Annotated in this window: 56 protein-coding genes and 2 pseudogenes (2 of these 58 cut by a window edge); 31 read left to right on the top strand and 27 right to left on the bottom strand. The window is 64.5% G+C overall.

Annotation, left to right across the window (positions count from 1 at the left end):
* A protein-coding gene (locus tag HAP54_RS03015) for a flavin-dependent oxidoreductase (RefSeq protein WP_166298709.1) crosses the window boundary here: on the bottom strand, positions 1-674 show its 5' portion. It extends 592 nt beyond the left edge of the window; the window shows 674 of its 1,266 coding nt (coding positions 1-674); the start codon lies at positions 672-674; its stop codon lies off the left edge, out of view.
* A gap of 167 nt (positions 675-841) precedes the next feature.
* On the opposite strand from HAP54_RS03015, the gene HAP54_RS03010 reads away from it, so the two are divergent.
* Positions 842-1,462 carry a glutathione S-transferase family protein gene (locus HAP54_RS03010; protein ID WP_166298708.1) on the top strand — a complete coding sequence of 207 codons (621 nt, stop codon included), beginning with the start codon at positions 842-844 and terminating at the stop codon, positions 1,460-1,462.
* A gap of 60 nt (positions 1,463-1,522) precedes the next feature.
* Here the strand turns inward: HAP54_RS03010 and HAP54_RS03005 are convergent, their stop codons facing one another.
* Positions 1,523-2,440, bottom strand: a complete 918-nt coding sequence (locus HAP54_RS03005; protein ID WP_166307345.1) for a LysR family transcriptional regulator — start codon at positions 2,438-2,440, stop codon at positions 1,523-1,525.
* Positions 2,441-2,624: 184 nt separating this feature from the next.
* Here HAP54_RS03005 and HAP54_RS03000 point away from each other — a divergent pair, with 184 nt between their 5' ends.
* Entirely contained in the window at positions 2,625-3,011 is a 387-nt protein-coding gene (locus tag HAP54_RS03000; RefSeq protein ID WP_166307342.1) for a nuclear transport factor 2 family protein, read from the top strand.
* A 165-nt stretch (positions 3,012-3,176) separates the two neighbouring features.
* On the opposite strand, the gene HAP54_RS02995 is transcribed toward HAP54_RS03000, so the two are convergent.
* The 3 genes from HAP54_RS02995 to HAP54_RS02985 all read right to left on the bottom strand — a co-directional run bounded on the left by HAP54_RS02995 (position 3,177) and on the right by HAP54_RS02985 (position 5,812).
* Positions 3,177-3,857: a glutathione S-transferase family protein gene (locus tag HAP54_RS02995; RefSeq protein ID WP_166298707.1), complete on the bottom strand. Its 681-nt coding sequence runs from the start codon at positions 3,855-3,857 to the stop codon at positions 3,177-3,179.
* 127 nt (positions 3,858-3,984) lie between these two features.
* Complete coding sequence (locus HAP54_RS02990; RefSeq protein WP_166298706.1) at positions 3,985-4,311, bottom strand: hypothetical protein; 327 nt, start codon at positions 4,309-4,311, stop codon at positions 3,985-3,987.
* 367 nt (positions 4,312-4,678) lie between these two features.
* Positions 4,679-5,812 carry a site-specific DNA-methyltransferase gene (locus HAP54_RS02985; protein ID WP_166298705.1) on the bottom strand — a complete coding sequence of 378 codons (1,134 nt, stop codon included), beginning with the start codon at positions 5,810-5,812 and terminating at the stop codon, positions 4,679-4,681.
* 377 nt (positions 5,813-6,189) lie between these two features.
* Here HAP54_RS02985 and ypfJ point away from each other — a divergent pair, with 377 nt between their 5' ends.
* Both ypfJ and moaB read left to right on the top strand, forming a co-directional pair.
* Positions 6,190-7,122, top strand: coding sequence for a KPN_02809 family neutral zinc metallopeptidase (ypfJ, locus tag HAP54_RS02980; RefSeq protein ID WP_166298704.1), 933 nt, complete (start codon positions 6,190-6,192; stop codon positions 7,120-7,122).
* Positions 7,123-7,266: 144 nt separating this feature from the next.
* On the top strand, positions 7,267-7,830 hold the full coding sequence (gene moaB / locus HAP54_RS02975; RefSeq protein ID WP_166298703.1) for a molybdenum cofactor biosynthesis protein B: 564 nt from the start codon (positions 7,267-7,269) through the stop codon (positions 7,828-7,830).
* Between the two features lie 106 nt (positions 7,831-7,936).
* Here the strand turns inward: moaB and HAP54_RS02970 are convergent, their stop codons facing one another.
* Together HAP54_RS02970 and HAP54_RS02965 are read right to left on the bottom strand one after the other, a co-directional pair.
* Positions 7,937-8,878, bottom strand: coding sequence for a bifunctional helix-turn-helix transcriptional regulator/GNAT family N-acetyltransferase (locus tag HAP54_RS02970; protein ID WP_166298702.1), 942 nt, complete (start codon positions 8,876-8,878; stop codon positions 7,937-7,939).
* A 93-nt stretch (positions 8,879-8,971) separates the two neighbouring features.
* Positions 8,972-9,541: a glycosyl transferase gene (locus HAP54_RS02965; protein ID WP_166298701.1), complete on the bottom strand. Its 570-nt coding sequence runs from the start codon at positions 9,539-9,541 to the stop codon at positions 8,972-8,974.
* A 163-nt stretch (positions 9,542-9,704) separates the two neighbouring features.
* Here HAP54_RS02965 and HAP54_RS02960 point away from each other — a divergent pair, with 163 nt between their 5' ends.
* The 5 genes from HAP54_RS02960 to HAP54_RS02940 all read left to right on the top strand — a co-directional run bounded on the left by HAP54_RS02960 (position 9,705) and on the right by HAP54_RS02940 (position 15,573).
* The gene (locus tag HAP54_RS02960; RefSeq protein WP_166298700.1) at positions 9,705-10,871 is read left to right on the top strand and encodes a PA0069 family radical SAM protein; all 1,167 of its coding nucleotides are present in this window, start codon (positions 9,705-9,707) and stop codon (positions 10,869-10,871) included.
* Between the two features lie 166 nt (positions 10,872-11,037).
* On the top strand, positions 11,038-12,072 hold the full coding sequence (locus tag HAP54_RS02955) for an IS110 family transposase (RefSeq protein ID WP_166294930.1): 1,035 nt from the start codon (positions 11,038-11,040) through the stop codon (positions 12,070-12,072).
* A 452-nt stretch (positions 12,073-12,524) separates the two neighbouring features.
* Positions 12,525-12,980 carry a VOC family protein gene (locus HAP54_RS02950; RefSeq protein ID WP_166298699.1) on the top strand — a complete coding sequence of 152 codons (456 nt, stop codon included), beginning with the start codon at positions 12,525-12,527 and terminating at the stop codon, positions 12,978-12,980.
* A 78-nt stretch (positions 12,981-13,058) separates the two neighbouring features.
* Complete coding sequence (locus HAP54_RS02945) at positions 13,059-13,814, top strand: ribonuclease HII (protein WP_166298698.1); 756 nt, start codon at positions 13,059-13,061, stop codon at positions 13,812-13,814.
* A 256-nt stretch (positions 13,815-14,070) separates the two neighbouring features.
* Positions 14,071-15,573, top strand: coding sequence for a glycosyltransferase family 39 protein (locus tag HAP54_RS02940; RefSeq protein ID WP_166298697.1), 1,503 nt, complete (start codon positions 14,071-14,073; stop codon positions 15,571-15,573).
* Positions 15,574-15,691: 118 nt separating this feature from the next.
* Here the strand turns inward: HAP54_RS02940 and HAP54_RS02935 are convergent, their stop codons facing one another.
* Positions 15,692-16,519 carry a uracil-DNA glycosylase gene (locus tag HAP54_RS02935; RefSeq protein ID WP_166307339.1) on the bottom strand — a complete coding sequence of 276 codons (828 nt, stop codon included), beginning with the start codon at positions 16,517-16,519 and terminating at the stop codon, positions 15,692-15,694.
* A gap of 192 nt (positions 16,520-16,711) precedes the next feature.
* Between HAP54_RS02935 and HAP54_RS02930 the strand changes: the two genes are divergently transcribed.
* The 7 genes and pseudogenes from HAP54_RS02930 to HAP54_RS02900 all read left to right on the top strand — a co-directional run bounded on the left by HAP54_RS02930 (position 16,712) and on the right by HAP54_RS02900 (position 27,207).
* Positions 16,712-18,370: an electron transfer flavoprotein-ubiquinone oxidoreductase gene (locus tag HAP54_RS02930; RefSeq protein WP_166298696.1), complete on the top strand. Its 1,659-nt coding sequence runs from the start codon at positions 16,712-16,714 to the stop codon at positions 18,368-18,370.
* A gap of 432 nt (positions 18,371-18,802) precedes the next feature.
* Entirely contained in the window at positions 18,803-20,590 is a 1,788-nt protein-coding gene (locus HAP54_RS02925) for a tetratricopeptide repeat protein (RefSeq protein ID WP_166298695.1), read from the top strand.
* A gap of 277 nt (positions 20,591-20,867) precedes the next feature.
* Positions 20,868-21,752 carry a 4-(cytidine 5'-diphospho)-2-C-methyl-D-erythritol kinase gene (locus tag HAP54_RS02920; RefSeq protein WP_166298694.1) on the top strand — a complete coding sequence of 295 codons (885 nt, stop codon included), beginning with the start codon at positions 20,868-20,870 and terminating at the stop codon, positions 21,750-21,752.
* A gap of 952 nt (positions 21,753-22,704) precedes the next feature.
* Positions 22,705-23,691, top strand: a pseudogene (locus HAP54_RS02915) (IS30 family transposase); the annotation flags it as partial.
* A gap of 188 nt (positions 23,692-23,879) precedes the next feature.
* Positions 23,880-24,803 (top strand): SMP-30/gluconolactonase/LRE family protein, encoded by a 924-nt coding sequence (locus tag HAP54_RS02910; RefSeq protein ID WP_166298693.1) that lies wholly within the window; start codon positions 23,880-23,882, stop codon positions 24,801-24,803.
* Positions 24,804-24,941: 138 nt separating this feature from the next.
* Complete coding sequence (locus HAP54_RS02905) at positions 24,942-25,535, top strand: GNAT family N-acetyltransferase (protein ID WP_166298692.1); 594 nt, start codon at positions 24,942-24,944, stop codon at positions 25,533-25,535.
* A 28-nt stretch (positions 25,536-25,563) separates the two neighbouring features.
* The gene (locus tag HAP54_RS02900) at positions 25,564-27,207 is read left to right on the top strand and encodes a GMC family oxidoreductase (RefSeq protein ID WP_166298691.1); all 1,644 of its coding nucleotides are present in this window, start codon (positions 25,564-25,566) and stop codon (positions 27,205-27,207) included.
* 170 nt (positions 27,208-27,377) lie between these two features.
* On the opposite strand, the gene HAP54_RS02895 is transcribed toward HAP54_RS02900, so the two are convergent.
* The 3 genes from HAP54_RS02895 to HAP54_RS02885 form a co-directional block, all read right to left on the bottom strand.
* Complete coding sequence (locus HAP54_RS02895; RefSeq protein WP_166298690.1) at positions 27,378-28,880, bottom strand: flavin-containing monooxygenase; 1,503 nt, start codon at positions 28,878-28,880, stop codon at positions 27,378-27,380.
* Between the two features lie 78 nt (positions 28,881-28,958).
* On the bottom strand, positions 28,959-29,801 hold the full coding sequence (locus HAP54_RS02890; protein ID WP_029084031.1) for an AAA family ATPase: 843 nt from the start codon (positions 29,799-29,801) through the stop codon (positions 28,959-28,961).
* Between the two features lie 105 nt (positions 29,802-29,906).
* On the bottom strand, positions 29,907-30,152 hold the full coding sequence (locus tag HAP54_RS02885) for a GlsB/YeaQ/YmgE family stress response membrane protein (protein ID WP_166298689.1): 246 nt from the start codon (positions 30,150-30,152) through the stop codon (positions 29,907-29,909).
* A gap of 288 nt (positions 30,153-30,440) precedes the next feature.
* On the opposite strand from HAP54_RS02885, the gene HAP54_RS02880 reads away from it, so the two are divergent.
* The 3 genes from HAP54_RS02880 to sseA all read left to right on the top strand — a co-directional run bounded on the left by HAP54_RS02880 (position 30,441) and on the right by sseA (position 33,040).
* Positions 30,441-31,616 carry a vWA domain-containing protein gene (locus HAP54_RS02880; RefSeq protein ID WP_166216842.1) on the top strand — a complete coding sequence of 392 codons (1,176 nt, stop codon included), beginning with the start codon at positions 30,441-30,443 and terminating at the stop codon, positions 31,614-31,616.
* Positions 31,617-31,670: 54 nt separating this feature from the next.
* Entirely contained in the window at positions 31,671-32,084 is a 414-nt protein-coding gene (locus HAP54_RS02875) for a rhodanese-like domain-containing protein (protein ID WP_029084034.1), read from the top strand.
* A gap of 98 nt (positions 32,085-32,182) precedes the next feature.
* A complete protein-coding gene (gene sseA, locus HAP54_RS02870) occupies positions 32,183-33,040 on the top strand; it encodes a 3-mercaptopyruvate sulfurtransferase (protein WP_166307336.1) in 858 nt (285 codons plus the stop codon).
* Positions 33,041-33,050: 10 nt separating this feature from the next.
* On the opposite strand, the gene HAP54_RS02865 is transcribed toward sseA, so the two are convergent.
* A complete protein-coding gene (locus tag HAP54_RS02865; RefSeq protein WP_166298688.1) occupies positions 33,051-33,869 on the bottom strand; it encodes a hypothetical protein in 819 nt (272 codons plus the stop codon).
* 333 nt (positions 33,870-34,202) lie between these two features.
* Here HAP54_RS02865 and HAP54_RS02860 point away from each other — a divergent pair, with 333 nt between their 5' ends.
* Positions 34,203-35,387, top strand: coding sequence for a L,D-transpeptidase (locus tag HAP54_RS02860; RefSeq protein ID WP_175619355.1), 1,185 nt, complete (start codon positions 34,203-34,205; stop codon positions 35,385-35,387).
* A gap of 72 nt (positions 35,388-35,459) precedes the next feature.
* Here the strand turns inward: HAP54_RS02860 and HAP54_RS02855 are convergent, their stop codons facing one another.
* Together HAP54_RS02855 and HAP54_RS02850 are read right to left on the bottom strand one after the other, a co-directional pair.
* Entirely contained in the window at positions 35,460-36,422 is a 963-nt protein-coding gene (locus HAP54_RS02855) for a D-2-hydroxyacid dehydrogenase family protein (RefSeq protein ID WP_166298686.1), read from the bottom strand.
* A 117-nt stretch (positions 36,423-36,539) separates the two neighbouring features.
* On the bottom strand, positions 36,540-36,791 hold the full coding sequence (locus HAP54_RS02850; RefSeq protein ID WP_166298685.1) for a hypothetical protein: 252 nt from the start codon (positions 36,789-36,791) through the stop codon (positions 36,540-36,542).
* Between the two features lie 273 nt (positions 36,792-37,064).
* Between HAP54_RS02850 and ettA the strand changes: the two genes are divergently transcribed.
* Both ettA and HAP54_RS02840 read left to right on the top strand, forming a co-directional pair.
* Positions 37,065-38,714, top strand: a complete 1,650-nt coding sequence (gene ettA / locus HAP54_RS02845) for an energy-dependent translational throttle protein EttA (protein ID WP_166298684.1) — start codon at positions 37,065-37,067, stop codon at positions 38,712-38,714.
* Positions 38,715-38,879: 165 nt separating this feature from the next.
* The gene (locus HAP54_RS02840; protein ID WP_166298683.1) at positions 38,880-39,464 is read left to right on the top strand and encodes a TIGR00645 family protein; all 585 of its coding nucleotides are present in this window, start codon (positions 38,880-38,882) and stop codon (positions 39,462-39,464) included.
* Between the two features lie 12 nt (positions 39,465-39,476).
* Here HAP54_RS02840 and HAP54_RS02835 read toward each other — a convergent pair.
* Positions 39,477-40,423, bottom strand: a protein-coding gene (locus HAP54_RS02835) for an IS630 family transposase (protein ID WP_166293531.1) whose coding sequence is annotated in 2 segments (ribosomal slippage) — positions 39,477-40,084 and positions 40,084-40,423 — 948 coding nt in all. Because the reading frame shifts where the segments join, the coding sequence is not laid out codon by codon here.
* A gap of 112 nt (positions 40,424-40,535) precedes the next feature.
* Positions 40,536-41,627 (bottom strand): toll/interleukin-1 receptor domain-containing protein, encoded by a 1,092-nt coding sequence (locus tag HAP54_RS02830; protein ID WP_166298682.1) that lies wholly within the window; start codon positions 41,625-41,627, stop codon positions 40,536-40,538.
* Between the two features lie 83 nt (positions 41,628-41,710).
* Between HAP54_RS02830 and HAP54_RS02825 the strand changes: the two genes are divergently transcribed.
* Positions 41,711-42,943, top strand: a complete 1,233-nt coding sequence (locus HAP54_RS02825; protein ID WP_175619354.1) for a lytic murein transglycosylase — start codon at positions 41,711-41,713, stop codon at positions 42,941-42,943.
* Between the two features lie 156 nt (positions 42,944-43,099).
* Here HAP54_RS02825 and HAP54_RS02820 read toward each other — a convergent pair whose 3' ends face one another.
* Positions 43,100-43,384, bottom strand: coding sequence for a hypothetical protein (locus tag HAP54_RS02820; protein WP_029084043.1), 285 nt, complete (start codon positions 43,382-43,384; stop codon positions 43,100-43,102).
* 237 nt (positions 43,385-43,621) lie between these two features.
* Complete coding sequence (locus HAP54_RS02815; RefSeq protein WP_166298681.1) at positions 43,622-43,945, bottom strand: hypothetical protein; 324 nt, start codon at positions 43,943-43,945, stop codon at positions 43,622-43,624.
* A gap of 351 nt (positions 43,946-44,296) precedes the next feature.
* On the opposite strand from HAP54_RS02815, the gene HAP54_RS02810 reads away from it, so the two are divergent.
* Positions 44,297-44,572 carry a (2Fe-2S)-binding protein gene (locus tag HAP54_RS02810; RefSeq protein ID WP_166307330.1) on the top strand — a complete coding sequence of 92 codons (276 nt, stop codon included), beginning with the start codon at positions 44,297-44,299 and terminating at the stop codon, positions 44,570-44,572.
* Between the two features lie 190 nt (positions 44,573-44,762).
* Complete coding sequence (gene bfr, locus HAP54_RS02805) at positions 44,763-45,251, top strand: bacterioferritin (protein WP_029084046.1); 489 nt, start codon at positions 44,763-44,765, stop codon at positions 45,249-45,251.
* A gap of 97 nt (positions 45,252-45,348) precedes the next feature.
* On the opposite strand, the gene HAP54_RS02800 is transcribed toward bfr, so the two are convergent.
* From HAP54_RS02800 to HAP54_RS02780, 5 genes are all read right to left on the bottom strand, one after another.
* Positions 45,349-45,774 (bottom strand): hypothetical protein, encoded by a 426-nt coding sequence (locus tag HAP54_RS02800; protein WP_224741401.1) that lies wholly within the window; start codon positions 45,772-45,774, stop codon positions 45,349-45,351.
* A 168-nt stretch (positions 45,775-45,942) separates the two neighbouring features.
* On the bottom strand, positions 45,943-46,296 hold the full coding sequence (locus HAP54_RS02795; protein WP_166298680.1) for a hypothetical protein: 354 nt from the start codon (positions 46,294-46,296) through the stop codon (positions 45,943-45,945).
* Between the two features lie 153 nt (positions 46,297-46,449).
* On the bottom strand, positions 46,450-46,797 hold the full coding sequence (locus HAP54_RS02790) for an MmcQ/YjbR family DNA-binding protein (RefSeq protein WP_166298679.1): 348 nt from the start codon (positions 46,795-46,797) through the stop codon (positions 46,450-46,452).
* Between the two features lie 16 nt (positions 46,798-46,813).
* Positions 46,814-47,875, bottom strand: a complete 1,062-nt coding sequence (locus tag HAP54_RS02785; protein WP_166298678.1) for an alpha/beta fold hydrolase — start codon at positions 47,873-47,875, stop codon at positions 46,814-46,816.
* Positions 47,876-47,988: 113 nt separating this feature from the next.
* Complete coding sequence (locus HAP54_RS02780; protein WP_175619353.1) at positions 47,989-48,390, bottom strand: nuclear transport factor 2 family protein; 402 nt, start codon at positions 48,388-48,390, stop codon at positions 47,989-47,991.
* Between the two features lie 139 nt (positions 48,391-48,529).
* Between HAP54_RS02780 and HAP54_RS02775 the strand changes: the two genes are divergently transcribed.
* Positions 48,530-49,216, top strand: a complete 687-nt coding sequence (locus HAP54_RS02775; RefSeq protein ID WP_175619352.1) for an ArsR/SmtB family transcription factor — start codon at positions 48,530-48,532, stop codon at positions 49,214-49,216.
* Between the two features lie 14 nt (positions 49,217-49,230).
* Here the strand turns inward: HAP54_RS02775 and HAP54_RS02770 are convergent, their stop codons facing one another.
* Complete coding sequence (locus HAP54_RS02770; protein WP_029084053.1) at positions 49,231-49,476, bottom strand: DUF2188 domain-containing protein; 246 nt, start codon at positions 49,474-49,476, stop codon at positions 49,231-49,233.
* Between the two features lie 120 nt (positions 49,477-49,596).
* Between HAP54_RS02770 and HAP54_RS02765 the strand changes: the two genes are divergently transcribed.
* The 3 genes from HAP54_RS02765 (at position 49,597) to HAP54_RS02755 (ending at position 50,669) form a co-directional block, all read left to right on the top strand.
* On the top strand, positions 49,597-49,863 hold the full coding sequence (locus HAP54_RS02765; protein ID WP_166298675.1) for a DUF2277 domain-containing protein: 267 nt from the start codon (positions 49,597-49,599) through the stop codon (positions 49,861-49,863).
* 88 nt (positions 49,864-49,951) lie between these two features.
* Positions 49,952-50,179: a hypothetical protein gene (locus HAP54_RS02760; RefSeq protein WP_166298674.1), complete on the top strand. Its 228-nt coding sequence runs from the start codon at positions 49,952-49,954 to the stop codon at positions 50,177-50,179.
* A 76-nt stretch (positions 50,180-50,255) separates the two neighbouring features.
* Positions 50,256-50,669 (top strand): hypothetical protein, encoded by a 414-nt coding sequence (locus HAP54_RS02755; RefSeq protein ID WP_166298673.1) that lies wholly within the window; start codon positions 50,256-50,258, stop codon positions 50,667-50,669.
* 77 nt (positions 50,670-50,746) lie between these two features.
* Here the strand turns inward: HAP54_RS02755 and HAP54_RS02750 are convergent.
* A pseudogene (locus tag HAP54_RS02750) lies at positions 50,747-51,273 on the bottom strand (collagen-like protein).
* Between the two features lie 111 nt (positions 51,274-51,384).
* Between HAP54_RS02750 and HAP54_RS02745 the strand changes: the two are divergent.
* On the top strand, positions 51,385-52,386 hold the full coding sequence (locus HAP54_RS02745) for a hypothetical protein (RefSeq protein WP_224741402.1): 1,002 nt from the start codon (positions 51,385-51,387) through the stop codon (positions 52,384-52,386).
* A 7-nt stretch (positions 52,387-52,393) separates the two neighbouring features.
* Here the strand turns inward: HAP54_RS02745 and HAP54_RS02740 are convergent, their stop codons facing one another.
* Both HAP54_RS02740 and HAP54_RS02735 read right to left on the bottom strand, forming a co-directional pair.
* Entirely contained in the window at positions 52,394-52,654 is a 261-nt protein-coding gene (locus HAP54_RS02740; protein WP_166298672.1) for a helix-turn-helix domain-containing protein, read from the bottom strand.
* Between the two features lie 169 nt (positions 52,655-52,823).
* Entirely contained in the window at positions 52,824-53,591 is a 768-nt protein-coding gene (locus HAP54_RS02735) for an SDR family NAD(P)-dependent oxidoreductase (RefSeq protein ID WP_166298671.1), read from the bottom strand.
* A 126-nt stretch (positions 53,592-53,717) separates the two neighbouring features.
* Here HAP54_RS02735 and HAP54_RS02730 point away from each other — a divergent pair, with 126 nt between their 5' ends.
* On the top strand, positions 53,718-54,056 hold the 5' portion of the coding sequence (locus HAP54_RS02730) for a hypothetical protein (protein ID WP_166298670.1). It continues 135 nt past the right edge of the window; the window shows 339 of its 474 coding nt (coding positions 1-339); its start codon is at positions 53,718-53,720; its stop codon lies beyond the right edge, outside the window.

Here is a 54,056-nt window from a genome sequence, read left to right as displayed (position 1 = left end):
CCGTCGGCGCCGGCCTGCTTCGAGATCGGGTAGCAGACGAATTTCAGGATCTCGTGGCCGGCCATGATCATGGTGCGGCCGGTCAGGAAAGCGTCGCCGCGGGTGATGCCGCGCCACAGGATGCGGCCGTTCCAGATCGGCGGTCCTTCCTGCGGATAGAGCTTTTCGCGCACCGCCGAATGGATGCCGTCGGCGGCGATCAGCACCGCGCCGTCGAAGCTGCCGGCGGGCTTGCCGGTGGCGCGGTCGATGAAATCGGCGCGCACGCCATCCGCGGTCTCGGTCCAGCCGGTGAGGTGATGGCTGGTCAGGATGTTTTCACGTCCCAGCCGTTCGGTCGCGGCGTCGAGCAGCAACTGTTGCAGCCGGCCGCGATGGATCGAGAATTGCGGCCATTTGTAGCCGGCCTCGAGCCCGCGCGGCTCGCTCCAGATCGGCTTGCCGTGCTTGGAGAAATAGGCGAGCTCGCGGGTCCGCACCGCCGATGCGTCGAGCACGTCGTGCAGGCCGAGCTCGATCAATTCGCGCACCGCATGCGGCAGCACGTTGATGCCGACGCCGAGCGGCCGCAGTTCGGGCACGCTCTCGAACACGCGACAGGGAACGCCGATCTGGTGCAGGCTGAGCGCCAAGGTCAGCCCGCCAATTCCGCCACCTGCAATGAGGACAGTCATGAAAATCCCCTCTCGATCGGCATGGTCATCGCACGGCGGCCCCGCTGCGGGCAAGCTCCGCGGTACCGCGGGGTGGACGGCAGGGGGAGGTGCCGCTAACGTCCGCCGCATCTGATAAAAAGGGCCGGGTTCAGAGCGAACCGACAAGGCCCGGAGAGGACATCGACATGCTCAAGCTCTATTTCGCGCCCGGCACCTGCGCGCTCGCCTCCCACATCGCCCTGGCCGAGGCCGGCGCGCCCTACACGACCGAGAAGCTCGACTTCAAGATCAACCAGCAGAACAGCCCGGAGTATCTCAAGATCAATCCGAAGGGCCGGGTGCCGACGCTCGTCACAGAGCGCGGCGTGTTGACCGAGACGCCGGCGATGCTCGCCTACATCGCGCAGACTTATCCGCAGGCGAAGCTCGCGCCGCTCGACGACGCCTTCGAGTTCGCGAAGCTCCAGTCCTTCAATTCCTATCTCTGCTCGACGGTGCATATCTGCCACGCCCACAAGATGCGCGGTGCGCGCTGGGCGACGCAGGAGACTTCGTTCGCCGACATGAAGGCGATGATCCCGAAGACCATGGGCGCCTGCTTCAATTTGATCGAGCGCGACATGCTGAAGGGCCCGTGGGTGATGGGCGAGAACTACAGTGTCGGCGACGCCTATCTCTACACGCTGACCCTCTGGCTCGATGGCGACGGCGTCGACATCGCGACCCTGCCCAAGGTGAAGGCGCATCGCGCCGCAATGGAGAGCCGCCCGGCGGTGCAGAAGGTGCTCGCCGAGCAGAAGGCATAGGGCCAAAAATTCGGTGTCGTCCCGGCTTCCGCCGGGACGACGCGGGGAATCAGCGGGCGCTTACCCCGCCCTCCCTTTCTCCAACTCCCGTCCCGTCTCCAGCATCAGCCTCCGCAGCCACAGCGAGCCCGGGTCCATTTGGGCCCGCGTCGGATAGAACATGTGCTGCTCGTCGATCCCGGGATCGAGCGGCGGCGTCACCGTCACCAGCGACAATTGTTTCGACAGCGCGGCGATCAGCCGGCGCGGCACGAAGGCGACGAGGTCGGTGCGCGCGGTGACGTGCAGCGCCTCGATATAGCCCGGCACCACCAGTGCGATCCGCCGCTCGATGCCCTTGGCGCGCAGCCAGGTGTCGATCAGATCCTCATTCTGGCCGCGGATGATCACGGCGACATGCCGCGCGGCGAGAAACGTCTCGCGCTTATTCAATTTGGTGCCGGCGGGATGGCCGCGCCGCACCGCGAGCGCATCGCTGTCGGTGTAGAGCCGCTGGCGGTGAAAGCCTTTGAAGGCGTCGCCGATCGAGATCACGAGATCGATGGTGCGGGCGAACTCCGGCGTGAAGATCGCAGGTCCCCGCCACGGCACCACATCGATCGTGACGTTCGGCGCCAGCCGGGTCACCTTCTCCATCAGCGGCGGCATCAAGAGCTCGACCGCGAGGTCGGGCATCATCAGGCGGAAATGCCGTTCGCTGCGCGCCGCGTCGAAATCGTCGGAGACGAACAGCGTGCGCACCTGGTCGAGCGCCTGTGCCAGCGGCGAACGCAGCGCCTGCGCCCGCGGCGTGAGCTCCATCCGCGCGCCGTTGCGCACCAGGAGCGGATCGCCGATCAGGTCGCGCAGCCGCTGCAGCGCGTGGCTGGTCGCCGGCTGCGACAAATTGAGCCGCATCGCTGCACGGCTGACATTGGCTTCGCGCAGCAGCGCGTCGAGCGCGACCAGGAGATTGAGGTCCAGCGAATTCAAATTCATCAGGTGAATATACATCATAGCAGCTATCGATTGGAAGAATGCGCGCCGGTGCCGCAGGATGGGAAGCAAGCGTTTTCGAGCGAAGTGGGTACCGGTTCGCGTGAAGAAAACGCGTCAAATCAGAGCAACCCATCGCAAGGAGACGCGCCATAGCGCAGCCGACAACAAGAAACTGGTGCAGGAGATGTTCGTGATCGCGGGCAGTCCAGATCCGGCGGTGCGCGAGAATTCGCTGTTCATGGCGACGCTCGCCGACGACGCGATCTGGACCGTGACCGGGCAATATTCCTGGTCGCGCACCTTCACCGGCAAGCCATCGATCATGAATGACCTGCACGGCCATGTCCGCTCGAAACTGGTCGAGCGCGGCCGCACCGTCGCGCATCGCATCATCGCCGACGGCGACATCGTCGTGGTCGAGGCCAAGGGCAACAACCTCACCAAGCAAGGGCAGCGCTACGACAATGACTATTGCCTGGTGTTCCGCTTCGACGACGGCCGCATCAAGGAGATCCGGGAGTATTGCGACTCGGTTCTGACCGAGAAGGCGCTCGGCGCGTTTCCGACATAGAGCGTTTTCGAGCGAAGTGGACGCCGGTTCGCGTGAAGAAAACGCGTCAAAACAAAAAGCTGGAGCTTCGGTTCTGATTCAATCAGAACCGAAGCTACAGCCGCGGGCGGCATAAACGAGAACGGCGCCCGCGAGGGCGCCGTTGATTGTCGATGGGCGGCCGGCTCACGCCACCTTGGTCGTCATGTGCTTGAACATGTTGCGGCGGGCCTCGTCGTCCATCTCGGCCTTGAAGGTGAATTTGTCCTTCAGCGCGATCGCCCGGGCGGCGGCGGGACGCGCCGAGATCTCGTCGACCAGGCGCTTCACATGCGGGTACCGCGCATAGGCGTCGTCGCCGAGCTTGAACGGCACCATCCGCGCCCAGCCCCACAGCGCCATGTCGACGATCGAGTAGCTGTCGCCGGCCATGTAGCGGCGGCCTGCGAGATGCGCGTCGAGGATCTTGTAGTGGCGATCGGTCTCGTACTGGTAGCGGTTATGGGCGTAGTCGTGGTTCTGGTCCTTCGGCGCAAAATGCTTGAAGTGCACGGCCTGTCCCGAATACGGCCCGACACCGGTTGCGATGAACATCAGCCAGGACAGCAATTCGGCGCGGTTGGTCGGCAGGAATTTGCCGGTCTTCTCGGCGAGGTAGAGCAGGATGGCATTGGAATCGAACACCGTCGTGCCGTTGTCGTCGATCGCCGGCACCTTGGCGTTCGGGTTGATCTTCAGATAGTCCGGCGTGAACTGGTCGCCCTTGCGGGTGTCGACCGCGATCGGCTCGAACGGCAGTCCGGACTCCTCGAGAAAGAGCGCGACCTTGGTCGGGTTTGGCGAGCCGTTGAAATAGAATTTGAGCATGAAAGGGGTCTCCTTTGGGGTGTGACCGGCACGCAGCCTGCGAGGGCCGCGGACGGCCCCTCATGCGCAAATTTCACCGCGCTTCGCAACCGACGAGTTTGTGAGGTAGCTGCGCGCGGCGCGCCGGTCAGCCGAACCAGCAGAAGCCGACGATGCCCGCTGCGACCAGGGCTGCGCCCGCGATCTCCAGCACGACGGCGGAGCGCATCGCGGCGTGCAGGTGAGAGAGCTGGGTCGCGCGCTCGGAGCCGCGAGCATGGCCGTGGACGATGATCTCCTGGTTGAACTCGCCATGCGCCTCGAGCCCGAGCGTCAGTCCGACCGAGACCAGCAGGATGCCGAAAATGATCAGGCCGAAAAATCCGAGCAGGCCGATCAGCAGCATCGGAAACATCCCGAGCAGGAAGACCGGCAGCAGCGGCACCAGCAGCAATGTCTCGGATTGTCTTCGCATCGGACGACCAATCGAAACGGCAAGTGACTGACACAAATGTAGGCCCGCCACTGCGGCGTCACAAGGTGGCCGCGTTCAAGACGACGTCATCTTTCTCCACTCGTCATTCCGGGGCGCCGCAACGCGGCGAGCCCGGAATCCATCAGGCCGCCGCTGATGCGGCCCGATGGATTCCGGGCTCTCGCTTCGCGAGCCCCGGAATGACGAAGGAGATAGGAACCGTAGGATGGGTGGAGCGACGCGATACCCATCATTCGTGCCGCGGATCCGAGGTGATGGGTTTCGCTTCCGCCTTCGCTCTTCGAGCTACGGCGGACAAGTCACTCTACGCATCCTACGACGCCGCAATCGCGGAAGGATCGCGCGCTCAGCCCGCCACCATCCCGGAGCGGATCTCGGCGCGCAGCTCGTCGATCAGCCGCAGCCCAGTCTTGGTCTCGATGTGCCAGAAGGTCCAGCCGTTGCAGGCGCCGGAGCCCTGCGCCACCGCGCCGATGCGGTGGATCGAGCCGACCTTGTCGCCGAGCATGATGGCGCCGTCGGCGCGCACCAGGGCGCCGTGGCGCTTCTTGGCATCGACGAGCCTGGCACCGGGCACGATCATGCCGCGCTCGATCAGTTCGGAGAACGCGACGCGGGGCGCCTCGCGCGCGGTCATGAACGGCGCCAGCGTTGCTTCCGGCAGCGGTTCGATCGCGGCGATGCGCGCTTCGGCCGCGGCCGCATAGGTCTTGTCGCGCTCGAAGCCGATATAGCTGCGGCCGAGCCGCTTGGCGACGGCGCCGGTGGTGCCGGTGCCGTTGAACGGATCGATCACGAGATCGCCAGGCTTCGACGACGACAGCAGCACGCGGGCGAGCAGCTGCTCGGGCTTCTGCGTCGGGTGAACCTTCTTGCCGTCATCGCCCTTGAGGCGCTCCTCGCCGGTGCACAGCGGGATCAGCCAGTCGGAGCGCGCCTGCACGTCCTCGTTGGACGCCTTCAGCGCTTCATAGTTGAAGGTGTAGCCCTTGGCCTTCTCGTCGCGCGCGGCCCAGATCATGGTCTCGTGCGCATTGGTGAAGCGGCGGCCGCGGAAGTTCGGCATCGGATTCGACTTGCGCCACACGATGTCGTTCAGCAGCCAGAAGCCGAGGTCCTGCATGATGGCGCCGACGCGGAAGATGTTGTGATAGGAGCCGATCACCCACAGCGTGGCCGACGGCTTCATCACGCGGCGGCAGGCCAGGAGCCAGGCGCGGGTGAAATCGTCATAGGCGGCGAACGACGAGAACTTGTCCCAGTCGTCGTTGACGGCATCGACATGCGACTCATCGGGGCGCTTGAGATCGCCCTTGAGCTGCAGATTGTAGGGAGGATCTGCGAACACCAGATCGACCGAGCCGGACGGAAGCTTCGACAATTCGGCGACGCAATCGCCAATGACGATTCGACTCGACGGGGCATTCTCAAATTTAGTGCGGGGCGCCCTTGCAGACGCCCCGCGACGCGACACTACCATGACTCAAGAACTCTGACTCAGGCGACGCTGTCGGCGACGCGGGACTAAACAACCGACTGGCGCCACATTGACCCGGCAAAGTAAAAATCGACTTAATTGGAAATCTTCATGCAAAAGATTGCAGCATCTTTCGAACGCTGTGGCGCAATGCCATCAGCGTTGTGCTGCAACATCAGCGCGTTCTGCGAAAATTTGCGGATCATCAAACCGGCACGATTCGACCGGTAAATTGCCCGCTGCCTGCGGCCGTTCGCACTGCAAACGATGCGCGTCTTGGACTAGGCAATTTTTGCCGGGCAGGATATTGATTAACAGAATGGAAATTTTAGGTTGGAGTGTCCCGCATTGGGGCGCCGACTGGATAAAGGGAAACCGCCATGCGCTACGATGATTTCCGCCGCAGCGATGACATCGAAGACCGTCGCGACGACAGCGGAGGAGGCGGCGGAGGTGGCGGCTTCGGGATTCCAATGGGCGGCGGCGGGCTCGGCATCGGCACTGTCATCGTGCTCGGGCTGCTCGGCTACGCCTTCGGCATCGATCCGCGCATCCTGATCGGCGGCGCCGAGATTCTCACCGGCGGCGGCCAGGCGCCGACCTATCAGACCGACCGGCAGTCGTCCGGCGCGCAGACCAAGCGCGGCGCGCCGACCGACGAGATGGGCAGCATGATCGCCGGCATCCTCGGTGAAATCGACGATCGCTGGAGCGAGATCTTCCAGGCCTCGGGTCAGACCTACACCGGTCCGAAGATCGTGCTGTTCCGCAACGCCACCAATGGCGGCCGCTGCGGCATGGCGCAGTCGGCGATGGGGCCGTTCTACTGCCCGCCGGACAAGACCATCTTCCTCGACACCGGCTTCTTCCGCGAGGTCGAGACCCGCTTCCGCGGCTGCTCGGGCAACGCCTGCAAGTTCACCGCGGCCTATATCATCGCGCATGAGGCCGGCCACCACATCCAGAACCTGCTCGGCATTATCCCGCGCGTGAACCGGCTGCAGCAGCAGGCCGGCAGCAAGGCCGAGGCCAACGCGTTGCAGGTCAAGGTCGAGTTGCAGGCCGATTGTCTCGCCGGCGTCTGGGTCAATCGCGAGGAGAAGAAGCGGCCGGGCTTCCTTGAAGCCGGCGACATCGACGCCGCGCTGACCACCGCGAATGCGATCGGCGACGACACGCTGCAACGGCAGGCGACGGGCAGGGTGGTGCCTGACTCCTTCACCCACGGCTCCGCCGCGCAGCGCAAGCAATGGTTCATGACCGGCTACCAGCAGGGCACCGTGCAGGCGTGTAACACGTTTGGTGGGGGGTAGCCTTGATGCTCTCGTGCCCCGGATGCTGCGCAGCATCAAATGCTGCGCTGCTGTTCCGGGGCCTGCCGCAAAGCAAGATGGGTCCCGGCTCTGCGGAGCAGCGCTGACGCGCTGCACCGCGTCCGGGACACGAAGGTGATCGACATGTCCTCTATCGACGAATCCAAATCATTCATCCCGCTCAACATCGCGGTGCTGACGATTTCCGACAGCCGCACGCTGGCGGATGACAAGTCGGGCACCACGCTGGCCGATCGTCTGACCGCGGCCGGCCACAAGCTTGCGGCACGCGAGATCGTCACCGACGATGTCGAGGCAATCAGAGCCGTGATCCGGCGCTGGATCGCGGATCCGGGCGTCGATGCCGTCATCACCACCGGCGGCACCGGCTTCACCGGCCGCGACGTGACGCCGGAGGCGGTCGAGCCGCTGTTCGAGAAGCGGATGGACGGCTTCTCGATCGCCTTCCACATGCTGAGCCACGCCAAGATCGGCGCCTCGACGATCCAGAGCCGCGCCACCGCCGGCGTGGCAGGCGCGACCTTCATCTTCTGCCTGCCCGGATCGCCGGGCGCCTGCCGTGACGGCTGGGACGGCATTCTGGCCGCGCAGCTCGACTACCGCACGCGGCCCTGCAATTTCGTCGAGATCATGCCGCGGCTGGACGAACATCTGCGCCGTCCGAAGGCGAAGGGGGCGAGCGCGTAGCGAATCTCCTCGTCATTCCGGGGCGCGCGAAGCGCGAACCCGGAATCTCGCGCCGCATCTTCGAGATTCCGGGTTCATCGCTGACGCGATGCCCCGGAATGACGGGTCACAAATCCAGCTCCCAGGTCTCGCCGACCAGGTCGACGCCAAAGCTGTGGTGCTTCTCTTCCTTGACACGGCGGAAGCCGGCGCGGGCGTAGATGCCGCGCGCGGCGAGCAGGATGCTCTGGGTCCACAGCGTCATCTTCTTGTAGCCCATCTCGCGTGCGGAGCGGGCGCATTGCTCGACCAGCGCGCGGCCGACGCCGAGCCCGCGCGCCTTCTCCTCCACCAGCAGCAGCCGCAGCTTGGCGAGGCCGTCGCCGCCCTTGACCAGGAAGATCGAGCCGACCGGCTCGCCGTCGACCTCCGCGATCCAGCAATGCTCGCAGGTCGGATCGAACGATCGCAGAAACTGCGCGCAGATCTCGGCCACCAACGCCTCGTAGCTGATGTCCCAGCCATATTCCTCTGCGTAGGCGCGCCCCTGTCGCGAGATCACCCAGCCGATGTCGCCGACGCGATGGCTGCGCAGCAGGAAGCCGGCCGGCTTTTCGGCCGGCGGCTCCAGCGATTGCTCGATCGTGCCCATCGCGCGCACCACCGCGGCGCGGCGGTCGCCGTCCATCTGCTTCAACAGCGCCCCGACTTCGCTGCGCGAGCGGCGGTCGAGATCCGCGGCAGCAGTGCGGCCCTTGGCGGTCAGCGCCACCTCATTGACGCGCTTGTCGGCCTTCGACGGCTTGCGCGTCACGATCTGGCGGCGCTGCAGCGCCTGTAGCGTGCGGCTGACGAAGCCGGCATCGAGGTCGAGCTCGCGCACCAGATCGGTCGCGGTGCAGTTCTCGCGATGCGCAAGCTCGTAGATGATCCGCGCTTCCTGCAGCGTGAACGGGGAGTGCAGCAGCTTCGGCTCGATGATGCCGAGCTTGCGGGTGTAGAACCGGCTGAAGCCGCGGATCGCGGCGACCTGGCTCTCGAGGGTCGTGTCATGGGAATTTGATTTCATCAAACATATTATTTGATGGAATCAAATAAATGGCAAGGCCGATTTGCACGGCCGGTTTCAGGGCATCTCGAAGCTCACCGCGGGTCGGAAACCCTACGCCACCATGATCCGGCTGCGCAGCATGGTGCGGGAGGAGCGGCCGAGCCGGCGCAGCAACCGTGCCTCGGAGCGCCGGGCGTCGGGCCGGTAGCCGCCGATCCGCTCGTAATGGTCGCGCGCGATCAGAAGGCCCTGTTCGGCCGAAGGGCCGGCGATCATCCGGGCGACGAATTTGATGCCGTCGCGCAGGCCGGGGTCGGTGTAGGGCGCGCGGGCGTAGCGGAAGATGCCGGCGCGGTCCTTGCCGCTTGCCGCCACCATCTGGATGAATTGGGTGGTTTCCTCGATCCAGCCGGCGTCGAGCACCGCGCCCGGATGCAGGAACATCAGCCACGGCGAGCGCGCCTGCTTTGCACCGGCGGCAAGTGCCGCGGCGCGCGTGCCTTCAAACCGCAGGAAACCGCAGCCCGCAATGTCGGCAACCCGCTCCATCACATCGCTGTTGGTCCGGTCGACCAGCAGCACCTCGCGGATGACGCCGGCGGCTGCGCCGGGCACCAGCGCCGCCAATGTCGCGACCGCGGTGCGCTCGACGCCGTCGGTTGGAATGATCACGCTCAGCATGATTTGAGGCTTCGGTGGCCCAAGCGGTTGAAAAACTCCGGCCGTGTTATCACCTTGTCATATTCAAAGCAGCCTTTTCGCCTGCAGAATTTTGCGCCATCAGTTTGTGGATTTTCTCAAGTGATGTTCTTGATTTGTTCTCAGGTTGTGTTAGCTTCAGAGCATGAGCCGAGCATCCTCTCATGCCCTCAAGCACCCGCCGGTAACGGCGCCCTCCGATAACCCGGCGGGTGCACCCACCCCTTTTCCCGAGCTTGCGGTCGCGATCGAGCGCGAGCGGCGGCGCGGCCGCGGCGCACAGTCCAATGCGAGCGGTCGCTACGAGGCCGAGGCGCGGACAGCCTTCGACGACGGCTGGCAGAGCCTCGACGACCTGCCGCCGTTCCAGACCAGCGTGGCGCTCGACACCTCGCGCAAGGTGATCACCCGCAACGACTCGCCCGACATCGGCTTCGACCGCTCGATCAATCCCTATCGCGGCTGCGAGCATGGTTGTGTCTATTGCTTCGCGCGGCCGACCCACGCCTATCTCGGCCTCTCGCCGGGGCTGGACTTCGAATCCAAGCTGTTCGCCAAGCCGGACGCGCCCGCGCTGCTCGAGAAGGAGCTCGCGGCGCCCGACTACGAGGCGCGGATGATCGCGATCGGCACCAACACCGATCCGTACCAGCCGATCGAGCGCGAGCGGAAAATCATGCGCGGCATTCTCGAGGTGCTGGAACGCGCCGGCCATCCGGTCGGCATCGTGACCAAGTCGGCGCTGGTGACCCGCGACATCGATATTCTGGCGCGGATGGCCAAGCGCAATCTCGCCAAGGTCGCGCTGTCGGTGACGACGCTCGACCCGAAACTCGCCCGCACCATGGAGCCCCGGGCATCGACGCCGCCGAAGCGGCTCGAGGCGATCAAGCGGCTCGCTGACGCCGGCATTCCGACCACGGTGATGGTCGCGCCCGTGATCCCGGCGCTGAACGATTCCGAGATCGAGCGCATCCTCGATGCCGCCGTGCATGCCGGTGCTAGGGAGGCGAGCTACGTGCTGCTGCGGCTGCCGCTCGAGGTCCGCGATCTGTTCCGCGAATGGCTGATGGCGAACTATCCCGACCGCTACCGCCACGTCTTCACGTTGATCCGCGACATGCGCGGCGGTCGCGATTACGACTCGCAATGGGGCACGCGGATGAAGGGCACCGGCCCGATGGCCTGGATGATCGGCCGCCGCTTTGAGATCGCCTGCGAAAAGCTCGGCCTCAACAAGCGGCGCACCAAGCTGACCACCGATCATTTTGCCAAGCCGAAGCGTAGCGGCGAGCAGTTGAGCTTGTTCTAGATGAGGTCCGTAGATGGGGTAACGGGCCGGCCGGCCGCTCGCTACGGCGCGATTTGGAAGCGCGCTCGCGAGCGGCCTGTTGGTTGGAAGGCGGTCGTCCCTCAAACTGATGGTGTCAATAAACGGAGTCGGGCAAGCCCGCTCCAAGCATCATTAAGGGACGACCATGTACCACTATGCAGGAATCGACGTGTCTTTGGAATGCTCGAGCGTCTGCCTTGTCGATGGGACAGGTAAGATTTTGCGCGAGGCGAGGGTTGCGAGTGAGCCGGAGGCCTTGATCACCTGGTTGCGGTCGCTGGGGTTGGTGCTGGAACGGATCGGGCTGGAGGCTGGTCCGCTGTCGCAATGGCTCTACGCAGCGATGCGGGATGCGGGCCTGGCAGTCGAACTGTTGGAGACGCGGCACGTCCGCGATGCCTTCAAGGCGATGCCGGTGAAGTCGGACCGCAACGATGCCCGCGGGATCGCGCAACTGATGCGGCTGGGCTGGTTCCGGCCGGTGCACTGCAAGTCGATCGAAGCGCAAGAGACGCGGGCGGTTCTGACGGCACGCAAGCTGCTGCAGTCCAAGCTGCGCGACATCGAGAACAGCCTGCGCGGCGTGCTCCGCGGCTTCGGTCTGAAGGTCGGCACGACCACCGAGCGCACGTTCGCCGAACGCATCCGGGAGCTCGTAGCGGGCCATCCCGGACTTGAGATCGTGGCACAGGCGCTGCTCGAAGCCCACGCCGTGCTGCGGCGCGAGTTCAATGGCCTGGATAAGCACACCCAAAAGCTCGCCAGGTCGCACCCTCAAGCCCGCCTCCTGATGACGACACCGTCCGTCGGCCCGATCGTGGCGCTTACCTACGCCTCGGCGGTCGACGACCCGAAGCGCTTCCGGTCCTCGAAGGCGACGGGAGCGCATTTTGGCCTCACCCCGAAGAAGTACCAATCGGGCGAAACCGACTATACCGGCCGCATCAGCAAGATCGGCGATGCCTCCGTGCGCGAGGCGCTCTATCAAGCGGCTCACGTCATGCTGACCAAGCCGGTCAGGAACTGCTCGGCGCTGAAAGGCTGGGCGATGCGGATCGCCCGGCGCGCAGGCCTGCGCAAGGCCAAGGTGGCGCTCGCACGCAAGCTCGCCGTCGTTCTGCATCGCATGCTCGCCGACGCCAAACCGTTCAACCCGATGGCCAAGGCCTCGGCAACCTAAGCAAGGAGCAGCAATCGGTTCTGGGCGGGCCACGACACCAGGCTCTCCCTGAGCGAGGTCCCTGCGCCGGGACGATGGATCCGGTCAGGCCGCCATCCGGGAAGTGGCTCACAACCACGCTTCCGTAGATTGGCCGGCCGGCTCCTCAATGCACCCCATCAGGCGACGGCCTTCGCGCCGATCCCGTACAGAAGCAAGTGCCCGGCGAGTGGATCACGCAAAAAGGGATTGACTTACAAAGGCCCGTTACAGAAGCCCGGATGAAGCGCAGCGCAATCCGGGACGCTTCGTCCGCGGCCAAACTTTACCAGATTGCGCTACGCTCCATCCGGGCTACGAAGAAGTAACCAAGGGCGTCATTGCGAGCGAAGCGAAGCAATCCATCTTTCTGCATATGCGGAGCGATGGATTGCTTCGTCGCTTCGCTCCTCGCAATGACGGGAAAGGTAAACATGAGTAACGCGCCCGCCGCCCCGACCCCACGCTTCACCGTCCTCACGCTTGGCGTCAGCGACATGCGCGCCAGCATCGCCTTCTATGAATCGCTCGGCTTCACCAGGAAGATGCGCGTGACCGGCGAGGAGGTCGCCTTCTTCGACACCGGCGGCACTGTGCTCGGGCTGTTCCCGTGGCATCTGCTCGCCGCCGATGCCGGGCTGCCCGATCAGCCGCGGCCTTCAGCGTTCCGCGGCGTTGCGATCGCCTGGAACTGCAACGACGATGCCGAGGTCGATTGTGTGATGGCGTTCGCGCTGTCGAAGGGCGGCAAATTGCTGAACCCCGCGCAGCCCACCAGCTATGGCGGCTACTGCGGCTATTTCGCCGATCCCGACGGCCATGCCTGGGAAGTGGTGCGCGCGCCGGGGTTTGAGGTGCTCGATAACAGGCGCGTGTCGATTCCCGACTAAAGCCGGTCGGATTGAATTGCGGGGAAGGGCGCCAGGTTCCCGGTTGCGCCGCGGGGCTGGCTTGATCACCATCCCCGCATGATTCGGGACAAATCCAAGAGCACGTCGAAGAAGGCGCCGGCCAAGTCAGCCAAGCCGGAGAAGCGCATCGTGACGCGGCCGAGCTTCCGGCGCGAGCGGACGCTGATCAAGCGCGGTGTCTGGCCGGTCGCCGGCTGCGACGAGGCCGGGCGCGGTCCGCTGGCAGGTCCCGTCGTCGCCGCCGCCGTGGTGTTGGACCCCGATCGCGTTCCAAAAGGCCTCGACGATTCGAAGCGGCTGACCGCCGAGCGGCGCGAGGAACTGTTCGAGGAGATTTGCGCCACCGCCGCGTTCTCAGTCGCGGTGGCGTCGCCGGCGCGAATCGACCGCGACAACATCCTGCGCGCCTCGCTGTGGGCGCTGGCGCGCGCGGTGCATGCGCTGCCGGAAATGCCAAAACACGTCTTCGTCGACGGTCGCGACAAGCTCGCCACGCCCTGCGAGTGCGACGCCGTGATCGGCGGCGACGGCATCGTGGCCTCGATCGCGGCGGCCTCGATCATCGCCAAGGTGACGCGCGACCGCCTGATGTGTGCGCTGGCGCTGGACTGCCCCGGCTACGGGTTCGAGCAGCACAAGGGCTATGGCGTGCCCGAGCACCTCGAGGCGCTGGACCGGCTCGGGCCCACCACCCATCACCGCAGCTTCTTCGCCCCCGTCGTCGCCGCGCGGCTGAAGCATTTTCCGGTCCCGGCCGAGCCCGACCTGTTCACAGTGGACGCGACAAGCGAAGCCGCGTCAGCTGCTGCTTAGCGCGCGACTGCGCCAACCCACCCAACGCTGTCATCGCCCGGCTCGACCGGGCGATCCAGTATTCCAGAGGCAGCTGTGCTTGAGCCCAACCGCCGCGGCGTACTGGATGCCCCGCCTTCGCGGGGCATGACACCTGAGTTTGACTTTGCAGCGCTGGCCCACCAACGCCGGTTGCCTCCACCGCCGCCGCCCGTTATCAAAACCACCGGGATCAGATGGCGCCGCTGACGGGTGGCTGGGGCATTTCAGGCGTTTCATGCGGTTTACCTCCCTGGTTGTCGAACTGATTCGCGCCCGGCCGCGCCTCGTGGTCTGGGTGGTGGTGCTGGTGCAGGCCGCGATCTGGCTGTTGCTGCCGCTGATCTTCTACGGCAGCCCGCCCGGCAATCTCGCCGCCATCCTCGCCTTCGGCCGCGAATATCAGGTCGGCACCGACATGGGGCCGCCGCTGGCGTTCTGGCTCGCCGACATCGCCTTCCGTGCCGCCGGCAATCATGTGTTCGGCGTCTATCTCCTGGCGCAGGCCTGCGAGATCGCCACCTTCATCGCGTTCTACCAGCTGGCGCGTGCCATCGTCGGTGGCCCGCAGGGCGTGCTGGCGGTGCTGCTGTCGATGACGGTCGTGGTGTTCTCCTCGCCGAGCGTCGAGTTCGGCCCGCTGATCCTGGCGCGTCCGCTCTGGGCGCTGCTGCTGCTGCACTCCTGGCAGCTGATCGGCCAGAACCGGCGTGCCGCCTGGTTCGCCTGGTCGATCGATTGCGGCCTGTTGCTGCTGACGACGCCGGCGGCCCTCGGCATGATCCTGCTCGTGATCGGCTTCGCCCTTGCAACCGAGCGCGGGCGGCGCACGCTCAAGGCGGTCGATCCGCTCTATGCGGTGCTGGTCATCATCGTGCTGGCGCTGCCTTATCTGATCTGGCTGATCCGCGCCGACGTGCTGGCGCTGCCGGCCTTGCCCGCGCTCGCCGATGTCAAGGCGCGCGCGCTGCACTGGGGCGTCGTGCTCGGCGGGCTGATCGTGGCGACCGCCGCAATCGCACTGCTGGCGATCCTCAATTCGCGCTGGTTCGCCCGCGAGGCCGAGGACGCGCCGATCATCTATCGTCCGTCGGTCAGTCCGCTGGCGGAGCAGTTCGTCTATTTCTTCGCGTTCGCGCCGGCGATTGCGGGCAGCTTCGTCTCCGGCCTGTTCGATCTCGATCGCGCCTTCGGCGGCGCCGGCGTCGCGCTGCTGATGTCGGGGCTCGCCGTCGTCGTTGCGACCGGTGATCTGATTCCGCTCCGGCGGCAACGGCTGTTGCGCTCGGTCTGGGCGTTCGCGGTCGCCGCGCCGGCGGCCGTGGCGCTGGCGGCGGCGCTGTTCCTGCCCTGGACCAGCACCACCGAGGTGCCGACCTCGCTGCCGGCAGCCGCGATGGGCCGCTTCTTCGACGACAGCTATGAGCGCCGCACCAACCAGCGCCTGCGCGCGGTGGCCGGCGACCCTGAAATCGCCAGCCTGGTTGCGATGAACGGCCGCCGTCCGCATCTACTGCTTGACGCCGCGCCGCAGCGGACGCCGTGGCTGTCGATCCCGAAGTTCAACGAGACCGGCGGCGTCGTGGTCTGGCGCGCGCAGGACACCGCCGGCACGCCGCCGCCCGAACTCGCGCAGCGCTTTCCCGGCCTGGTGCCGGAAGTGCCGCGCTCGTTCGACCGGCTGGTCAATGGGCGGCAGCCGGTGCTGCGGATCGGCTGGGCGATCGTGCGGCCGAAGTAGTGTGAGATCTGTAAGGTGGGTAGAGCGAAGCGAAGCCCACCATTCTCTCCGCGGCGGGAGAAGCGATGGGTTTGGCTTCGCTCTACCCATCCTACGAAGCTACGAAGCTGCGAAGCCGCTACGCCGTCGCTGGCTGCAACACCTTCGCGATCGCGCGCAAATCCTGCCAGGACAGCCTTTTGTAGGACGGCGAGCGCAGCAGATAGGCCGGATGGAACGTAGCGACGGCGCGGATCGTGCGGGTGCCGGTGTCGTAGTCGATCCATTTGCCGCGCGTGCGCATGATGCCCTCGCGCGTGCCGAGCAGCGCCTGGGTCGAGGGATTGCCGAGCGTCACCAGCACGTCCGGATTCACCAGCTCGATATGGCGCTGGATGAAGGGCAGGCACACCTGGGTCTCCTGCGGCGTCGGCGTGCGGTTGCCCGGCGGCCGCCACGGAATGACGTTGGCGATATAGGCCTTGCTGCGATCGAGCCCGATCGCCGCGATCATGCGGTCGAGCAGTTTTCCCGAGCGGCCGACGAACGGCAGGCCCTCGATGTCCTCGTCGCGGCCCGGTGCCTCGCCGACGAACATCACCCGTGCCTCCGGATTGCCGTCGGCAAACACCAGCCGGGTCGCGGTGTGTTTCAGCGCGCAGCCGTCGAATGTCTCCATCAGCGCGCGCAAGGCTTCCAGCGTCGGCGCGGTGCGCGCGGCCTCGCGCGCCGATGCAATCGCGGCGTCCGGCGCGACGGTGATTTCGCTGCGCGGAACTGAAGGCATCGCCAGCGGCGGGGGACGTAGCGGATTGAGCGCAGCAAGCGGCCGCGGCGCGGCGGGCGCGGGAACTGGCTCGGGCTCCTCCAGCCGGTTGATCGGCGCGTCGCCAAGCGCGCAATCGACCCCGGCCTCGAGGTAAAAGGCAAGCAATTGCTGCAGTGTAGGGGCGGGCTCGGGCGTCAGGGCCATGATGGCTGCAATCTAGAGCATGATCGGGAAAAGTGGAGGCCGGTTTTTGGAAAAGATTATTCTCTGCGGTATCGGGGCCGTGCAAACCCATGGAAGTGCGATTCCATGGTTGTTCTTCGGTCAAAAATCGGAAACAACGACTTTTGAAAAGCTTAGAAGCGTTCTCAATGGGCTGAGACCAGGATCATGAGTGCTGAAGACCTTCCTCCGCGCGAGTCTATGGAATTCGATGTCGTCATCGTCGGCGCCGGCCCCTCGGGCCTGTCGGCCGCGATCCGGCTGAAGCAGCTCAATCCGGAGCTCTCGATCGTCGTGGTGGAGAAGGGCTCCGAGGTCGGCGCGCACATCCTGTCCGGTGCGGTGATCGATCCGGTGTCGCTCGACAAGCTCGTGCCGGACTGGCGCGATGACGCCGACTGTCCGCTGAAGACGCAGGTCAAGGAAGACCGCTTCTACTGGACGACGTCGCAGGGCTGGTTCCGCCTGCCGAATTTCATCATGCCGCCGTTGATGTACAATCATCACTGCTACATCGGCTCGCTCGGCAATGTCTGCCGCTGGCTGGCGCCGAAGGCGGAAGCGCTCGGCGTCGAGATCTATCCGGGCTTTGCCGCCACTGAGGTGCTCTATGACGACAAGGGCGCGGTGCGGGGCATCGCGACCGGCGACATGGGCATCGCCAGGGACGGCAGCCACAAGGATTCCTACACCCGCGGCATGGAGCTGCTCGGCAAGTACACGCTGTTCGCCGAAGGCGCGCGTGGCTCGTTGTCGAAGCAGCTGATCGCGAAGTTCAAGCTCGACGCCAACAGTGAGCCGCCGAAATTCGGCATCGGGCTGAAGGAGGTCTGGCAGATCGATCCGGCGAAGCACCGCAAGGGACGCGTTCAGCATACGCTGGGATGGCCGCTGAACGACAAGACCGGCGGCGGCTCGTTCCTCTATCACTACGACGACAACCGCGTCGCGGTCGGCTTCGTCGTGCATCTGAACTACACCGACCCGTATCTGTCGCCGTTCGACGAATTCCAGCGCTTCAAGACTCATCCTGATGTCCGCGAGCTGTTCGAGGGCGGCAAGCGGCTGGCCTATGGTGCACGCGCCATCACCGAGGGCGGCTATCAGTCGGTGCCGCGGCTGTCTTTCCCGGGCGGCGCGCTGATCGGCTGCGCGGCAGGCTTCGTCAACGTCCCGCGCATCAAGGGCGTCCACAATGCGATGGGCTCCGGCATGCTTGCCGCCGAGCACGTCGCGGCCGCGCTCGGCGCCGGACGCGCCAATGACGAACTCGTCGACTACGAGAATGCCTGGCGTTCGTCTGCGATCGGCAAGGACCTGTTCAAGGTCCGCAACGCCAAGCCGCTGTTGTCGAAGTTCGGCAATATGCTCGGAATGGTGCTGTCCGGCTTTGACATGTGGTGCAATACGCTCGGCTTCTCGCTGTTCGGCACCCAATCGCACGCCAAGCCGGACCGCAAGACGCTCGATCCGTCCAAGCAGCACCAGCCGATCGCCTATCCGAAGCCGGACGGCAAGATCTCGTTCGACAAGCTGTCCTCGGTGTTCCGGTCCAACACCAACCATGAGGAGGACCAGCCGGTCCATCTCAGGGTCGCCGACATGAACCTGCAAAAGACGTCGGAGCACGATGTGTTCGCCGGTCCCTCCAACCGCTATTGCCCGGCCGGCGTCTATGAATGGGTCGAGGAGGGCGCCACACCGCGCTACCAGATCAACGCCCAGAACTGCGTCCACTGCAAAACCTGCGACGTGAAGGACCCCAACGGCAACATCACCTGGGTTCCTCCGGAGGGCGGCGGCGGTCCGAACTACGAAGCCATGTAACTACGAGGCGACGCAGGGGGAGACGGCCGGCCACATTTGCGTGAGGTCGCCTCAACCTGCGCCTAGCCTGTCCTGTGGTGGGGGCGGCCGGATTGCATCGTCAGCTCCGGCGAGAGCCGCGAAACGGGGGCCTGCGGCGTCCGGACCCGCGGCTTTTTGCGTCTGCACGCGAATGTGCCCGGCCCGGTCACGATACCGCCATAGTGGGAGGCTTTTGCGGTGGTGCTGGCTGGATCGGCGGGCGTAAAGGCCTAATCTGCCAATTGATTCGTCATGGGCTATCCTTGCGGTAGAGCGCCAAAAGCGGCATTGTCCGCTCGCCGTGATGCCGCCGCTTGGGTTCGCATTTTGAGACTGATCGCAAGATCTTGTCGCGAGGATCTTGGCCGTAAATCCTTCGTGGCCTTAAACCCCTGGAGCAAGGCGACCGTGATGCTGTCCACCCGTTTCAACCGCCTGACGATTGCCCTTCTTGCTGCGGCGGCGCTTGCCGTTCCTGCGCAGCTGTCGGCGCAAACGCCGGACCATCCGACCGACAATACCGCGCAATTCCCGAGCAAGACCGACCTGAAATCGCTGACCACCGCCGGCAGCTATCTGGCGGCTCGCCACGCCAGCGTCGAACGCGATGCGACCTCGGCCGCGGCGTTCTACCGCTCGGCGCTGCGCACCGATCCGAAGAACTCCGAGCTGCTCGACCGCGCCTTCATCTCCTCGCTCGCCGACGGCGACATCGAGGAGGCGGTCAAGCTCGCCGACCGCATCCTGACCCAGGACAAGGCCAACCGCGTCGCCCGCCTCGTGGTCGGCGTGCGCGACCTCAAGCAGAAGAAATACGCCGCCGCGCAGTCCAACATTAACCAGTCGGTCCGCGGCCCGATAACCGACCTGGTCGCAACGCTGCTGTCGGCCTGGGCCGCCCAAGGCGCCGGCGACAGCAAGGGTGCGGTCGCCTCGATCGACAAGCTGACCGGCCCCGAATGGTATCCGATCTTCAAGGACCTGCATGCCGGTATGATCTACGAGCTCGCCGGCAAGGACAAGGATGCCGGCGCCCGCTTCGAGCGCGTCTACAAGCTCGACGATTCGATGCTGCGCACGGTCGACGAATATGCGCGCTGGACCTCGCGCAACAAGGATGCGGCCGCTGCGACTGCGATGTACGAGGCCTTCGACAAGAAGCTGCCGCGCCATCCGCTGGTGCTGGAAGGCATCAAGGAGACCAAGGCCGGCAAGAAGCTGCCGCCGCTGGTCGATTCACCGCAGGCCGGCGCCGCCGAAGCGCTGTACGGCATCGGCGCCACGCTGACCCGCCGCGGCGGCGAGGACCTCGCGCTGGTCTATCTGCAGCTCGCGCTCTATCTGCAGCCGAACCATCCGCTGGCGCTGCTGTCGCTTGCCGATCTCTATGAATCGGTGAAGAAGCCGCAGATGGCGATCAAGGTCTATGAGCGGATGCCGGCGTCGTCGCCGCTGAAGCGCAACGCCCAGATCCAGCTCGCGACCAATCTCGACGCCGCCGACCGCAGCGACGAGGCGATCAAGATCCTGAAGGAAGTCACCACCGAGCAGCCGAAGGACATCGAGGCGATCCTGGCGCTCGGCAATATCGAGCGCGGCCGCAAGAAGTTCGGCGACTGCGCCACCACCTATTCGCAGGCGATCGACGCGCTGCCCGCCGGCGGCGACAAGAACGCCTGGGTCACCTATTACTACCGCGGCATCTGCGAGGAGCGTTCCAAGCAGTGGAACAAGGCCGAGGCCGACATGCGCAAGGCGCTCGAGCTGCAGCCCGAGCAGCCGCATGTGCTGAACTATCTCGGCTATTCCTGGATCGACCAGGGCATCAACCTCGACGAAGGCATGAAGATGATCAAGCGTGCCGTCGATCAGCGCCCTGACGACGGCTATATCGTCGATTCTCTCGGCTGGGCCTATTACCGGATCGGCAATTTCGAGGAGGCGGTGAAGAACCTCGAGCGCGCGATCGATCTGAAGCCGGAAGATCCGACCATCAACGACCATCTCGGCGACGCCTATTGGCGCGTCGGCCGCACGCTGGAAGCCAAGTTCCAGTGGGCGCATGCGCGCGACCTCAAGCCCGAGCCGGACGAGCTGCCGAAGATCCAGGCCAAGATCGACAACGGCCTGCCGGACGATGCCAACTCCTCCGCCGCCTCCGCCGACAAGAAGAAGGACGACGACGGCAAGGGCGGCTAGGCCGGTATAACCGCCAGCGTGCATTGCCAATTGAGACGTCATGCCCGGGCTTGTCCCGGGCATTTTCGCCTCTTCACTCCGTCATTCCGGGGCGCCCGAAGGGCGAGCCCGGAATCTCGAGATTCCGGGTTCGATGCTGCGCATCGCCCCGGAATGACGGTAAGAGTGTCTCAGGCGTGTCCCAGACCCGGAATTTCCGCGCCAACAAAGGGATAGGATCGTGGTGCGATTTACGCTAATCGCATCACGATCTTTGTTTCTTTAGGGGTTTATCGCCGTGCCGGCGTTGATTGAAGAAGGGCGTGCCAAGGTCAACCTGACGCTGAAGGTTGTCGGGCGGCGCGTCGATGGGTTTCACGACCTGGAGAGCGTCGTCGCGTTCGCCGATTGCGCCGATCGTCTCACGCTCGAGCCGGGCTCCGGGCTGTCGCTGGAGATGTCAGGACCGCTCGCCGATGCCTGCGGCGATACGTCAGACAATCTGGTGCTCAAGGCGGCGCGCCTGCTCGGCGAGCAGGTCGTCGACCTCAAGGTCGGCCACTTCACACTGGAGAAGGTGCTGCCGGTGGCGGCCGGCATCGGCGGCGGCTCGGCGGATGCCGCGGCCGCGCTGCGGCTCCTGGCGCGGCTCAACGAGCTCTCGCTCGACGATAGCAGGATCATGGCGGTCGCGCTGCAGACCGGCGCCGACGTGCCGGTCTGCGTCGCCTCGCGCGCCTGCGACATGACCGGCGTCGGCGAAGGGCTGCTGCCGCTCGACCTGCCGAAAATGCCCTGCGTGCTGGTCAATCCGCGCGTGCCGGTTGCGACCAGGGACGTCTTCAACGCGCTCGGCCTGCGCAGCGGCGAGCTCCTGATCGGCGCCACCGACGTCATGATGCAGGCGCCGTCCTGGCCGGAGGGCCACGCGGTCGACGACTGGATCGCGGCGCTCAAGCGCGGCACCAACGATCTCGAAGCCCCCGCCACGCGGATCGAGCCCGTCATCAGCGAGGTGCTGTCCGCCTTGCGCGCGGCGAAGGCCGTTCGTCTCGCCCGCATGTCGGGCTCCGGCGCGACCTGCTTTGCGATCTTCGAAACCGACGCCGACGCCGAGGCCGCCGGCGAAAAGCTCCGCGCCGATCACCCCCGCTGGTGGGTGCACGCGGGCGCGCTGAGCTAGCGCGCGCCGTCTCTCCATCGTCATTCCGGGGCGCGCCTCTTGGCGCGAGCCCGGAATCCATTTTGCCACCCGTGATGTTGCCTGATGGATTCCGGGCTCTCGCTTCGCGAGCCCCGGAATGACGGCTGGGGTGCGACAAAACAACCCGACGGGCAACTCAGTAAAACCTGTCAATCCTCGCGCGCGAAAATATTTCTCTTTATCAGAAATTAAACTCCATGTATGAATTGCCCGTCTCACCCGATCGAGGGTGCGCTTCGCGATCGTCACGAACGCGGTGTGAGATGCGGTGGACGCTGACGTCACGACTGACGAGTGTGACGGATGCGGACGGCGAAGTCGCGTGGTCCTGACGCCCTAGCGGCCGGTGTCCCCTCCTAAAGAAGCTAGCGCTTCTCAGGGAAGGCGGTAACAAACAAGCCCAGTCTCACCGGGGAGAGCGCGAAGTAAGCCGTAACCCGTCGCGCAGGGAAAGCCGGGATGTTTCCGGTTACACCTGTGGTCCTACCTCCCGTGCTTTTTGTTGCACGGGACCCATGGGTGCAATCGGCACCCGGCTTTCCCTGCGCCCTCTGATCGAGAGAGGGGGGAACGAAAGAGCAAAGCTCGGGCAAATCATGTCGCGAGAATATGAAGCTGCGTCCCCATCCGCCCCTGTCATCGCCCGGCTCGACCGGGCGATCCAGTACGCCGCGGCCTCTCGGCTCAAGCACTGGCGTCTCTGGAATACTGGATCACCCGCATGCGCGGGTGATGACGCCGAACAAGCTGTTTGGCAGGATGAATCGAGAGCCATCTTCATCGTCGTCCTGGCGAAAGCCAGGACCCATTGCCCCAAATGAGAATTGCTGCGCGATGCCGGGGCAACGATCCCGTTCATCATCAAATTCGGTTGGTATGGGTCCCCTGAGTTCACAAACGAAGTGCAACACTTCCTTGAGGAGGTGTTGCGATGGGGCGGAGTTACGAGCAGCTATCCCTGGACGAGCGATGCGAGATTGCCCGGCTTTCGGCCAATGGCAGCTCGGTCCGGCAAATCGCGGCAGCTCTGGATCGCTCGCCATCAACGATCTCTCGGGAGCTGACCCGCAATCGAGGCGTCCAGGTCGGCTACAAACCCAGCTATGCCCAGCAACAGATGCGAGCACGGCGCTGGACGGGCGTACGCCTCGAACGGGAGCCCGGCCTGCGCCGTGCGGTGTTGGAACGCCTGGGTCGGGGCTGGTCGCCCGAGCAGGTCGCCGGCCGGCTGGCCCGCGAACACGGCCGCAAGGTGATCTCCCACGAGACCATCTACCGCTTCATCTACGCCCAGATCCGACGCACCTCGGACTTCAGCTGGCGGCGTTATCTGCCACGCGGCAAGAGCAAGCGCGGTTACCGCGGCAAGAAGGGCGGCAGCCCCGCAAGCTTCATCGAAGGCCGTGTTTCCTTGGATCAACGGCCTATCGAGGCCGCCGATCGCAGCACTCCCGGTCATTGGGAAGCCGACCTGATGATGTTCTCCAAATACGGTCAGGCCGTCCTGACTGTGCATGAGCGCACCTCGCGCCTGCTGCTCGGCATCCGCCTCGCCAGCAAGGTTGCGCGCGGGGTCGCCCGTCATCTCGTTCGCTTGTTCGCATCCCTGCCACAGGACCTGTGCCAGACCGTCACCTTCGACAATGGCACCGAGTTCGCCTGCCACACGGCGCTGCACCGCCTCGCGATCGAGACCTTCTTCTGCGATCCGCACGCGCCCTGGCAGAAGGGCGGCATCGATAATGCGATCGGTCGAATGCGGCGCTTCATCCCGCGCAAAACCGACCTCGCAACCCTCCCGACCCGCCGCTTCCATCAGTCCTTCAACGCCTACAACAACACCCCGCGCAAATCTCTTGACTTCCAAACTCCCGCCGAGGCCTTCTCCCAAGTGTTGCACTTCGAGTGTGAATCCACCTCCTGGCTTTCGCCAGGACGACGCCGTTGGTGTGGTCATGATGGAGCCCGCCACCTCAACGCCGGGCAGCGTTGCGCCGCTGATTGCTTGGCAAGCCAAACCCACTTTGCCATAACAGGATGAACAACAACGTTGCGCGTGCGGGGCCGTTCGGAGTCCGCCTGCAGCCCAAGAGCCGGGAGGATGCCATGGCCAATATCCGAGTTCTCGCCACCGATCTGGAGTTTCCCGAAGGTCCGGTCGTCATGCCGGACGGTTCGGTCGTGCTGGTCGAAATCCGCGGCCAGCGGCTGACGCGAGTCTATCCCGACGGGCGCAAGGAGATCGTCGCCAAGGTGCCGGGCGGCCCGAACGGTGCCGCGCTCGGTCCCGACGGCAAGATGTACATCTGCAACAATGGCGGCTTCTCCTGGATCCCGACCAAGAACATGATCATGCCGGGTCCGCAGCCCGAGGATTATCTCGGCGGCTCGATCCAGCGCGTCGATCTGCAATCCGGCAAGGTCGAGACCGTGGTGACGAAATGCGGCGAGCATGAGCTGCGCGGCCCGAACGATCTGGTGTTCGACAGGCAGGGCGGCCTGTGGTTCTCCGATCTCGGCAAGCGCCGCGCCCGCGACATGGATGTCGGCGCGTTCTACTATCTGAAGCCCGGCATGAACGAGATCGTCGAGGCCGTGCACGGCATCCTGCCGGCCAACGGCATCGGCCTGTCGCCGGACGAGAAGACCGTCTACATCGCGGAGACGCCGACTGCGCGGCTGTGGGCCTATGAGGTGTCCGAGCCCGGCACCGTCAAGCCGCGCGACATCATCTATCGCGGCGAGCGCGGCAAGCCGATCGCGGGCCTCGGCGGCTATCAGATGTTCGACTCGCTCGCGGTGGAAGCATCAGGCAATGTCTGTGTCGCGACGCTGGTCTCGGGCTGCATCTCGGTGATCGCGCCCGATGGCACCGTGGTCGAGCAGGTGCCGACCGGCGATCGCGTCACCACCAACATCGCCTTCGGCGGCCCCGATCTGAAGACCGCGTACATCACGCTGTCGGGCAAGGGCGAGCTGATCGCGATGGACTGGCCGCGGCCGGGATTGCCGCTGAATTTTCTGTCATGATTGCGCAAAAGCGCAATCGTCATCCCGGGGCATCGCGCAGCGATGAACCACAGATGCGCAATTGCGCATCGGGGATCTCGAGATTCCGGGTTCGATGCTGCGCATCGCCCCGGAATGACAAAGGATGGAGTTGCTAATATGCCCTGGCTTGAACCTGTCACCCTTCGCGGCACGCATGCGCGGCTTGAACCGCTGTCGCACGCTCACGTCGATGGACTGACGGAAGCCGTGAAAGACGGCGGTCTCTCGAACCTCTGGTACACCGCGATTCCGCAGCCGGAGAACATGACGAAGGAGATCGACCGCCGGCTCGGCCTGCAGACCGCGGGCACCATGCTGCCGTTCACGGTGTTCGAGGCCGACGGCAAGATTTCCGGCATGACGACCTACATGAATGTCGACACGCCGAACCGCCGCGTCGAGATCGGCTCGACCTGGTACGCCAAGCGTGTGCAGCGCAGCGCGGTCAACACGCAGTGCAAGCTGCTGCTGCTGCAACATGCCTTCGAGAAGCTCGATTGCATCGCGGTCGAGTTCCGCACGCACTTCTTCAATCACCAGAGCCGGCGCGGCATCGAGCGTCTCGGCGCCAAGCAGGACGGCATCCTGCGCAGCCATCAGATCGCGCCCAACGGCACGTTGCGCGATACCGTGGTTTACAGCATCATCGCCAGCGAATGGCCGACGGTGAAGGCCCATCTCAACTATCAACTCAACGAAAAACCGCGCTGAGACCGCAGTCGGCGCCAGAAGCGAGACGATGGAAACGTTCGATTATGTGATCATCGGCGCAGGCTCCGCCGGGAGCGTGCTGACCAACCGGTTGAGTGAAGATGCGGGCACGAGGGTCTGCGTGCTCGAGGCGGGACCGAGCGACTGGCATCCCTACATCCATCTGCCGGCCGGCTTCATCAAGACCTTCCACATGAAGAGCGTGAACTGGGCCTACCAGCAGGAGGTGGGTCCTTGCACCGGCGGCCGCAGCATCTATGCGCCGCGCGGCAAGACGCTCGGCGGCTCGTCCTCGATCAACGGCCACATCTACAACCGCGGCCAGCGCCAGGACTTCGACACCTGGGCGCAGCTCGGCAATCGCGGCTGGGGCTATCCCGACGTGCTGCCGTATTTCCGGCGCATGGAGCGAAGGATCGGCGAGGGCGACGATACCTATCGCGGCCGCGACGGCAACCTCACGGTCACCACCATGGACTGGCAGGACCCGCTCTGCGAGGCCTTCATGGCCGGCGCGGTCAGCCTCGGGATTCCGCGCAACCCTGACTACAACGGCCAGATCCAGGAGGGCGTGTCGTACTGTCAGCGCACCATCCTGAACGGCCGCAGGGTCAGCGCCGCCACCGCATTCCTGCATCCGGCGCGGAAGCGGCCGAATGTCGACGTGCGCACCCATGCGCACGTCACCGGGATCATCTTCGAGGGCAAGCGCGCGGTCGGCGTGCACTACAACCGCGGCGGCAAATACGGCGATCCGCTCGAGATCCGCGCCACCAAGGAGGTCATCCTCTCCGGCGGCGCCTACAACTCGCCGCAGCTGTTGCAGCTCTCCGGGGTCGGTTCGCCCGAGCTGTTGCAGGCGCACGGCATCGAGGTGCGGCACGCACTGCCGGGTGTCGGCGAAGGCCTGCAGGATCACTACGCGCCGCGCTCGGTGGCACGGGTCAAGAATATCCGGACCATCAACGAAATGCGCCGCGGTTTCAGCCTGTGGGGCGAAGCAATCAAATGGGCGACGACGCGGCGCGGGCTGCTGTCGCTGTCGCCGACCATGGTCTACTGCTTCTGGCATTCCGGCGAGACCACCGAGAGCTCCGATTTGCAGCTCACCTTCACGCCGGCGAGCTACAAGGAAGGCGTGCAGGGCCAGCTCGAGGACGAGCCCGGCATGACCGTGGCGTCATGGCAGCAGCGGCCGGAGAGCCGCGGCTATGTCCGGATCCGCTCGGCCGATCCGTTCGCACCGCCGATCATCCAGACCAACTATCTCGCCGAGGAGATCGACCGCCGCGTCGTCGTCGCCGGCATGAAGCTGGCGCGCCGGCTGCTCGCCTCCGAGCCGCTCGCGTCGTACTACGCCTATGAGGATTTTCCGGGTCCCAAGGTCACGAGCGACGACGAACTGCTCGCGGCCGCGACCCAGCGCGGCACCACCACCTTCCATCCCGGCTGCACCTGCCGGATGGGACCGGCGGACGCGCCATGGGCCGTGGTCGACGACCAACTCCGGGTCCACGGCATGGAGGGCCTGCGCGTGATCGACGCCTCGATCATGCCGCGCATGATCTCCGCCAACCTCAACGCCTCGACCTTGATGATCGCCGACAAGGCCTCCGACATGATCCGCGGCAAGACCCCCGAGGTGGCCGCGAAACTGCCGAAGTATGCGTGAGGAAGGAGAGGTGCGATGATCTTTCTTGATCAGCGCGCTCTTTCTCACATCGTCACCCTGAGGAGCCGCGAAGCGGCGTCTCGAAGGGTCGACGGCCCCGCTGGTGGCCGTGCATCCTTCGAGGCCCGCTTCGCGGGCACCTCAGGATGACGGAACAAGCAGGAAGGAGCTCAGCCGTAGACGAACGCCTTGTCCTCGAGATCGATCGCCGGGAATTCGTCCTTCTCGGCCCAGTAGTCCTGGTTGTGCTGCCATTCCGGCTTGTCGCCGCGCTTCGGCAACAGGTGCATGCCGCGCATCATGTAGCCGGGGTTGAAGTTCTCCGGATCGATCCACGGCAAGAGCGGCATGTTGTGGTCTTCGGGGCGCAGCGCCGGCGTCACCTTGTTGGCCCCGGTCGCCTTCATGTGCTGCAGCAGGCGGCAGACGAAGTCGGCGACCAGGTCGACGCGCAAGGTCCAGCTCGCGCGGAAATAGCCGAACACCCAGACCAGGTTCGGCACGCCGGTGAACATCATGCCGCGATAGGTCACGGTGTCCTTGAACTCGAGCGGCTTGCCGTCGATCTCGAAGTCGATGCCGCCATTGGCGGAGAGGTGGAAGCCGGTCGCGGTGATGATGATGTCGGCCTCGAGCTCCTTGCCGGACTTGAGCAGGATGCCGTTCTCGGTGAAGCGGTCGATCTCGTCGGTGACGACGGAGGCCTTGCCGCCCTTGATGGCTTGGAACAGGTCGCCGTCCGGAATGAAGGCGATGCGCTGCCGCCACGGCCGGTAGCGCGGCGTGAAGTGGGTGGCGATGTCGTAGTCCTTGCCGAGATAGGCTTCCACAGCCGACAGCAGGTCCTTCTTGGCAGCCTCGGGCTCCGCAAAGGTCTTGCGGGTAAAGGTGTCCTGGTCGAGCAGGATCTTGCGGCGAGTGATCTCGTGGACCCAGCTCTCGTCGACCTGCAGCTTGCGCAGTTCCTCGGCGATCTCGATCGCGTTGCGGCCGGTGCGGAAATAGGTCGGCGAACGCTGCAGCATGGTGACATGGCCCGCATCCTTGGCCATCGCCGGGATCAACGTCGCGGCGGTGGCGCCGGAGCCGATCACGACCACGCGCTTGCCCTTGTAGTCGAGGTCATCGGGCCAGGTCTGGGGATGGATGATCGGACCCTTGAACTTCGCCATGTCGGTCCATTCGGGGGTGTAGCCCTCGGTGTGGCTGTAATAGCCCTGGCACATCCAGAAGAAGTTGGTGGTGAAGCGCAGCCTTTCGCCGGTGTCGATACGCGTCGCATCGACGGTCCAGAGATTGGTCTCGTTCGACCACTTCGCCGCGGTGATGGTGTGGCGGTAGCGGATGTGGCGGGCGAGGTCGTTCTCCTCGATCACCTCGCCCATGTATTTCAGGATTTCGGCCGCGCTGGCGATCGGCGCGCTGGTCCACGGCTTGAAGCGATAGCCGAAAGTGTGCAGGTCGCTGTCGGAGCGGATGCCGGGATAGCGGTGGGTGGACCAGGTGCCGCCAAAGGTCTTCTGCGTCTCCAGCACCACGAAGCTGGTGCCCTTGCATTGCGTGGTGAGGTGATAGGCGGCGCCGACGCCAGAGATGCCGGCGCCTGCGATCAGGACGTCGAAATGCTCGGTCGTGACAGGCTCGGCAGCGCGGATTTGGGTCTGGACGTTCATCTTCCCTGGTCTTCTTTTTGTTTGAGCTGTGGAAGCAAAACGCCGGAGCGAATGCCCCGGCGCCTGCCGATATCGGAACTAGACTTCGCGGCGGCTGAGGAACGCCAGCCGCTCGAACAAATGCACGTCCTGTTCGTTCTTGAGCAGCGCGCCGTGCAGCGGCGGGATCAGCTTGCGCGGGTCGCGCTCCCTGAGCATCTCCGGTGTGATGTCCTCGTTCAGCAGCAGCTTGAGCCAGTCGAGCAGCTCGGAGGTCGAGGGCTTCTTCTTCAGGCCCGGCACCTCGCGGACCTCGAAGAAGATCCGCAGCGCCTCTTCCACCAGCCGCTTCTTGATGTTGGGGAAGTGCACGTCGACGATCCTGCCCATCGTGTCGGCGTCGGGGAACTTGATGTAGTGGAAGAAGCAGCGGCGCAGGAAGGCGTCCGGCAGTTCCTTCTCGTTGTTCGACGTGATCATCACGATCGGGCGCAGCTTCGCCTTGATGGTCTCGCCGGTCTCGTAGACGTGGAATTCCATCCGGTCGAGCTCGAGCAAGAGGTCGTTGGGGAATTCGATGTCGGCCTTGTCGATCTCGTCGATCAGGAGCACCGGGCGCTTCCCGTGGGTGAAGGCCTCCCACAATTTGCCGCGCTTGATGTAGTTCTTGATGTCGGACACGCGGGCGTCGCCGAGTTGGCTGTCGCGCAGGCGCGAGACTGCATCATATTCGTAGAGGCCCTGCTGCGCCTTGGTGGTCGACTTGATGTGCCAGGTCAAAAGCGGCGCGTCGATCGCCTTGGCGACTTCCTCGGCCAGCACGGTCTTGCCGGTGCCGGGCTCGCCCTTCACCAGCAGCGGGCGCTCGAGCACGATGGCGGCATTGACGGCGACCTTGAGGTCATCGGTGGCGACGTAGTCCTTGGTACCCGTGAATTTCATCGATCTCTTTGCCTTGCTTGGTTCGTCGGCCGCATGGGCCGCCACTTGGGCCTCAACATGAAACGACCGCTCTCGCAGCGGCCGTTGGGAATGCAAATTTTCTGGTCACGCGCGTCTGATCAGCGACACGATCACCAGCACGACCACCGCGCCGATGGTCGCGTTGACGATGTCGCGGATCGCGCTGCCGCCGAGGCTGATGCCGAGTTGCGGCAACAGCCAGCTCGCCACCAGCGCGCCGGTGATGCCGACAACGATGTTGCCGATCAGCCCGAAGCCCGCGCCGCGCACGATCAGCCCAGCGAGCCAGCCGGCAATCGCACCGATCACCAGTGCCGCAATGATGCCCATTCAAACGTCCTGCCCAATGTCTTGTCAGGCGCAATTGTAATTGAAAAAGCCGGACGGTCTAGGGCGGATTCCGCAGCGCAGCGGTACCCTGAACGGCACCGGGCGCATGGAATGTCGAGCATCATGTTTCCGCCCTGCGGAATGACTGCGGCACAGATGCGCGGCGGCGACGTCGTTGGGGTGCCCCCGGCAAGATATGGCTGCAGGCGGCCAGATCAAAGCGGATCGCCGGTCCCGGCATGGCTGTGCCCCTTGACGTCACCGGTCCAGCGGGCGATCTAGGTAAGTATGTTCCTGCAGTTCTTCACATCGCTGCGCGACGCCCAGGTCCCCGTGACGCTACGGGAATATCTGACCTTGATGGAAGCGCTCGACGCCGATCTCGCCGAACAGACGGTCGAGAACTTCTACTATTTGTCGCGCGCCGCCCTGGTGAAGGACGAGCGCAATCTCGACAAGTTCGACCGCGTGTTCGGCACCGTGTTCAAGGGGCTCGAGAGCCTGCTCGACGCCATGGGCAAGGCGGAGATCCCCGAGGAGTGGCTGAAGAAGCTCGCGGAGAAATATCTCACCGAGGAAGAGAAGAAGCAGATCGAGGCCATGGGCTGGGACAAGCTCATGGAGACCTTGAAGAAGCGGCTCGAGGAACAGAAGGGCCGCCACCAGGGCGGCAGCAAGTGGATCGGCACCGCCGGCACCTCGCCGTTCGGTGCCCATGGCTACAATCCCGAAGGCGTCCGCATCGGGCAGGAGAAGAACCGCAACAACCGCGCCGTGAAGGTGTGGGACAAGCGCGAGTTCAAGGATCTCGACGGCAATGTCGAGCTCGGCATCCGCAACATCAAGGTCGCGCTGCGGCGCTTACGCAAGTTCGCCCGCACCGGCGCGCCCGACGAGCTCGACCTCGACACCACGATCAAGGAGACCGCCAACCACGGCTACCTCGACGTGCACATGCGGCCCGAGCGGCGCAACGCGGTCAAGGTGCTGGTGTTCTTCGATATCGGCGGCTCGATGGATTCGCATATCGAGCAGGTCGAGGAACTGTTCTCGGCCGCCAAGAGCGAATTCAAGCACATGGAATATTTCTACTTCCACAACTGCCTCTATGAAGGCGTCTGGAAGCAGAACAAGCGGCGCTTCACCGATCGCACGCCGACCTGGGACGTGCTGCATAAGTATCCGCACGACTACAAGGTGGTGTTCGTCGGCGACGCCTCGATGTCGCCGTACGAGATTATGGTTCCCGGCGGCTCGGTCGAGCATGTCAACGAGGAGGCCGGTTCGGTCTGGCTCGACCGCATCACCCGCACCTATCCACACGCGGTGTGGCTCAATCCGGTGGCGCAGAAGCACTGGGACTATTCGGAATCGACCACCATCATCCGCCGCCTGTTCTCCGAGCGCATGTATCCGATCACGATCGAGGGTCTGGAGCATGCGATGCGGGAGCTGGTGCGGTAAACGCGCAATGCGTCGCGCGCCTGTGGGCGCGCCAATAACGTCAGGGAGAGCGCCATGCCCCAGAACATCCACCGCGGCATCAAGGTGATGATCGACGAGGCCAATGCCGAGATCGAGACCATCAGCGCGGCCGATGCGATCACGCTGATCGGCAAGAACGACGTCGTGATTGTCGACATCCGCGATCCCCGCGAGATCGAACGCGACGGCAAGATCCCCGGCGCGTTCTCCTGCACCCGCGGCATGCTGGAGTTCTGGATCGATCCGAACAGCCCCTACGCCAAACCGATCTTCCAGGAAGACAAGAAGTTCATCTTCCACTGCGCCGGCGGCCTGCGCTCGGCGCTCGCCGCCAAGACCGCGAAAGACATGGGTCTGAATCCGGTCGCGCATATGGGCGGCGGCTTCGCCGCCTGGCGCGAAGCCGGCGGGCCGATCGAGGCGTGGGAGCCGAAGAAGAAGGGCTAGTGGATGTCACACGCGGGCTTGACCCGCGTGTCCATCGTTTCAAAAGGAAGATGGATTGCCGGATCAAGTCCGGCAATGACGATGGAGAGAAATGCAAGATGACGACCACCGACGATCCGCTCGTTTCGACCGAATGGCTGGCTGCGCATCTCGGCGATGCCAACGTCAAGGTGCTTGACGCGACCTTCAAGCTGCCCGGCGTGCTGCCGCTGCCGAAGGACGATTATCTCGCCGCACATCTGCCGGGCGCGGTGTTCTTCGACGTCGACGCGGTGTCCGACCATTCAAATCCGCTGCCGCACATGTTTCCGAGCGCCGAGCAGTTCGGCCGCGACATCGGCGCGCTCGGTGTCAGTAATGCCGACACCGTCGTGATCTATGACGCCGGCGGCTGGGTCGCCGCGCCGCGCGCCTGGTGGATGTTCCTGTCCTATGGCCATCGCAACGTGCGCATTCTCAACGGCGGTCTGAAGAAATGGCGCGCCGAGGGCAGGGCGGTCGAGAGCGGTGAGGTGAAGCCGAAGCCTGCGACCTTCACGGCCAGCTATGATCCGAAGCGCGTGCGCAGCATCGAGCAGATGATCGCCAATGTCGAAAGCCGTGCCGAGCAGGTGATCGATGCGCGCGCCGCCGATCGGTTCGAGGGCCGCGCGCCGGAGCCGCGGCCGGGCATTCGCGCCGGCCACATCCCGGGCGCGCGCAACGTGCCCTACAACCATCTGTTCGATGCCGCGACCGGCGAGATGAAGCCGCTCGACGAGCTGCGCAAGTCGTTCATCGGTGCCGGCTTGAAGCTCGACGCGCCGATCGTAACGAGCTGCGGCTCGGGCGTCTCGGCCGGCGTGCTGACGCTCGCGCTCTACCGGATCGGCGTCACCGACACCGCGCTCTATGACGGCTCGTGGTCGGAATGGGGACAGGCCAGCGGCCCGCCGATCGCGACCGGACCTGCCTGATTGCCAATCCCTAACGCCGGGTGAGCGGCACCGGCTGGCCGAACGGATCGAGCTGCTGAACGACCTGCCGGGCGGGAGGCGTGCGGACAATCCGGCGTCGCTGCTTCCGGTGCTCCGGCTTGCTGGCCGCGCTGCGCTCCGGCTTCTTCGCCTCAATGGCCTTCGGCGCCGCCGGCTGTGCGACGACGACCTCCGGTCCACCCAGCGTTGCGATCTTGGTCGCGGCCGCGATCGCCTCGGGTGAGGGCGGCGGTGCCGGCTCGGGCTGAGCCATCGCCGGGGTCGGTGTCGCAGGCGCGGGCTCGCTGGTTGCAGCGGGCGGATCGGCCACTGCGGCGACCTTGGTCTCGGTGCTGGCCGGCGCCGCTTCGGTGGGTGCCGGCTGGGATGTCGGCGAAGGATCCGCGGCAGGGGCTTGCGAGGCCGTCTCGGCGGATTGCGCTGGCGCTGACGTCTCCACCGCCGCCGCTTCCGGCTTGGGCGGGGCGGGCGGGGAAGGATCGTCCGCTTTCACGGCGGCGAGCTTCTCCGGCTCGGCCGGAGGCGCGGTCTCGGCGGGAGTGGCAGGTTCGGACGCGGCCGGGGTCGCGGGGGGCGCAATATCGGCCGTCACCTTCTCGGCGGCGGGCGGCTCGACGCGCACCATGGCGAGCACCGGTGATGGTTCCGGCTGCTGCGCGAACTGCGGCTCGGGCGGCGCCCGGCGGGCCGGAATGCTGGCGAATTCCTCATGTGCGGCGCGCAGCAGCGCGGCCGCACCTAACCCGAACACCAGAAGCGACGTCGCCAGCACGATCGCAGCGAACAGGAAACGAAGGCCGGGGAGCATGGGCGCGGGTTCCCCCTTCTGCGGGAGGGTCTTTGATGTCGAGGGAACGCGGTGACCACACGAGAAAGCCGGCGTCGCGAGCGCGAATCAGGCCGATTCGAGGATATCGCAACGCCCGGAGACTGTTTGTTACAAAATACGGGTGATTGATGACTTTGGGCACGTGGACAAACATTCCCGACCGACCCATGAGACATCTTTGCCGCAACGATAACGCGACATCACAAAAGGCCCGAAACAGCCCGGGTTTCGCGGATTTGTCTTGAATGCGCCGCTATCTTCCTGCATTGGGCCGTTAACGGTCCGGTGTGGCTTGGGGACTATACAAGAGCAATGATGATCAACCGCATTCTGACGATTTGCGCTGCCGCGGCTCTCGGCGTGGCAGGAACTTCGCTTGCGCATGCGCAGCAGGGTTATCCGGCGCCCCAGGGCCCGGCCTATTCGGCCGCGCCGCAACCCTACTCGCAGGGCAGCATGCCGGACTTCGATGGGCTCGACGATGAAGACGCGCCGCGCAATTCGGCTGGGCTGCCGCCGCCCGGCCCGGTGATCTCGCCGGACGACCCGCGCTATGGCCGCCCGATGAACGCTCCGCCGGTTTATTCCGACCGTGGCGCACCGACTGGCCCGGTGATGTCGCCCGATGATCCGCGCTATGGCCGGCCGATGGGACCGCCCCCGGTGATCTATGGCGATCGCTCGCCAATCGCGCCGCCGCAGGGCTATCGCGACAACGGCGTTCCGGCCGCCGGCGTTGCCTATGGCGACGACCGCAACGGCATGCGTCCGCCCGAGGCGGTTGGTGCCGCCGGTGTCACCGGAACGGTGCCGCAGCAGCAGGCGCCGGTCGATGCCAATGGCAAGCCGCTGCGGATCGCGTCGCTGCCGGCGGACGAGCAGCCGGAAGACGGGCCGGCGCAACTGGCGCCGAACCTGCGTCGGCAGGAAGTGGCGTTCGCGACCAAGGAGCCGGCTGGCACCATCGTCGTCGATACGCCGAACACCTACCTCTATTACATCCTCGGCAATGGCCGGGCGATCCGTTATGGCGTCCGCGTCGGCCGCGACGGTTTCACCTGGACCGGCGTGCAGAAGATCACCCGCAAGGCCGAATGGCCGGATTGGCATCCGCCGACGGAGATGATCGAGCGTCAGCCCTATCTGCCGCGCTTCATGGCCGGTGGACCCGGCAATCCGCTCGGCGCTCGCGCGATGTATCTCGGCTCGACGGTGTATCGCATCCACGGCACCAACCAACCGTCGACCATTGGCAAGTTCGTCTCGTCGGGCTGCATCGGCATGCTGAACGAGGACGTCTCGGACCTGTTCGAGCGCACCAAGGTCGGCACCCGCGTGGTTGTGCTGCCTGGCGGTGCCGCCCCGGGAACAGCGACGGCCTCCGCCGCGCCGATGCCCGCCAACCCGATGGCGCCGACCCAGGCCCAGGCCGCGCCGCTGCCCGGCACGCAGCCGACTTCGGTGCAGCCGCTGCCCGCGCCGGTGACGGTGCGCTAGGCCCATCTGCAATTCATCATGAAAAAGGCGCGCGAACAGCGCGCCTTTTTTGTTGCTGATAAACGCCTGGTCTCAGCCCAGTCGCCGCGGCGGCTCGGCGCCCGTGGTGAAGGCGTCGATGCATTCGACCATCTGCTGATAGTGCATCTGCAGGCTCTCGCGCGTCGCGTAGCCGAGATGCGGCGTGATCACGACGTTGTCGAGCTTGCGCAGCGGGTGATCTGACGGCAGCGGCTCGACCGAGAACACGTCGATGCCGGCGCCGGCGATCTTCTTCTCACGGAGAGCGACAAGGAGTGCGTCTTCGTCGACGATCGGCCCGCGCGCGGTGTTGACGAGATAGGCTGACGGCTTCATGCGCGCGAGATCGGCGGCGCCGACCAGTCCGCGTGAGCGCGGGCTCAGCACCACATGGATGGTGATGATGTCGGCGGTCGCGAACAGCTCGTCCTTGCTCGCGTAGCCGACGCCGGCCTCCTTGCACTTCTCCGGCGTGAGGTTGGGGCTCCAGGCGATGACGTTCATGCCGAACGCCATGGCCATGCCGGCGACCTTGCTGCCGAGCTTGCCGAGGCCGATGACACCGAGCGTCTTGCCCTCGATCTCGGTGCCGGCAAAGGTCTGCCAAGGCTCGCCGGCGTGCATGCGCGCATTCTCGCGGCCGATGCCGCGCGTCAATTCCAGGATCAGGCCCATGGTCAGGGGCGCGGTGGGATCGCGGCTATATTGCGTGCCGCACAGCACCACCTTGCGGTCCTTGGCGGCCTCCATGTCGATTGCGGCGTTGCGCATGCCCGAGGTGATCAGGAGCTTGAGCTTGGGCAGCGCATCGAGCAGGCTGCGCGGGAACGCCGTGCGTTCGCGCATCGCGCAGACGATCTCGAAATCCTTCAGCTTCGCTGCGGCATCCGCCTCGCTCGTGAACGGCTTGTCGAACACGGTGACGTCGACCCGGTCCTTGATCGCCGGCCAGTCGGCCACCGAAAGCGCGATGTCAAAATAGTCGTCGAGGATTGCACAGCGCAGCCGCGTCATCGGGGAGATCCATTCAGGGTGAGGGCGACGGCAAGGACATCAACCGCCGGGGATCCCTGATGGTCGCGCGCAATCGGCAGGCGCGCAAGCGGGTGCGGTTTCAAAAAGCGGCGATTGTCACACCGGCCGAGACGGCCTCTCGGCCTTGGTGGAGCGGATGTCGGCCAGCATCGTCCGGACCACCGGCGACAATGCCATCTGCTTGGCGCGGCAGGCCGGACCCGGACCACGCATATAGTGCAGTTCCGGCCGGTAGGGGTTGAAGGCCTTGGCGACGAAGGCGCGCAAAAAGGCGCGGAATTCGGCGAATGGCGTCGCGTCGCCCTTGATCGCCGGACGCGAAAGAGGTGCTGAAATGATGGTAGCCATGACGCGGCCTCTGCTGTCTTGCTCGCGGTTCTGCCGCGAAAAACGCCATTTTTCGGCGTTGAGAACGAGTTTTCGCCTGATTTATTAAAAGATGGTTTCAATTGTCATGATCGGGCGCACACATGGTGGCGAACCCGTAGTCACCCGTGGTGAACAGACGAAACGTGGTGAACGGACGGAAAACAGAGGACCCGCGGTTGCGCTTTCGGGGGCCGGCCGCTACATCGGCGGCAGCAAAATTTCCACAAATCGGATCAATTCCAGGGACAGCGGATGGCTCGCCAGTTCATCTATTGCATGCAGGGTCTGACCAAGGCTTATCCGACCCGAAAAGTGCTCGATAACGTCCATCTGAGCTTCTACCCGGACGCCAAGATCGGCGTGCTCGGCGTCAACGGCTCGGGCAAGTCGACGCTGCTCAAGATCATGGCCGGCCTCGACAAGGAATATAACGGCGAGGCCTGGGTCGCCGAGGGCGCCCGCGTCGGCTATCTTGAGCAGGAGCCGCACCTCGATCCCGCGCTCAACGTCCGTGAAAACGTCATGCTCGGCGTTGCCAAGCAGAAGGCGATCCTCGACCGCTACAACGAGCTCGCCGTCAACTATTCGGACGAGACCGCCGACGAGATGACCAAACTGCAGGACGAGATCGAGGCGCAGGGCCTGTGGGATCTCGACAGCAAGGTCGATCAGGCGATGGACGCGCTGCGCTGCCCGCCCGACGATGCCGACGTCACCAAGCTTTCGGGCGGTGAGCGCCGCCGCGTCGCGCTGTGCCGCCTGCTGCTCGACCAGCCGGAATTGCTGCTGCTCGACGAACCGACCAACCATCTCGACGCCGAGTCGGTGTCGTGGCTGGAAGGCCATCTACGGAATTATCCGGGCGCGATCCTGATCGTGACCCACGACCGCTACTTCCTCGACAACGTCACCGGCTGGATCCTCGAGCTCGACCGCGGCCGCGGCATCCCCTACGAGGGCAACTATTCGTCCTGGCTGCAGCAGAAGCAGAAGCGGCTGGAGCAGGAAGGCCGCGAAGACGCCGCCCACCAGAAGACGTTGGCCCGCGAGCAGGAGTGGATCGCGTCCTCGCCAAAGGCGCGTCAGGCCAAGTCCAAGGCGCGCTACCAGCGCTACGAAGAGCTGCTGAAACAGGCCAGTGAAAAGCAGACCCAGACCGCGCAGATCACGATCCCGGTCGCCGAACGGCTGGGCCAGAACGTCGTCGACTTCGAAGGCCTCAGCAAGGGGTTTGGCGACCGCATGCTGATCGACGACCTTACCTTCAAGCTGCCGCCCGGCGGCATCGTCGGTGTGATCGGTGCCAACGGCGCCGGCAAGACCACGCTGTTCGGGATGATCACCAAGCAGGAAGAGCCGGACAAGGGCTCCATCACGGTCGGCGAAAGCGTTCATCTCGGCTATGTCGACCAGTCGCGCGACGCGCTCGACGGCAAGAAGACGGTGTGGGAGGAGATTTCAGGCAACAACGAGCTGATCCTGCTCGGCAAGAAGGAAGTCAACTCGCGCGGCTATTGCTCGTCGTTCAACTTCAAGGGCGCCGACCAGCAGAAGAAGGTCGGCGCGCTGTCCGGCGGTGAGCGCAACCGCGTGCATCTTGCCAAGATGCTGAAGTCGGGCGCCAACGTGCTGCTGCTCGACGAACCGACCAACGACCTCGACGTCGACACGCTGCGCGCGCTGGAAGAGGCGCTGGAGGATTTTGCCGGCTGCGCCGTCATCATCAGCCATGATCGCTGGTTCCTCGACCGCATCGCGACCCACATCCTGGCCTTCGAAGGCGACAGCCATGTCGAATGGTTCGAAGGCAATTTCCAGGATTACGAAAAGGACAAGATGCGCCGGCTCGGCCAGGACAGCATCATTCCGCATCGCGTGAAATACAAGAAGCTGACGCGCTGATCGGTTCGAGCGGTCGAGCGCGGCCATCGCGCCGCGTTCGACCGCTCTTCGTTTGCAGGATCGTGACGGCATCGCGGCGCAATCTGCGGCCAGTTGTCGCTTTTCAACGGCGCGGGATTGCGTAGATAAAGCGTTCCGCAAATCGAATCCCGCGAGCACTCCAACATGTCCGCTATTTCAGACGCGCGCGCGCCCGCGAAGGGCCGGTCGCTGCGTCCCGTTCCCATGCTGATCTTCGGATCGCGCTGGCTGCAATTGCCGCTCTATGTCGGCCTCATCATCGCCCAGGGCGTCTATGTCGTGCTGTTCCTGAAGGAACTCTGGCACCTGTTCGCCCATGCCTTCGACTTCAGCGAGCAGCAGATCATGCTGGCCGTGCTCGGCCTGATCGACGTCGTCATGATCTCGAACCTTCTGGTGATGGTGATCGTCGGCGGCTACGAGACCTTCGTGTCGCGGCTCAACCTGCAGGGACATCCCGACGAGCCGGAATGGCTCAGTCATGTCAACGCCAGCGTGCTGAAGATCAAGCTGGCGATGGCGATCATCGGCATCTCCTCGATCCATCTGCTGCGCACCTTCATCGAGGCCGGCGCGCTGTCGTCGGGCAAGGGCAACTACACCGAAACCGGCGTGATGTGGCAGACCATCATCCACTGCGTCTTCATCCTGTCGGCCATCGGCATCGCCATCGTTGACAAGCTGTCGAACGACTCGATCGAAGGTGCCAAGCAGCAGGTCACGCTCTAGAGCATTTTCCGATCACGTTGCGTCGTAACCAGCCGCGACGAGATAATTTTGGCATTCCTCGGGTGAGAAGCGCTTGAGAGCGTTGGCGATTGCTTGCCAGAGATCGGGCATGGTGCGCGCTGCGGCGGCCCGCAACAGGGCTTTCAGTTTAGAGAAGGCCATTTCGATCGGGTTGAAGTCTGGACTGTAGGGCGGAAGATAGAGCAGGCTTGCTCCGACCGCCCGGATGGCCTCTCGAACGCCATGGACCTTGTGAGCGGGCAAGTTGTCCATGATAACGGTATCGCCCGGCCGCAGCGATGGGGCGAGCAATTGCTCGACGTAGGCCAGGAAAGCGTCGCCATCCATTGGACCGTCCAGAACAAGCGGCGCGATCAGACCGTCGGAGCGCAATCCAGCGGTGAATGTCGTCGTCTTCCAATGTCCGTGTGGGATAGCTGCACGACATCGCTCGCCGCGTGGCGAGCGGCCGTAAAGCCGCGCCATTTTGGTGTTGGCGCTGGTTTCGTCGATGAAGACGAGACGCTCAGGGTCAAGATCGATTTGCCCTTCGAACCACTCCTCACGCGCGGCATTTATATCGCCGCGCCGTTGCTCGGCGGCGTGCGCTGTCTTTTTTTAAGTGTGATCTTTCTGCGCTGGAAAAAACGCCAGAGCGACGCGATGCCAGTCGATATTCCACGACGTTTCAACAGTTCTCGCAACTCGGCGAGCGTGATATCCGGCTTCGCTGTCACTGCCTCCAGAATCAATTGCGAATGCGCTTCGATGCGCTGCGATTTGCGGTCACCGCCCTGGCGTTTAGGAACGATGTCGCCAACTTCCTTGAGGCGACCGCGCCAGCGGATCGCACTGGCCGCGCTGACACCAAAGCGCTCAGCAGCCTGTCGACAGGACATGCCACCGTCAATCGCGGCTATCACCCTTTGACGAAGATCAACCGAAAGCGCCCTGGCCATACATGCTGGCCTCCCTCGCCAGCATGCAGCTTGAATCTGACTCGCGCCGTTTTGGGAATCCCCACCCGATTCATTCCGGTCGGAAAATGCTCTAGCTAACGGCGGCGCGGCGTCACCGCGCCGCGCGTGAGCCGAACAATGCCGGCGCGGATCTGCCGAGCCATTCGGGGATCTGCGCCGCGCCGCGCGGAAATCCGCGGGCCATGGCGAGGATGAACGCGATCTGCCAGACGCCGAACAGCACCAGCCAACCCAGCAAGGTCGGCAGCCTGACGATCGCGCCGTAGATGATTCCTGCCGCGATGGCCGCGATCCAGGTCACCACGACGCTGTCGATCCGCCTGAACGCCGGGTTGGTCAGCAGCACGCCGAGAATGGTGATGGCTCCGCCGACGGCGCCACCGATGCCGCCGATCAGATAACCCATGTCGGGATTGTTGCCGAGCGTCTCGGTGATCTGCGCCGAATTCGCGGCATTGCCGTCGATCGGGACGGTCCTCGCATATTGGCCGAGCGCCTGAAGCGTGACGGCGCTGGCATCGTAAGCCGCGATCCATGCCGTCGTCGTGATTGCGACCACCAGCGCCAGCTGAAACCGGTCCCTGGCGCCAAACATGACGTTGCACGTTGCAACCGCCATGCCGAAGACCACGCCGGGCAGGATCGTGATCCCGCCGGCGTCGGAAACCACGAACGAATATTGCATGACGTTGAGCGCATAGGTTGCGATCAGGCTGCACATGACGGCGGATGCAAGCGCCAGCACGACGAAGGGCAGACTGGGCCGGCCGCGCGACTGCGCGCTTTCGGCCGCCAGCATCCGGTCCACCGCGGCCCGCGTCTCGGCGGCGGCGCTCCCCTGCGGTTCGAGGATCGTGACCGCCTTGAGATAGGTTGGAACCTGGTCGAGCGGGGTCGGCGCCATCATCACCGGCAGCACGCGGTTGCTGGGATTCGGCCATTTGGTCCGGGCAAAGGCGAGTTCGCTCAGCGTGTAGCGCCCCTTGGTCACCGATTCCGGACTGATCAGGAACACCATAAAATCGCTGCTTTCGATGGCTTTCTCGACGCGCGCATCGAAACTGTCGCCCGGCGGAAGATCGTCGTGCGAAAAGAAAACGTCATGATCGCAATTGCGCAGCGACTGGGCGATGCTGTCAGCCTGCGATTCCAATTCGGAGGGAAACGACAGAAATATGCGCATGGCAAAACTTACCACCCAGAATTGAATTCTAACAATTGCCGAGTTCACATTGCAATGCCTGTTTCCGCGGGATGAGATCGATCATGAAATGGCCAGCAACCATTGCCGCATTCGCGCTGCTGCTGTGTGCGCCGCTGCAGCGGCCCGCACACGCGGCCGACGCTGCTTTCACGCAGTTCATCGCCTCACTGTGGCCGGAAGCCAGGGAGGCCGGCGTGTCGCGCGAAACCTTTGATCGCGAGACGCGCGCGCTGGAGCCCGACTACAAGCTGCCCGATCTGATCCTGCCCGGACGTCCGAAGACCGGCGCGCCGGCGCAGGCCGAGTTCGTCCAGGTGCCGGCCGACTACATCAAGGAGGCCTCGATCGCGCGGCTCGCGGCGGAGGGGCAGAGGCTGTTGCAGAAGTATCGTCCGTCGCTCGATGCGATCGAGAAGCGGTTCGGCGTTCCCTCCACCATCGTGCTGGCGATCTGGGGCCGCGAGACCGACTACGGCCGCTATTCGCTGCCCTACGACACGCTGCGCGTGGTGGCGACGCAGGCCTATGTCGGCCGCCGCAAGGATCAGTACCGCACCGAGTTCATCCTCGCGCTGAAGATCCTCGGCGAGGGCGCGGCGACGCGCAAGGAGCTGCGCTCGTCCTGGGCGGGTGCGACCGGCTACACCCAGTTCCTGCCGTCGGAGTATTACAAGCACGGCGTCGATCTCGACGGCGACGGCCGGGTCGACATCTGGCACTCAGTGCCGGATGCGCTCGCCTCGGCCGCGCAGCAGCTCGTCAACAAGGGTTGGCAACCGGGCGTGCGCTGGGCCTATGAGGTGACCCCGCCTGCCAGTGCCGATTGCACGATGGGCGTGCCTGAGGTGACCAAGCCCATCAGCCAGTGGCTGCGGGCAGGCTTCGTGCCGGTGCGCGGACAGAAGCTCAACGCTACCGAGCAGGCGCAATCGGCCTCGCTGCTGCAGCCCGAGGGTATCTACGGTCCGGCCTTCCTGACCACGCCGAACTACTTCGTGATTAAGGAGTACAATTTCTCCGATCTCTACGTGCTGTTCGTCGGTCATCTCGCCGACCGCATGACGAGCCCGCAGCCCTTCGCGACGCCATGGGCGGCCTCGAAGCAGCTGCGCTCGGCCGATGTCGAGGCGATGCAGCAGCAGCTGACGCGGATCGGCCTCTACAAGGACAAGCTCGACGGCAAAGCCGGGATGCAGACCCGCGCGGCGCTCGGCGCCTATCAGAAGCAGGCCGGGCTGAAGGTCGATTGCTGGCCGAGCGAGGCGGTGCTGCGCGCGATGAACGGAGCGCGCTGAGGCTCTAGCTTTTTGTTTTGACGCGTTTTCTTCGCGCGAACCGGTGTCCATCCCGCATCAAGTGCGGGACAGGCTTCGCTCGAAAACGCTCCAGAAAACAAAAACCCGGCCGTGAGGCCGGGTTTCCGAGGATGATGCAGATAGCCCGTCGATCGATCAGTCGCAAACCTGGATGCGACGGAAGCGCCAGCCGTAGCCGTCCCAGAACCGCTCGCGAACCCAGCGGCACGGAGCTTCTTCGACGTAAGTCGGCGCCGGCGCAACATAGACCGGGGCCGGACGGGCGCCTGCAATCGCGCCGCCCAGCAGGGCGCCGCCGATCAGGCCGCCGGCAACGCCGGCCGCGACGGCGCCGCCGTCACCAGCCTTGGCAGCCGGAGCAACCGCCAGCGAACCGGCAATCGTGGTAACGGCAACAAGGGCAGCTAAAGTCTTCTTCATGTCTTTGGCTCTCCTGGAAAGGTGGTGGCGTCTTGATTCGACGCCGGGCTTGGGTGACTCAGCACGCTGATCTCGAACTGCTGTCTTGCTAAACAGCGCAGAACAGTCAACCGAAAGTAAACGTCCGCAGGCTCATCGCGCAGAAAAGCGGTTTTTTCTGGCCTTCAACAGCAGGCGTCCCGGAGAACAGTCGGTTTTCCGGGACATCTGGTTCGATTTAATCGAGATGAACGGCGATCAGTCGCAAACGCGGACCCTGCGCACGCGCCAGCTGTAGCCGTCCCAGAATCGCTGGCGCTGCCAGACACAATCGGGACCGTAGCCGGGCTCGGCGACATAGGCCGGACCGGGCGCGTAACCGGGCGCGTAGTAGCCGGGCGCATATCCCGGACCGTAGTAGCCGTTCTGCGATGCGATCGCGCCGCCGACGATGGCGCCACCGATCAATCCCGCGGCGACGCCGGCGGCGACACCGCGTTGTGCCTGGGCCGGGGCGGGCATCGCCACAGCCGAAATCGCCAGGGTGGCGGCGGCGCCGAGCGCCAGCAATGTCTTCTTCATGGCATGACCTTTCTCACGGGAGCCGAGGACAGCGTATGCAAGCAATCTGTCGAGCTCAAGGGTTCCACATTCCGCTTGAATGATCAATGAACGAGGCCGCCGCAATCGCGACCGAATCCCTGCAGTCATTTGAGTTTCTTGCAGCGCACAAACCGAGCCAGGCGCTGGAGCGGGAATTGAGCCACAAACCGCCCCGATTCCGCTGCGGACCCCAGTTTCGATTTAGACTCGTTCCAATATGAATCCCGCATCAGTTTGGAATTGCTACAAGAACTGCTTTTTCCTTTTGCATCCCGCCGGGGGCGACAATATCCATATTGTCAAGCATCACCGATGGACCCGCCTTCTCCGATGATTGTCTGTTCCTGTAACGTCCTCAGCGACCACGATGTCCGCAATGCCGTGAGCGCCGGCGGGCCCGTGACACGAAATGCCAAGCAGGTCTATGGCTGCCTCGGCTGCAGTGCCGAATGCGGCCGCTGCGCGCGCACCATCAAGGCGATCATCGACGAGGCGCTCGGTCCCTGCGCCAAGGCCTGCTGCGCCGGCTGCCCCCACGCCGGCCATCCGCATGCTGCCAACGAGGACGACGCCGAGCCGGCCGAATTGGCGCTCGCGGCCTGCTAAAGCTGCCTTTTTTCGACGCGTTTTCTTCGCGCGAGCCGGCTTCCGCTTCGCGCGAATGCGCACGGCAATTCCACCCGAATCCGGTTATCCACGCGCCGCTTCTGCGCAGGGTTGCTCTTGCCGGCGATCTGATTTAGAAACATTCTAAATTCATACCGGCCAGCGTTGGCCGCGACAGGTGGAGTGGATCATGCAAGGCGACCCGAAGGTCATTGATTATCTGAACAAGGGGCTGCGCAGCGAACTGACCGCCATCAATCAGTACTGGCTGCACTACCGGATGCTCAACAATTGGGGCCTCCTGGAGATGGCCAAGGTCTGGCGCAAGGAGTCCATCGAGGAGATGGAGCACGCCGACAAGTTCGTCGATCGCATCCTGTTCCTCGACGGCTTCCCGAACCTGCAGGTGCTCGATCCCCTGAAGATCGGCCAGGACGTCAAGGAGATCATCGAGTGCGATCTGGCCGCCGAGATCGGCGCCCGTACGCTCTATCAGGAGGCGGCGACCTACTGCCACGGCGTCAAGGATTACGTCAGCCGCGACCTGTTCGAGAAGCTGATGAAGGACGAGGAAGACCACATCGACTTCCTCGAGACCCAGCTCGACCTGATCAAGCGCATCGGTCTTGAGCTCTACACCCAGAAGCACGTCGGTCATCTGAAGGGCGAGGAGTCCTGATCGCCTCCGTCGCTCGGAGAGCGGCTCCTAAACTGCGAGAGGCCGTCCTTGCGGGCGGCGTCTTTTGCTTTCGCGCTTCCGATTGCAGCGGCGCCGGTCAGTAGCACCTGATGATGTTGATGGTACGGTCGCCACCGCGCCCGGGCACCGTGACGCTCTCCGTCGGGCAGCTCGACACATAGGGGCGATCCGACGGCACCACGGCGGGCGGATATCGATGCGCCCAATCCCAGGGCACGTCCTGGGTGTAGGTGTAGCGAACGTCGTTCGAGACCGGAGGGGGGACCTCGGCGGCGAAGGGCACGCCGGCGGCGCCATCATAATATCCGCCCGCATCCGGCAGGACGATGCCGGGCACGCGCAGGTGATGGCGGAAGGCCGGATGGTGCGAGCTAAACGTGCCGCGCGGCGCCGTCCCGGATCTCGCATAGGTCTCGGTTGAGGAAGCAAGCAGCAGCGCTGCAACGCCAAAGGACGCAATCAGCGCCCCATAAGTTCGATACGCCATTGTTCGATAAGCCATGGCACGCACCAATCGGTTACGGAGCATTGTGCGGACGCTAGGACGGGCCGCATTGCGCCGGCAAACTCATCCTTAATTATTGGTTAAAAAGTAAGGTTAACAGGAGGTAAATGTTTCAAATTGGCGCGATCTGATCGCGCCGTCGCGCGGCGCAGCCGGCGGGGGCTGTCAGACCGCATCGGCAGGAACGAAGCAGCTGATGATGATGCCGCCGCGGTGATGCACGTACCACACCACGGCTTCGCCGACCGGATTGCCGCGATCGCGGATCACGGCGCGTCCCGGCACCATCATCCATTCGCCCTCGATCGGCACCCAATAGGCGCCGCCCCGAACGTCGTAACTAGTGCGATGGCCGTCGGAGATGTCGCAGCACGGCACGCCATTCGGTGCGATCACGCTCTTGAACCAGGCGCGGATATCCGGCGGCACGTTCTCGTATTGACCGTTGTCGAAAGCCAGCGCAGCGCCCGCCATCATGGCGAGCCACCCAAGCACCGCGATATGCGTGAGCCTTCGCATTGCCTTCCTCCGGCGAAAACTTCTGCGTCACCCGCGCGGGTCGTGCGCGAATCCGATGCTTGCGCGATTAGGCACGAACCGCACGCGAGATGCATGCTCAAAGAATGAGCGAAGCAACGCGGCACGGCTTGATGCGGTGCGAGGTCGCTGCGCTCAGGATGCTGTCTTCGCGCGCGCCTTCTTCGCGGGCTTCACCGCGATATTGTCCCGGGCCATGCTGAGCGCGCTGCGCAGCGTGACCTGATCGGCTTTCGCCAGACGGACGTTGGTGCTGCCGCTTTTGCCCCAGCCGCCCGGCACCGGCCGGAAGATCTCCGGCTCGGCCTCGACCACCATCGCTTGTTGCTCCGGCGTCAGCTTCACCATGCCCCAATCCTGGTCGGGATAGCCGAGCGTTGCGAAGATGCGTTTGCCGACACGGAAATCGGCGTGGCCGTGATGCGCGCCTTCGACCACCTCGGGCAGGCTCAGCGCAACGCGACGGAAGCCATTTGCCGACATCGCCTGACCTCGATCGCTACGTCGCGTGTTGCGGCGCGGTCTGCAGCAATTCCTGCAATTGCCTGGAATAGAATTTGGCGTCGCCGGTCGTGAGGTGGCCGCGCGTCTCGGTGCTCGCCGGGATCAGATAGATCTTGCCGTTCCCGATCCGCTTCACCGCGGCCTCGGTGACGCCGGTCTCCGGTGGATTGCGTTCATCGTCGGCAGCGTTGATCGCGAGCAGGGTGGCATCGATCTTCTCCATCCCGGTGGACGGATCATAATCGTGCGAGGCCTCCCACTGGTAGATGTAGTCGTTGGCGTCAGCCGTGACCGGCAGGGCCAACTGGTCATCGACCATCTTGTCGGCCTGCGGTGCCGATGGCGCCAGCGTCTGATAGCCGAGCGTGCCGCCGGCGCTCGCGAAGCGATAGGCCGCGATGGCGTATTTCATCATCCGCGGCTGGCTGGTGTAGTTGCCGCCATTGTAGTCGGGATCGCTGCGGATTGTTTCCAGCATGGTCCGCCGCAGGATCCAGTTGCGCGCGGCCATCGCTGATGGCTGCGAGGCCATCGGTACCAGAATGTCCATCATCTGCGGATAGCGCACGCCCCAGATCCAGGTGTGCATGCCGCCCATCGAGTTGCCGATCACGAGCCGCAGATGCTTGATGCCGAGCCCCTCGGTGACGAGCCGGTACTGCGCATCGACCATGTCGTTGTAGTCGTATTTCGGAAAGCTGGTCCGCATCGCATCCGACGGCTTCGAGGATTTGCCGTGCCCGATGCCGTCCGGAATGATGATGTAGTATTTCGACGCATCGAGCGGCTGGCCCGGGCCGAACAGCTGGCCGGCAAAGGTCGGCGTCAGCATGCTGGCGGCCGAGCCGCCGGAACCGTGCAGCACCAGCACCGGCTGTCCGGTCGGTGCGCCGAGCGTGGTGTAGTGCAGCCGCAGTTCCGGCATCACTTCGCCGCTGTGAAACCTGAAGTCCTTCGCGATCCACTCGCCATCCTGCGGGGCGGGATAATCTGCAGCCATGGCCATTGCCGACATCGAGACGAAAGCGGCCACAAGCGCCGCGCACCAACGGAACATCATGCTTCTTCCCACGCGCGGCACGTTTGTCCAGCCGCTTGGCCGCAAGCCTAGCATGACGGAAAGCGATGTCCGAGAGCTGCGCGGCGCGGAACTGGCGAAGATGTGTCCGGCTAACTCGCCTTCAGCACGTTCAGCGCATACCATCCCCAATACACACGATGGCGCTGGATCAAGCCATTCTCGATTTCCATGATCTCGACGAGATCCATCTGATCGCCGTCGGGCGATTGCCGCGGATATTCCCAGGTGAGGATCCGGCCGTCGCTGAAGAAGCCCTGCTTGAAGCGGCGGCGCTGCGGCGGGTTGGTGCGGAACACGCGGGTGATGAACTCGCGCAGCGCGTCACGGCCGCGGACGGTCCCATCCCTGGTCTGCATCAGGTGCTGAACCAAGGGGCTCTCGATCGAGGCGTCGGATGCGTAAAGCGCCAGTGCCGCCTCGAGGTCCTTGTTGCCGAGGGCTTCATCCCAGAGCCTGTAGATGCGTTCCGCGTCGGTGCTGTTGGCCGTCATGATTGTTCCCTTGCGCTTCGTTGAACGGCACCGATCTGACCGGATCAGGCGGCCGCGACGTTTCAGGAAAATCTGAAATGAGTTTCGCGGCCTTGCGAATGCTTGTAGGACCTTCCGGTCCGATACGGAGGACGATGCGGTGGGATCATCCCAATCGGTGCAGACGGGATTTTCGCAGATCGCCGAGGCGTTGGGCGATCCGGTGCGCGAGGCCATGGTCAGCGCGCTGGCCGACGGCAAGGCGCTGCCGGCCGGCGAGCTTGCCGCGGTTGCCGGCATTTCGCCGCAAGGCGCCAGCGCGCATCTGCAGAAGCTGGTGGACGCGCGCGTACTCTCGGTATGGGCGCAGGGCAGGTTCAGATATTACCGGATCAGGGACGACGATGTCGCGGCGCTGATCGAGAACCTCGTCGATCTCGCCGCAAAGAGCACGGGGCGCCGGCGTGCGATGCCGGCCGAGCAGCTCAGGCAATCTCGCACCTGCTACCATCACCTTGCGGGCCAGCTCGGGGTGCTGTTGTCCAATGCGCTGATCCGCCGTCGGCTTGTCGTCATCGACGGCCGCGATGGTCGCGTGACCGAGCAGGGGCTGGCCTGGTGTCGGGCCGAAGAGATCGATTTCGATCCTGCGCGGCAGCCGCATCTGCGGCTTTGCAACGACTGGACCGAGCGCGTACCCCATCTCGCCGGTCCCTTCGCCAATGCCGTGCTGGCGCGGCTGGTCGAGATGCGCGGCGTTGCGCCGCATCGGATTCCGCGGGCGTTGCGGATCACCGACCGGGGACGGGCGTTCTTCGATCGGCTTGGCGTGCAGGTTCCGTTCTGAGCCGCGGAAGCAAATTAGCGCCCGTCTTCAACCTCGGTCTCCGGGCGGTCGTTGCCGGCGGCGGTTTCGGTCAGCCATTTGCCGTCCGACGTCTCATACTGAATCGCCTCGGTGCGCCCGGGAACACGTTGCTCATTGGCGGCGCGCCGGGCCGCGGCAAGCGCCGCGGCATGGGTTGGAAACGGTTCCGAGAACACCCCGTTGACGGTATAGGCCCAGCCGCCATCGTGCTGGACGACCTTGTAGATCACGTGGCTCATCCGGAACCTCGCTGCGCCGTGGGACGATGAGGCTGCCAGAATAGCCCACGATGTCGTATTTTGCAGCAGCCGATCGTCTTTGAGAGAGCCGCCCCGCTGCTGCGGGCGAGGGAGACCGACATGTGCCGCAATATCAAGACGCTGTTCAACTTCGAGCCGCCCGCCACCGAGGACGAAATCCGCGCCTCCGCGCTGCAATTCGTGCGCAAGCTGTCCGGCTTTAACAGGCCGTCGCAGTCCAATGAGGCTGCCTTCAATCTTGCGGTGACCGAGGTCTCGGACGCCGCGCGCAAGCTCCTGATCTCGTTGCAGACCGCGGCGCCCACCCGCGATCGCGAGGTGGAGGCGGAGAAGGCGAGGGAGCGTTCGCGCCTGCGGTTCGGCTGAGGCCATCGCCAGTCCGTGATGCAGGTCACGGTACGGCGTCCACCCCCGGGGCATGATTTGCCGTTCATCCCGGCCCCGGAGCAACACGATGAAGCCTGCCGTCCTGCTCGCCCTCTGCTCGATCGCGTTCGCCGTCCTGTGGACGAGCGGCATGCTGTGGTCGAGCGGGACGATCGACCTTGCCAACGTCATCATCCTGTCGGTCTGCGGGGCGTTCGCCGGCGTTGCCTGGTACTACGCGATGCGCTGGGTTTTCCAGCTCATGCACCTCGTCCGGCCCCCCGATCCCCCGGCCAATCCGGACCCGGAGCGATAAACAGGGCGTCACACAGGGCGTCACCCTTGCAAACCGGCTGCAACGGGCGTTGTTTGTTGCGACCTGAGGGGGCACCATGCGCATCATCATCGCGCTCGTCGTCGCGCTGACGTGGTCAGCTGCTTTTGCCGGCACGTCCGAAGGCTACGGCATGGGCGGCTGGATCGCGAAATTCCAGCCCGAGATCGATCGCGCCAACGCCTCCGGCGAGCTGTTCCGCATCAAGGGGCATTGCCAGTCGAACTGCACGCTGTTCCTGGGGCTGCGCAACGTCTGCGTCGAGCGCAGCGCGACGCTGTTGTTTCATGCCGGCCATGACCGTCAGCGCAACATCAATGCGATGTCGACCCAGCGGATGCTGGACGCCTACAAGCCTGCGCTGCGGCAATACATCCTCGCGCACCACTACATGGACACGCTGGAATTCCACGCGATCCCGGGCGCGATGATCATCGACCGCTTCGGTTACAAGGAGTGCCCGCGCGGATAGAGCTTTTTGTCTTGACGCGTTTCCTTCACGCGAACCGGCGTCCACTTCGCTCGAAAACGCTCTTGAGACAGGAACGGTTACTTCTTGTCCTTCTTGCGGTGCTTCTTCTTTTTCTTGTGGTCGTCGTTTTCGTCGTCATCTTCCGCGAAGTCGATCGCATCGACGTCAAGCGCGATCGCCTCCGCGGCGGCGCGCTCGGCGGCATCGCGCTCGGCGAGCTCAGCGGCTTCGTGCTCCTTGGTGCGCTTGTAGTCTTCCCAGGCGTCGAAGATCATGTGCAGCCACGGCATCACCTGCTCGATCGACGGCAATTGTCCGGGCGGGCCGGCTTCCCACGCGGGCCGGCCGGACCCTGCGACCCCTGCGGACCGGCTTCGCCACGCGGACCCTGCACGCCCGCCTTGCCCTGCGCTCCCGGCTTGCCCTGCGGGCCTGGCTTTCCGACCGCTCCGGCCTTGCCCTGCGGACCGGGCTTGCCGCGCACACCTTCCGGCCCCGGCCGGCCCGGATGTCCTTGCGGACCGGGCCGTCCCGGCTCGCCCTGACGACCCTGCGGCCCCTGCGCTCCTCGTGACCCCTGGCGGGAAGTTGTTTCGTCAGCCACTGATATGCTCCGTCGCGATGTGAAGCCGCTTGTAACAGAGGTTGGACGACGGCTTCAATTCTGCCCGTCCGCACGGATGCAAGCGATCAACAGTCATAATTCCATGTGCATATGACAACGGAGGGCGGGTTGCGGTTTCCGAACGACAGGCACGGCGAGGCCGCGGGCGAAGGACCGCAACCGCTCGACATTGTCGTAACGCGACGCGATGTGCTTGACGAAGCGAGCTTTCGCAGCACGGGCGTGCTCGATCTCTATGAGGAGCTGTTTCCCGCAAGTGAGCGCGACAGCGCTGACGACATGGTGCGCTGGCTGCTGTCGGATGATGTCGGCGAGCGGCGGGATTTCAGCGTCGGCGGCCGCAAGATGTCCTATCGGCTCGACTCGCGCTGCTTCATCCTCCGCGCCGCCGAGCGTGCGATCGGGCTCGGCTTCTTCACTTATGATCATGCAAGCGATTTGATCTATTGCAACCATGTCGGCATCGGGACGGCGTGGCGCGGCGGCGGCCTGGCGCACGCGTTCTATCGCCAGATGGTCGGCATGCTCGATGCGCTGTTTCCGCGCAACATCGGCGTGGTGCTCGAAGTCGAGCCGTTCGATCGTGACCGCCTGCAAACGATCATCGCCGATCTCGAACGAGTGGGCAGGCGGCAACTCGAGGCGGATGAACAGGCCGAGCTCCGCAGATTGCTACGCGTCAGCTGGTATGACAGGCTCGGCTATTCCGTGTTCTGCGACGCGCGCACGATGCGGCCGCTTGCATGCTGCTCGCCGTGCCTCTATCCGTCCCTGCCGTCATCGGATTGGGCAGCAGGAGAGGAGAGCTACTGGCTGATGTGGCAGGCACGGACCGGCGCGCCCTCTGCGGAGATGCGCGCAGGTCTGCTGTGGCACCAGGCCACGACCGCGATCTATGTCGAGATCCTCGCAAAATCCCTGGTCGCGGCGGACCCGATCGGCCGCCGCTTCTATTGGGACTATGCGACCGCACTGGTCGCCCGGACGCTGCAACTGACAGCGACGACCGACGTGCATCTCGCACGCTGTCTCGGTGACGATGACCGCCAGCTGTTGTCGCGCTGGCGGCGCCTTGTGATCGACCTGATCTAAAGTCCACTCAGGCTGCGGCGTGCTCGCTCAACGGCACGTCGATGCCTTCGGCGGAATATTCGCGGATCTTGTTCCGCAAGGTCCGGACCGATAGCCCGAGCACGCGGGCGGCGCGGGTGCGGTTGCCGTCGCAGCGCGCGAGCGTCTGCAGCACGAGTTCCCGCTCGACTTCATCGACGGTCGCGCCGATCAGAAGTGGAACGATTTCATTTGGAGCCAGCGACGGCAGCATAACTTCCGGCGACGGCACGGTGGACGCGTAGGACATGTACTCCTCCCGATCAACGCCCGCTTCGTCGGTGAAGCGAAGACATCGAGAAACAACTACCCCGTATATCCACGGTGTGCCGGTTTGGTTAACAAGTCCTTAATATCCACCTAACTCCCTGCTCTGTAAGCAAAATACCTAGAAATCGCCACGATTGCGGTTCCATCCGTCACAATGTCCGGTAACCGCCATCGACCATCACGATCGATCCCGAGACGTAGGCCGACAGGTCCGAGGCGAGGAAGATCGCTGGGCCGACGATGTCCTCCGGCTTGCCGGCGCGGCCGAGCGGGGTGTGGTCCACGAAGACCTTGACCAGGTCGGGATTGGTGGCGCGCACCTTCTCGTTGAGCGGCGTCTCGATGAAGCCGGGGCCGATCGCATTGACGCGCACGCCATCCTTGCCGAGCTCGGCGGCCAGCGCCTTGGTGAAGCCGAGCACGCCATGCTTGGAGGCGGTATAGGCCGGCGAGCTCGGCGTGCGCAGATGCACGAAGGACTGGATCGAACCGATATTGACGATGCGTCCCTTGTTCTTGCGCAGCGGCGCGAGGAAGGAATGCGTCACGTTGAAGACGCCGGTGAGATTGATCGAGATGATGTCTTCCCAATCCTTGATCACGGCCTCCTCAGTGCCGAGCATGCCGTTGCGGCGCGCGATGCCGGCGTTGTTGACCAGGATCGAGACGGCTCCGACCTTGTCGGCCACCTGCTTCGCCATCGCGATGCAGGCGTCGCGATCGGTCACGTCGAGCACAAAGCTCTCCGCCTTGCCGCCGGCGCTGCGGATTTCCCTGGCCGCTTCCGCCGCCGCATCGCCGTTCATGTCGAGCAGCACGACACGCGCACCCTCGCGGCCGTAGCCCAGCGCGATGGCGCGTCCGATGCCCGAGCCTGCACCGGTGATGACGGCGATGTGATTGTCGAGAAGGGCCATGGCGTTTCCTCGTTCTGATTTTTGAGCGTTGTCGACAACACTATTCAAAACTGCGCCAAGCGAAACGCCAAGCCGCGTTTGCGCGTTGCTGTTATCCGGATTCGGATGACAGGACGGACGGCGGAGATGGACCCGCATATCAGACACTGGAAAGTTGCGATCGAGCGCTTCTGCGCGGCGCCGGACCCCGACTATCGCGAGATGGCCAGGATGATCGCCGAGATCGCCGCGACCGACCTCGACGAGACGCTGCGGCATGCGGCCGCACAGGTGCTGCCGATCCTGCGCCAGGCGGCGCTGAAATCGGCCGACCGCCGCACCAGGTCGATGGCGCTGCGCCGTCTCGGCATCGTCAGCGATGCGCTGCACACGCTGTCCGCGCCGCGGTTCGGCCGGCGTGGCCTGACACCGAAGGTGCTGACTCAGGAAGAGCGGTACCGGCAATTGCTCGGCCTGCCGTTTGGC

The sequence above is a fragment of the Bradyrhizobium sp. 2S1 genome, assembly GCF_011516625.5.
In the GTDB taxonomy this organism is placed as follows: domain Bacteria; phylum Pseudomonadota; class Alphaproteobacteria; order Rhizobiales; family Xanthobacteraceae; genus Bradyrhizobium; species Bradyrhizobium septentrionale.
The sequence above is the reverse complement of the archived record's forward strand: the minus strand, read 5'-3'. Positions and strand labels throughout refer to the sequence as shown.

Excerpts from the sequence above, each read along its gene's own strand:
- HAP54_RS02955 (WP_166294930.1), top strand. The coding sequence starts at position 11,038 with ATGTACCACTATGCAGGAATCGACGTGTCTTTGGAATGCTCGAGCGTC.
- HAP54_RS02840 (WP_166298683.1), top strand. The coding sequence starts at position 38,880 with ATGTCCGCTATTTCAGACGCGCGCGCGCCCGCGAAGGGCCGGTCGCTG.
- HAP54_RS02790 (WP_166298679.1), bottom strand. The coding sequence starts at position 46,797 with ATGTCGGCAAATGGCTTCCGTCGCGTTGCGCTGAGCCTGCCCGAGGTG.
- bfr (WP_029084046.1), top strand. The coding sequence starts at position 44,763 with ATGCAAGGCGACCCGAAGGTCATTGATTATCTGAACAAGGGGCTGCGC.
- sseA (WP_166307336.1), top strand. The coding sequence starts at position 32,183 with ATGACGACCACCGACGATCCGCTCGTTTCGACCGAATGGCTGGCTGCG.
- HAP54_RS02745 (WP_224741402.1), top strand. The coding sequence starts at position 51,385 with ATGACAACGGAGGGCGGGTTGCGGTTTCCGAACGACAGGCACGGCGAG.
- HAP54_RS02990 (WP_166298706.1), bottom strand. The coding sequence starts at position 4,311 with ATGCGAAGACAATCCGAGACATTGCTGCTGGTGCCGCTGCTGCCGGTC.
- moaB (WP_166298703.1), top strand. The coding sequence starts at position 7,267 with ATGTCCTCTATCGACGAATCCAAATCATTCATCCCGCTCAACATCGCG.
- HAP54_RS02885 (WP_166298689.1), bottom strand. The coding sequence starts at position 30,152 with ATGGGCATCATTGCGGCACTGGTGATCGGTGCGATTGCCGGCTGGCTC.
- HAP54_RS02785 (WP_166298678.1), bottom strand. The coding sequence starts at position 47,875 with ATGTTCCGTTGGTGCGCGGCGCTTGTGGCCGCTTTCGTCTCGATGTCG.
- HAP54_RS02855 (WP_166298686.1), bottom strand. The coding sequence starts at position 36,422 with ATGACGCGGCTGCGCTGTGCAATCCTCGACGACTATTTTGACATCGCG.
- HAP54_RS02940 (WP_166298697.1), top strand. The coding sequence starts at position 14,071 with ATGCGGTTTACCTCCCTGGTTGTCGAACTGATTCGCGCCCGGCCGCGC.
- HAP54_RS02735 (WP_166298671.1), bottom strand. The coding sequence starts at position 53,591 with ATGGCCCTTCTCGACAATCACATCGCCGTCATCACCGGTGCAGGCTCG.
- HAP54_RS02740 (WP_166298672.1), bottom strand. The coding sequence starts at position 52,654 with ATGTCCTACGCGTCCACCGTGCCGTCGCCGGAAGTTATGCTGCCGTCG.
- HAP54_RS02965 (WP_166298701.1), bottom strand. The coding sequence starts at position 9,541 with ATGCTGAGCGTGATCATTCCAACCGACGGCGTCGAGCGCACCGCGGTC.
- HAP54_RS02900 (WP_166298691.1), top strand. The coding sequence starts at position 25,564 with ATGGAAACGTTCGATTATGTGATCATCGGCGCAGGCTCCGCCGGGAGC.
- HAP54_RS02880 (WP_166216842.1), top strand. The coding sequence starts at position 30,441 with ATGTTCCTGCAGTTCTTCACATCGCTGCGCGACGCCCAGGTCCCCGTG.
- HAP54_RS03010 (WP_166298708.1), top strand. The coding sequence starts at position 842 with ATGCTCAAGCTCTATTTCGCGCCCGGCACCTGCGCGCTCGCCTCCCAC.
- HAP54_RS02865 (WP_166298688.1), bottom strand. The coding sequence starts at position 33,869 with ATGCTCCCCGGCCTTCGTTTCCTGTTCGCTGCGATCGTGCTGGCGACG.
- HAP54_RS02850 (WP_166298685.1), bottom strand. The coding sequence starts at position 36,791 with ATGGCTACCATCATTTCAGCACCTCTTTCGCGTCCGGCGATCAAGGGC.
- ypfJ (WP_166298704.1), top strand. The coding sequence starts at position 6,190 with ATGCGCTACGATGATTTCCGCCGCAGCGATGACATCGAAGACCGTCGC.
- HAP54_RS02825 (WP_175619354.1), top strand. The coding sequence starts at position 41,711 with ATGAAATGGCCAGCAACCATTGCCGCATTCGCGCTGCTGCTGTGTGCG.
- HAP54_RS02860 (WP_175619355.1), top strand. The coding sequence starts at position 34,203 with ATGATGATCAACCGCATTCTGACGATTTGCGCTGCCGCGGCTCTCGGC.
- HAP54_RS02890 (WP_029084031.1), bottom strand. The coding sequence starts at position 29,801 with ATGAAATTCACGGGTACCAAGGACTACGTCGCCACCGATGACCTCAAG.
- HAP54_RS02810 (WP_166307330.1), top strand. The coding sequence starts at position 44,297 with ATGATTGTCTGTTCCTGTAACGTCCTCAGCGACCACGATGTCCGCAAT.
- HAP54_RS02830 (WP_166298682.1), bottom strand. The coding sequence starts at position 41,627 with ATGCGCATATTTCTGTCGTTTCCCTCCGAATTGGAATCGCAGGCTGAC.
- HAP54_RS02925 (WP_166298695.1), top strand. The coding sequence starts at position 18,803 with ATGCTGTCCACCCGTTTCAACCGCCTGACGATTGCCCTTCTTGCTGCG.
- HAP54_RS02905 (WP_166298692.1), top strand. The coding sequence starts at position 24,942 with ATGCCCTGGCTTGAACCTGTCACCCTTCGCGGCACGCATGCGCGGCTT.
- HAP54_RS02960 (WP_166298700.1), top strand. The coding sequence starts at position 9,705 with ATGAGCCGAGCATCCTCTCATGCCCTCAAGCACCCGCCGGTAACGGCG.
- HAP54_RS02875 (WP_029084034.1), top strand. The coding sequence starts at position 31,671 with ATGCCCCAGAACATCCACCGCGGCATCAAGGTGATGATCGACGAGGCC.
- HAP54_RS02950 (WP_166298699.1), top strand. The coding sequence starts at position 12,525 with ATGAGTAACGCGCCCGCCGCCCCGACCCCACGCTTCACCGTCCTCACG.
- HAP54_RS02765 (WP_166298675.1), top strand. The coding sequence starts at position 49,597 with ATGTGCCGCAATATCAAGACGCTGTTCAACTTCGAGCCGCCCGCCACC.
- HAP54_RS02995 (WP_166298707.1), bottom strand. The coding sequence starts at position 3,857 with ATGCTCAAATTCTATTTCAACGGCTCGCCAAACCCGACCAAGGTCGCG.
- HAP54_RS02770 (WP_029084053.1), bottom strand. The coding sequence starts at position 49,476 with ATGAGCCACGTGATCTACAAGGTCGTCCAGCACGATGGCGGCTGGGCC.
- HAP54_RS02780 (WP_175619353.1), bottom strand. The coding sequence starts at position 48,390 with ATGACGGCCAACAGCACCGACGCGGAACGCATCTACAGGCTCTGGGAT.
- HAP54_RS02970 (WP_166298702.1), bottom strand. The coding sequence starts at position 8,878 with ATGAAATCAAATTCCCATGACACGACCCTCGAGAGCCAGGTCGCCGCG.
- HAP54_RS02895 (WP_166298690.1), bottom strand. The coding sequence starts at position 28,880 with ATGAACGTCCAGACCCAAATCCGCGCTGCCGAGCCTGTCACGACCGAG.
- HAP54_RS02760 (WP_166298674.1), top strand. The coding sequence starts at position 49,952 with ATGAAGCCTGCCGTCCTGCTCGCCCTCTGCTCGATCGCGTTCGCCGTC.
- HAP54_RS02910 (WP_166298693.1), top strand. The coding sequence starts at position 23,880 with ATGGCCAATATCCGAGTTCTCGCCACCGATCTGGAGTTTCCCGAAGGT.
- HAP54_RS02985 (WP_166298705.1), bottom strand. The coding sequence starts at position 5,812 with ATGGTAGTGTCGCGTCGCGGGGCGTCTGCAAGGGCGCCCCGCACTAAA.
- HAP54_RS02815 (WP_166298681.1), bottom strand. The coding sequence starts at position 43,945 with ATGAAGAAGACATTGCTGGCGCTCGGCGCCGCCGCCACCCTGGCGATT.
- HAP54_RS02930 (WP_166298696.1), top strand. The coding sequence starts at position 16,712 with ATGAGTGCTGAAGACCTTCCTCCGCGCGAGTCTATGGAATTCGATGTC.
- HAP54_RS02795 (WP_166298680.1), bottom strand. The coding sequence starts at position 46,296 with ATGCGAAGGCTCACGCATATCGCGGTGCTTGGGTGGCTCGCCATGATG.
- ettA (WP_166298684.1), top strand. The coding sequence starts at position 37,065 with ATGGCTCGCCAGTTCATCTATTGCATGCAGGGTCTGACCAAGGCTTAT.
- HAP54_RS02945 (WP_166298698.1), top strand. The coding sequence starts at position 13,059 with ATGATTCGGGACAAATCCAAGAGCACGTCGAAGAAGGCGCCGGCCAAG.
- HAP54_RS02800 (WP_224741401.1), bottom strand. The coding sequence starts at position 45,774 with ATGGCTTATCGAACAATGGCGTATCGAACTTATGGGGCGCTGATTGCG.
- HAP54_RS02820 (WP_029084043.1), bottom strand. The coding sequence starts at position 43,384 with ATGAAGAAGACTTTAGCTGCCCTTGTTGCCGTTACCACGATTGCCGGT.
- HAP54_RS03000 (WP_166307342.1), top strand. The coding sequence starts at position 2,625 with ATGTTCGTGATCGCGGGCAGTCCAGATCCGGCGGTGCGCGAGAATTCG.
- HAP54_RS02755 (WP_166298673.1), top strand. The coding sequence starts at position 50,256 with ATGCGCATCATCATCGCGCTCGTCGTCGCGCTGACGTGGTCAGCTGCT.
- HAP54_RS03005 (WP_166307345.1), bottom strand. The coding sequence starts at position 2,440 with ATGAATTTGAATTCGCTGGACCTCAATCTCCTGGTCGCGCTCGACGCG.